The 57671-nt window shown below is 59.9% G+C and carries 51 protein-coding genes (1 of these 51 running past the window's edge); 6 read left to right on the forward strand and 45 right to left on the reverse strand.

From position 1 onward, the window contains the following. The 20 genes from ACL9RI_RS21820 to ACL9RI_RS21915 all read right to left on the reverse strand — a co-directional run. Positions 1–3116, reverse strand: a 3116-nt coding sequence (locus tag ACL9RI_RS21820) for a contractile injection system tape measure protein (protein WP_422728772.1), incomplete at its 3' end; no start/stop codon positions are given. Positions 3117–3226: 110 nt separating this feature from the next. Next, the gene (locus ACL9RI_RS21825; protein WP_422728597.1) at positions 3227–5722 is read right to left on the reverse strand and encodes a hypothetical protein; all 2496 of its coding nucleotides are present in this window, start codon (positions 5720–5722) and stop codon (positions 3227–3229) included. Further along, positions 5712–6014 carry a hypothetical protein gene (locus ACL9RI_RS21830; RefSeq protein WP_422728598.1) on the reverse strand — a complete coding sequence of 101 codons (303 nt, stop codon included), beginning with the start codon at positions 6012–6014 and terminating at the stop codon, positions 5712–5714. Before ACL9RI_RS21830 ends, ACL9RI_RS21825 begins: the two co-directional genes overlap by 11 nt. A 13-nt stretch (positions 6015–6027) precedes the next feature. Beyond that, a complete protein-coding gene (locus tag ACL9RI_RS21835) occupies positions 6028–6846 on the reverse strand; it encodes a hypothetical protein (RefSeq protein WP_422728599.1) in 819 nt (272 codons plus the stop codon). Further along, positions 6843–10574: a hypothetical protein gene (locus ACL9RI_RS21840; protein WP_422728600.1), complete on the reverse strand. Its 3732-nt coding sequence runs from the start codon at positions 10572–10574 to the stop codon at positions 6843–6845. Before ACL9RI_RS21840 ends, ACL9RI_RS21835 begins: the two co-directional genes overlap by 4 nt. A gap of 18 nt (positions 10575–10592) precedes the next feature. Further along, the gene (locus tag ACL9RI_RS21845) at positions 10593–11006 is read right to left on the reverse strand and encodes a GPW/gp25 family protein (protein WP_422728601.1); all 414 of its coding nucleotides are present in this window, start codon (positions 11004–11006) and stop codon (positions 10593–10595) included. A 9-nt stretch (positions 11007–11015) separates the two neighbouring features. Further along, positions 11016–11315 (reverse strand): PAAR domain-containing protein, encoded by a 300-nt coding sequence (locus tag ACL9RI_RS21850; protein ID WP_422728602.1) that lies wholly within the window; start codon positions 11313–11315, stop codon positions 11016–11018. A gap of 13 nt (positions 11316–11328) precedes the next feature. Beyond that, positions 11329–13119, reverse strand: coding sequence for a type VI secretion system tip protein VgrG (vgrG, locus tag ACL9RI_RS21855; protein ID WP_422728603.1), 1791 nt, complete (start codon positions 13117–13119; stop codon positions 11329–11331). A gap of 4 nt (positions 13120–13123) precedes the next feature. After that, positions 13124–13807: a peptidoglycan-binding protein gene (locus ACL9RI_RS21860; RefSeq protein WP_422728604.1), complete on the reverse strand. Its 684-nt coding sequence runs from the start codon at positions 13805–13807 to the stop codon at positions 13124–13126. 2 nt (positions 13808–13809) lie between these two features. After that, a complete protein-coding gene (locus ACL9RI_RS21865; protein WP_422728605.1) occupies positions 13810–13974 on the reverse strand; it encodes a DUF5908 family protein in 165 nt (54 codons plus the stop codon). Between the two features lie 25 nt (positions 13975–13999). After that, complete coding sequence (locus tag ACL9RI_RS21870; RefSeq protein ID WP_422728606.1) at positions 14000–14467, reverse strand: phage tail protein; 468 nt, start codon at positions 14465–14467, stop codon at positions 14000–14002. Between the two features lie 6 nt (positions 14468–14473). Continuing rightward, positions 14474–14893, reverse strand: a complete 420-nt coding sequence (locus ACL9RI_RS21875; protein ID WP_422728607.1) for a phage tail protein — start codon at positions 14891–14893, stop codon at positions 14474–14476. 91 nt (positions 14894–14984) lie between these two features. Next, positions 14985–16508: a phage tail sheath family protein gene (locus ACL9RI_RS21880; protein WP_422728608.1), complete on the reverse strand. Its 1524-nt coding sequence runs from the start codon at positions 16506–16508 to the stop codon at positions 14985–14987. A 17-nt stretch (positions 16509–16525) separates the two neighbouring features. Beyond that, positions 16526–17326 carry a hypothetical protein gene (locus ACL9RI_RS21885; protein WP_422728609.1) on the reverse strand — a complete coding sequence of 267 codons (801 nt, stop codon included), beginning with the start codon at positions 17324–17326 and terminating at the stop codon, positions 16526–16528. Positions 17327–17353: 27 nt separating this feature from the next. After that, positions 17354–17932, reverse strand: a complete 579-nt coding sequence (locus ACL9RI_RS21890; protein ID WP_422728610.1) for a DUF4255 domain-containing protein — start codon at positions 17930–17932, stop codon at positions 17354–17356. Between the two features lie 94 nt (positions 17933–18026). Continuing rightward, a complete protein-coding gene (locus tag ACL9RI_RS21895; RefSeq protein WP_422728611.1) occupies positions 18027–18707 on the reverse strand; it encodes a hypothetical protein in 681 nt (226 codons plus the stop codon). Between the two features lie 342 nt (positions 18708–19049). Further along, a complete protein-coding gene (gene guaA / locus ACL9RI_RS21900; RefSeq protein WP_422728612.1) occupies positions 19050–20660 on the reverse strand; it encodes a glutamine-hydrolyzing GMP synthase in 1611 nt (536 codons plus the stop codon). A 66-nt stretch (positions 20661–20726) separates the two neighbouring features. Beyond that, on the reverse strand, positions 20727–22187 hold the full coding sequence (gene guaB, locus ACL9RI_RS21905) for an IMP dehydrogenase (RefSeq protein ID WP_183676543.1): 1461 nt from the start codon (positions 22185–22187) through the stop codon (positions 20727–20729). A 144-nt stretch (positions 22188–22331) separates the two neighbouring features. Continuing rightward, positions 22332–22628, reverse strand: a complete 297-nt coding sequence (locus ACL9RI_RS21910) for an RnfH family protein (RefSeq protein ID WP_422728613.1) — start codon at positions 22626–22628, stop codon at positions 22332–22334. Continuing rightward, positions 22621–23052, reverse strand: a complete 432-nt coding sequence (locus ACL9RI_RS21915; RefSeq protein WP_183676541.1) for a type II toxin-antitoxin system RatA family toxin — start codon at positions 23050–23052, stop codon at positions 22621–22623. The genes ACL9RI_RS21910 and ACL9RI_RS21915 overlap by 8 nt, the downstream gene beginning before the upstream one ends. 93 nt (positions 23053–23145) lie before the next feature. Here ACL9RI_RS21915 and smpB point away from each other — a divergent pair, with 93 nt between their 5' ends. Then, entirely contained in the window at positions 23146–23595 is a 450-nt protein-coding gene (gene smpB / locus ACL9RI_RS21920; RefSeq protein WP_076569810.1) for an SsrA-binding protein SmpB, read from the forward strand. 300 nt (positions 23596–23895) lie between these two features. Here smpB and ACL9RI_RS21925 read toward each other — a convergent pair whose 3' ends face one another. The 5 genes from ACL9RI_RS21925 to ppsA form a co-directional block, all read right to left on the reverse strand. Next, entirely contained in the window at positions 23896–24204 is a 309-nt protein-coding gene (locus ACL9RI_RS21925; RefSeq protein ID WP_183746024.1) for an H-NS family nucleoid-associated regulatory protein, read from the reverse strand. 642 nt (positions 24205–24846) lie between these two features. Next, positions 24847–25779 carry an SPFH domain-containing protein gene (locus tag ACL9RI_RS21930; protein WP_183676538.1) on the reverse strand — a complete coding sequence of 311 codons (933 nt, stop codon included), beginning with the start codon at positions 25777–25779 and terminating at the stop codon, positions 24847–24849. Positions 25780–25794: 15 nt separating this feature from the next. Continuing rightward, positions 25795–26211, reverse strand: a complete 417-nt coding sequence (locus ACL9RI_RS21935; RefSeq protein ID WP_422728614.1) for an NfeD family protein — start codon at positions 26209–26211, stop codon at positions 25795–25797. A gap of 212 nt (positions 26212–26423) precedes the next feature. Beyond that, positions 26424–26921 carry a Dps family protein gene (locus ACL9RI_RS21940; RefSeq protein ID WP_422728615.1) on the reverse strand — a complete coding sequence of 166 codons (498 nt, stop codon included), beginning with the start codon at positions 26919–26921 and terminating at the stop codon, positions 26424–26426. A gap of 160 nt (positions 26922–27081) precedes the next feature. Then, positions 27082–29520, reverse strand: coding sequence for a phosphoenolpyruvate synthase (gene ppsA / locus ACL9RI_RS21945; RefSeq protein ID WP_422728616.1), 2439 nt, complete (start codon positions 29518–29520; stop codon positions 27082–27084). Positions 29521–29679: 159 nt separating this feature from the next. On the opposite strand from ppsA, the gene ppsR reads away from it, so the two are divergent. Continuing rightward, the gene (gene ppsR, locus ACL9RI_RS21950; RefSeq protein WP_183676534.1) at positions 29680–30528 is read left to right on the forward strand and encodes a posphoenolpyruvate synthetase regulatory kinase/phosphorylase PpsR; all 849 of its coding nucleotides are present in this window, start codon (positions 29680–29682) and stop codon (positions 30526–30528) included. A gap of 16 nt (positions 30529–30544) precedes the next feature. Here the strand turns inward: ppsR and ACL9RI_RS21955 are convergent, their stop codons facing one another. The 18 genes from ACL9RI_RS21955 to ACL9RI_RS22040 all read right to left on the reverse strand — a co-directional run bounded on the left by ACL9RI_RS21955 (position 30545) and on the right by ACL9RI_RS22040 (position 50628). After that, positions 30545–31744 carry an aminotransferase class V-fold PLP-dependent enzyme gene (locus ACL9RI_RS21955; protein ID WP_422728617.1) on the reverse strand — a complete coding sequence of 400 codons (1200 nt, stop codon included), beginning with the start codon at positions 31742–31744 and terminating at the stop codon, positions 30545–30547. Positions 31745–31764: 20 nt separating this feature from the next. After that, positions 31765–32550 (reverse strand): TrmH family RNA methyltransferase, encoded by a 786-nt coding sequence (locus ACL9RI_RS21960; RefSeq protein ID WP_422728618.1) that lies wholly within the window; start codon positions 32548–32550, stop codon positions 31765–31767. Next, the gene (gene rnhB / locus ACL9RI_RS21965; RefSeq protein WP_422728619.1) at positions 32547–33185 is read right to left on the reverse strand and encodes a ribonuclease HII; all 639 of its coding nucleotides are present in this window, start codon (positions 33183–33185) and stop codon (positions 32547–32549) included. The genes ACL9RI_RS21960 and rnhB overlap by 4 nt, the downstream gene beginning before the upstream one ends. 26 nt (positions 33186–33211) lie before the next feature. Continuing rightward, positions 33212–34387, reverse strand: a complete 1176-nt coding sequence (gene lpxB / locus ACL9RI_RS21970) for a lipid-A-disaccharide synthase (protein ID WP_422728620.1) — start codon at positions 34385–34387, stop codon at positions 33212–33214. After that, positions 34371–35159: an acyl-ACP--UDP-N-acetylglucosamine O-acyltransferase gene (gene lpxA, locus ACL9RI_RS21975; RefSeq protein ID WP_422728621.1), complete on the reverse strand. Its 789-nt coding sequence runs from the start codon at positions 35157–35159 to the stop codon at positions 34371–34373. Before lpxA ends, lpxB begins: the two co-directional genes overlap by 17 nt. A gap of 1 nt (position 35160) precedes the next feature. Further along, positions 35161–35643, reverse strand: coding sequence for a 3-hydroxyacyl-ACP dehydratase FabZ (fabZ, locus tag ACL9RI_RS21980; protein WP_183676526.1), 483 nt, complete (start codon positions 35641–35643; stop codon positions 35161–35163). Next, positions 35640–36695 carry a UDP-3-O-(3-hydroxymyristoyl)glucosamine N-acyltransferase gene (gene lpxD, locus ACL9RI_RS21985; protein ID WP_422728622.1) on the reverse strand — a complete coding sequence of 352 codons (1056 nt, stop codon included), beginning with the start codon at positions 36693–36695 and terminating at the stop codon, positions 35640–35642. Before lpxD ends, fabZ begins: the two co-directional genes overlap by 4 nt. Before the next feature lie 149 nt (positions 36696–36844). Next, positions 36845–37363: an OmpH family outer membrane protein gene (locus ACL9RI_RS21990; RefSeq protein ID WP_183676524.1), complete on the reverse strand. Its 519-nt coding sequence runs from the start codon at positions 37361–37363 to the stop codon at positions 36845–36847. 52 nt (positions 37364–37415) lie between these two features. Beyond that, positions 37416–39752: an outer membrane protein assembly factor BamA gene (bamA, locus tag ACL9RI_RS21995; protein ID WP_422728623.1), complete on the reverse strand. Its 2337-nt coding sequence runs from the start codon at positions 39750–39752 to the stop codon at positions 37416–37418. An 82-nt stretch (positions 39753–39834) separates the two neighbouring features. Continuing rightward, on the reverse strand, positions 39835–41196 hold the full coding sequence (gene rseP, locus ACL9RI_RS22000; RefSeq protein ID WP_422728624.1) for an RIP metalloprotease RseP: 1362 nt from the start codon (positions 41194–41196) through the stop codon (positions 39835–39837). Continuing rightward, positions 41193–42377: a 1-deoxy-D-xylulose-5-phosphate reductoisomerase gene (ispC, locus tag ACL9RI_RS22005; protein ID WP_422728625.1), complete on the reverse strand. Its 1185-nt coding sequence runs from the start codon at positions 42375–42377 to the stop codon at positions 41193–41195. The genes rseP and ispC overlap by 4 nt, the downstream gene beginning before the upstream one ends. Positions 42378–42386: 9 nt before the next feature. Beyond that, positions 42387–43220 carry a phosphatidate cytidylyltransferase gene (locus ACL9RI_RS22010; RefSeq protein ID WP_422728626.1) on the reverse strand — a complete coding sequence of 278 codons (834 nt, stop codon included), beginning with the start codon at positions 43218–43220 and terminating at the stop codon, positions 42387–42389. Continuing rightward, entirely contained in the window at positions 43220–43987 is a 768-nt protein-coding gene (uppS, locus tag ACL9RI_RS22015; RefSeq protein ID WP_422728627.1) for a polyprenyl diphosphate synthase, read from the reverse strand. The genes ACL9RI_RS22010 and uppS overlap by 1 nt, the downstream gene beginning before the upstream one ends. A 100-nt stretch (positions 43988–44087) precedes the next feature. Further along, positions 44088–44648: a ribosome recycling factor gene (frr, locus tag ACL9RI_RS22020; RefSeq protein WP_422728628.1), complete on the reverse strand. Its 561-nt coding sequence runs from the start codon at positions 44646–44648 to the stop codon at positions 44088–44090. Between the two features lie 177 nt (positions 44649–44825). Then, complete coding sequence (pyrH, locus tag ACL9RI_RS22025) at positions 44826–45542, reverse strand: UMP kinase (protein WP_183676517.1); 717 nt, start codon at positions 45540–45542, stop codon at positions 44826–44828. A 147-nt stretch (positions 45543–45689) separates the two neighbouring features. After that, positions 45690–46601, reverse strand: coding sequence for a translation elongation factor Ts (gene tsf / locus ACL9RI_RS22030; protein ID WP_422728629.1), 912 nt, complete (start codon positions 46599–46601; stop codon positions 45690–45692). Between the two features lie 156 nt (positions 46602–46757). Continuing rightward, a complete protein-coding gene (gene rpsB / locus ACL9RI_RS22035; RefSeq protein ID WP_183676515.1) occupies positions 46758–47510 on the reverse strand; it encodes a 30S ribosomal protein S2 in 753 nt (250 codons plus the stop codon). Between the two features lie 271 nt (positions 47511–47781). Next, the gene (locus ACL9RI_RS22040; RefSeq protein WP_422728630.1) at positions 47782–50628 is read right to left on the reverse strand and encodes a TonB-dependent receptor domain-containing protein; all 2847 of its coding nucleotides are present in this window, start codon (positions 50626–50628) and stop codon (positions 47782–47784) included. 637 nt (positions 50629–51265) lie between these two features. On the opposite strand from ACL9RI_RS22040, the gene map reads away from it, so the two are divergent. The 4 genes from map (at position 51266) to ACL9RI_RS22060 (ending at position 56439) form a co-directional block, all read left to right on the forward strand. Then, positions 51266–52075 carry a type I methionyl aminopeptidase gene (gene map, locus ACL9RI_RS22045; RefSeq protein ID WP_422728631.1) on the forward strand — a complete coding sequence of 270 codons (810 nt, stop codon included), beginning with the start codon at positions 51266–51268 and terminating at the stop codon, positions 52073–52075. Between the two features lie 55 nt (positions 52076–52130). Next, on the forward strand, positions 52131–54698 hold the full coding sequence (locus tag ACL9RI_RS22050; protein WP_422728632.1) for a [protein-PII] uridylyltransferase: 2568 nt from the start codon (positions 52131–52133) through the stop codon (positions 54696–54698). 56 nt (positions 54699–54754) lie between these two features. After that, the gene (locus ACL9RI_RS22055) at positions 54755–55504 is read left to right on the forward strand and encodes a pseudouridine synthase (RefSeq protein ID WP_422728633.1); all 750 of its coding nucleotides are present in this window, start codon (positions 54755–54757) and stop codon (positions 55502–55504) included. Positions 55505–55674: 170 nt separating this feature from the next. After that, positions 55675–56439 (forward strand): flagellar brake protein, encoded by a 765-nt coding sequence (locus ACL9RI_RS22060; protein ID WP_422728634.1) that lies wholly within the window; start codon positions 55675–55677, stop codon positions 56437–56439. Between the two features lie 72 nt (positions 56440–56511). Here ACL9RI_RS22060 and def read toward each other — a convergent pair whose 3' ends face one another. Next, a complete protein-coding gene (gene def / locus ACL9RI_RS22065) occupies positions 56512–57048 on the reverse strand; it encodes a peptide deformylase (RefSeq protein WP_422728635.1) in 537 nt (178 codons plus the stop codon). After that, positions 57045–57671 carry the 3' portion of a UTP--glucose-1-phosphate uridylyltransferase GalU gene (gene galU / locus ACL9RI_RS22070; RefSeq protein WP_422728636.1) on the reverse strand. Its footprint extends 267 nt past the window's final position, so the window shows 627 of its 894 coding nt (coding positions 268–894); the start codon falls outside the window, past its right edge; its stop codon occupies positions 57045–57047. The genes def and galU overlap by 4 nt, the downstream gene beginning before the upstream one ends.

Raw genomic sequence — 57671 nt, forward strand, 5'->3', positions numbered from 1 at the left:
TGAATTGCCAGCGCCAGCGCTTCGCTTGGCGGGATCAAGGCCAGGATTGCTGTTTGATAGATATCAGTGGCGGCTGGTGCCTGAACTTTGGCGCCGCCTGCCAGCACGGCATCGCCCATACCCGGTGACGCAGGCATGGAAAATTCCAGCATTTGAGCCAGCTCAGCCTGCTGGACTGGATTGAATTGCCTGGAAAAATCAGCCAGATGACGGCGCTGGGTATCCAGCGGCAATTGCTGCCACACTTGCAGGAATTGCTCGCGCCGGGTGGTGACAATCTCTGGCCACATCCGCTGTAATTCAGCAACATCGCCCTGTTGAATTGCCAGCGCCAGCACTTCGCCTGGCTGGGAATCTATCGTGACTGCTGCTGCAAGCATGCCCGTGTCGGCTGGTACCTGAGCTTTGGCGCCGTCTGCCAGCACAACATCGCCTGCAACTGGTGATGCTGGCATGAACGACGCCAGCATCTGCGCCAGCTCAGCCTGTTGGGCGGGACTGAATTGCCTGGAAAAATGAGCCAGATGACGGCGCTGGGTATCCAGTGGTAACTGCTGCCACACTTGCAGGAATTGTACCCGCTGGATGGTGACAATCTCTGGCCACATCCGTTGCAGTTCGGCGACGTCGCCCTGCTTAATTGTCAGCGCCAGCGCTTCGCTTGGAGGGATCAAGGCTGTAATTGTTGTTTGGTAGATGTCGGTGGCGGCTGGCGCCTGAACTTTGGCGCCGTCTGCCAGCATTGCATCACCGATAGCTGACGAGACAGGAATGGAAGATGCCAGCATCTGCGCCAGCTCAGCCTGCTGGACAGGACTGAACTGCCTGGAGAAATTAGCGAGATAGCGGCGCTGGCTATCCAGCGGCAATTGTTGCCACACTTGCAAAAAGTGTTCCCGCGGGCCGCCAACAATCTCTGGCCACATCCGCTGCAGTTCGGCGACGTCGCCCTGTTGAATTGCCAGCGCCAGCGCTTCGTTTGGCGGGATTGAGGCCGCAATTGTTGTTTGATAAATATCAGTATCGGTTCGCACCTGAACTTTGGCGCCGTCTGGCAGCACAGCATCGCCCACAGCCGGCGACGCAGGCATGGACGATGCCAGCATCTGCGCCAGCTCAGCCTGCTGAGTTGGACTGAATTGCCTGGAAAAATCAGCCAGATGACGGCGCTGGATATCCAGCGGTAACTGCTGCCACACTTGCAGGAATGGCGCCCGTTGGGTAGTCACAATCTCTGGCCACAGCCGCTGTAATTGCGCAACGTCGCCCTGATCAATTGCCAGCGCCAACACTTCGCTTGGCGGGATCGAGGCTGTGATTGCTGATTGGTAGATATTGGTATCGGCTGGTGTCGAAGTCTTGGCGCCGTCTGCCAGCGCCACATCACCGGCAGCTGATAAGACAGGGACGGACAATTTCAGTATCTGCGCCAGATCGGCCTGCTGAGCAGGACTGAACTGTCTGGAAAAGGCGGCCAGGTGGCGGCGTTGGGTATCCAGCGGCAATTGCTGCCACACTTGCAGGAATTGCTCGCGCTGGGTGGTGACAATCTCTGGCCACATCCGCTGCAGCTCGGCAACGTCGCCCTGTTGAATTGCCAGCGCCAGCGCTTCGCTTGGCGGGATCGAGGCCGTAATTGCTGTTTGGTAGATATCGGTGGCGGCTGGCATCTCAACTTTGACGCCGTCCGCCAGCACGGCATCGCCGGCAACTGGTGATGCAGGCATGAAAGATTCCAGCATCTGCGCCAGCTCAGCCTGCTGAGCAGGGCTGAACTGTCTGGAAAAGGCAGCCAGATGGCGGCGCTGGCTATCCAGCGGCAATTGTTGCCACACTTGCAGGAAGTGTTCCCGTGGGCCGCCAACAATCTCTGGCCACATCCGCTGTAGCTCGGCCACGTTACCCTGCAGGATCGCCAGCGCCAGCGTCTCGCTTGGCGGGGTCGAATCAGTATCGGCCGATGCCAGAGCCTGGCCGCGATCTGCCATCGGCGCCAGCACGGCATCGCCGGAAACTGGTGATGCTGGCATGAAAGATGCCAGCATCTGCGCCAGCTCAGCCTGCTGAACAGGACTGAACTGCCTGGAAAAATCAGCCAGATGGCGGCGCTGAGTATCTTGCGGCAATTGCTGCCACGCTTGCAGGAATTGCGCCCGTTGGGTAGTCACAATCTCTGGCCACATCCGCTGCAGCTCGGCAACGTCGCCCTGCTCGATTGCCAGCGCCAGCGTCGCGCCTGGCCCGACCTGGGCAGTGGCGGAGGTCCGGGAGGTGGCTATGTCAGCCGGCAACCGGGCTTTGCTGCGGTCCCGTGCACCACCCAATGGATTTTGCTGCGCTAGCGCAACGTCAGAGATCGCATTATCGCCGCCGCCAGTTTGTGATGGCGGCATGGCGAATTCCAGTAACTCGGCGGAATCGTTCTGCAGACCAGCATGGCCTGGCAATAGCGGGGCCGTGCTGGCTGTATTGCGTGCGGCTGCGGCGATAGGCGTTGCGGCATCGGGCCTTGACGCTTGCGCCAGATCAGCATGCCCAACGCCATGGATGGCGCCTGCAAGCGCGGCCAGCTCGCCATGCTGTGCGGTGCCCGATTGCAGCAACAACTGGCGCCAGCGATGTTCGGTGGCTGGCCGCGCGCGCAATTCCCGCTCCGCCTGGGCGAATAGCGCATGCCGGTCAGGCCGGGACAGGCACAACACCCTTGCCACCTCCAGCAATTGGCCGGCATCGAACTGGCGTATCAGCCGCGTCAGCATGCGCGCCTCGCCAAGTACTGTGCGTAGTACCTGTTCAGCCTGCGATGACGCCAGCACCTGCCGCAACAGCTGTCGATGCGCCTGGTGCAAGTCCCCCGCCACGGACCACGCCAGCTGGCCAGTGCGCAGGAAATCAAGCAAATGTTCGCCCGCCGTCCGCTCGCGCTCGTCGACGACGCTGGCGGCGCTGGCCTGTTCTGGCGACCAGCCGAGCGCCGCCGATAACTGGGCAAACAGGCGTCGCGCCAGTTCCGCTGGCGCCTGTTCCCGCGACACGCTGCCCAGATCGATCTCCAGCGTTGCAATACGGCGCACCCTGCTCCCTTGCACCTGCAATCCCAGCACTTCATCGATCACGGGCAACAAGGCAGCACGCAGCCAGTCCGCACGGGCCAGGCTGTCTTCAGAACTGCCGTCAAATACCACGTCGAGCGTCAGGCAGTGGATCAGATTGGGCGCGCGCATGCTCATACCCAGTACCGCTGGCTCTGATACGGGGCAAACTTGCCCAGCAGTTCGATCAATTGCTCCGCCGCCGCATCCAGGCCATCCACATCACCACCGTCTTCCAGCGCGTTCAGCAATGTCAGCCAAGCCTGGTAACGCCGTTCGAACTGCGCCAGAAAAGCATAGTCCAGCCAGTAAAAGTCGGGCAGGATATGGGCTGGCAGATGTTGCGCGATCAGTTGTTCCAGCCAGGCGCGGCATTCCGGGATACTGAAACGTGCCGTAAACGCCGGCAGCATGATGCTGACCCGGTGCCCATAAAACTCCCTGGCTACGTTGGGCCGGGGCTGCTCGCCGCGTGGCCGCAGCAATATGTGCTCCAGCACATGAAAGCCTTCATAAGAACGATTGATTTCAATCAAGCGGCTGCGCAACTGTGCGGCGGCGTCTTCCAGATCCGCCAGCGGCAGCAGCGCCAGCGGCCAGCAATGCGCGTCGTCCAGGTACAGGCACAGCCAGCCCTGGCCTTCTTCCGCCAGCAGCACGCGATAATTTTCCCGGTGTATTCCCGCCAGCAATAACGATGCGCTGACCGCCTCCTGCGGCAGGGCGAAGCTGCCGCCCGTGGCCGGTCCGCCGGTCCATGGCAAGGCGCGGCTCTCCTCATGGGGTACGTCCAGCGGATACCCGGCCTGCTTTGCCAGCCCGTCCCGATAGCGCTGATCGCTGAGAAAACGCACCTTGCCGTCGTTCACGCCATAGGCCAGGGGGCGCCCGACGATCTGGCCGCTCATGCCTGCCAGCCATTGCACCCGGCGCTGGATGGCCGCGTAATTATTTCCATCGCCATACGGCGCCTGGGTATTCATGGCCTGGCCCCGCTGGCCACCGAGTTCGCACAGCTGCTGCAGCAGGCCGATCTTGCAATCGATCAGGTGCCACTCGAAGTGTTCGACGTGGTACGGATCATGGCGCCGCAATGCGTCATCCGGAAAGACTTCGCCATACACAGCCAGCAAGCTATCGAGTACGCGATTGCGCCGGCCGGTAAACAAATCCTGCTCCGAAAGCACTTCATCGATCCGGCTCGCCGTCACGCCTTCGCAATACAGGATGTCCACATTGGGAATCTCGCTATTGCCGAGAAATTGCGCAAAATAAGTCCGGTCCAGCGCCGCATTGGTCGAATACAGGCTGCGCATCCCCTGCAGCGACGCCAGGTAGTTGGCCATGATCTGCTCGAACGGGTACAGATAGGCTTTCAGCTGGCGGGCCCGCGCGTGCACCTCGGGCGGCTCGGACTTTGGTACGCCATAGTGATTGATGCCGTAAATGGCAGGCGTATGCTCCCCCACCGAAGAGTATTCGGCCAGATCCCGGTAACTGCCGCTCGGCAACACCAGCAGCCGGTCCAGCTGGCCATCGCTGCTGCGGAAAGCGTCATATTCGAATTCCAGCTTGCGCAGGTACAGGGTCACCTGTTCGTGGAATTGCAGCGCCTGCCGCCCCGCCATCTGCGGCGTATCATCCCGCACCTCGTCGGCATACTGGCCTATGCTCTCGCCATGCGTCAGGCGCAGCGATTGCGTATCGGCCGGATCACGGGGAAAACCCAGCACCGGACAGACCTGGCCTGCGTCAGTCTTGCGCGCGTCCAGGTGCCGTCCCTGCGCATCGCGCAGATACAGCTGGTTGACCCGCTTGACACCGCGGATATGGCGCACCCGCGTAATGAGCCGGATGACGTCGATCTCATAGTTTGCTTCGGTGAAATGCGCATCGGCGATATAGCCATGGTCGGTGCGCGTGCCTTCGAGCATCTGCTCCCAGCTCATGCCTTGCGCCAGCGCCTCCTCGTAGCGGATGATCTGTCCGCCGGAAGACACCAGTTTGGCGCAGCGGAAATAGATTTCGGCATAAATCTCCGCCGCTGGACGGCTGCCGTCGATTTCAATCTCGCCACCCAGGGTATAGCGCTCGGTACTGACGATGCAGACCTGGCCGATGTCGCGGCACAGGTTGCGGTGGGCGGCCAGCAGGTCGAATACCTTGCGCCGCAAAGCCTGGTCCGTCAGCGCCGCGCCCGAGAGCGATTCGGAGCGCTTGATATACACGGTAAACAGGCCGGGCACCGCATCGGGGTGCTGCGCCGTTCGTAGCCAGACATCGTCAACCTCGGGCAGCCGGTTGTAAATCAGCTTGCAAAAGTCGATATCCGTGACCGGCGCGCTGGGCAAGATGTCTTGCGGGCGAAACAAGGCCTGCTCATCAAAGTCGATGTTGCCCGACGGATTGGTGAGCATGTCGGCCACATCGAAGTCGGTGCGGTACACCAGGTCGGTCAAGCCGTAACTGAGCATCTCGAGCAGCGTGACGCCCGGATCATGCAAGTTGTAGTCGGTCCATTGCGCGGACGACAAATCCTGCAGCATGGCGATGCCCTTGCTCCTGATGCCATCGAAATCGAGGCCGTCAGGATCGCCAGACAAACGCGGAATGTGATCCTCAGTCGCCACTCAGGCTTGCCTCCAGCGCCGGCGACGGCTGCAGCGCGGCCTGCAGTTGGGCATGCATGGCATGCAGCAGGCGCTGGACACGGTTGTACGGCATCTCGCTCAGCACCTCCAGCACCAGCCGCAGCTGCACGTGCGTCAGCACGAAGCGCACGCACTGCACCTCGGCGCTACCTGCCTGCCTGAGCAGCTGGACGATCAGCGCATACACCTGCCGGAACGGCCGCTGCGCCAGCCCTTCCAGGATCAGCTCGCCCTGTGCCTGCGTCAACTGCAGGGTAATACCTTGTTGCATGTCGCACATCGTCTTAGCCCTTTACCTTGCCTTTGTCATCGTATTGCGGGTGCGGTGGACGCGACGGCTTGTCCTCGCTGTCCAGCATCAGGGTGTCCTGCCACAACTGCGTCATGTGGTATTTGATCCAGATATCCTCGCCATAGGAACAGCCCACGCGCATCTGCAGCACGAATTCAAATGGCCTGGCCGCGTCGGCGCGCTGCCAGCGCAATTCGATGCGGCTGCATTTGTTGCCAAAGTGGCTTTGGTGATAGGTAATCTCGCCATTGGCGCCAAAGGCATTCATCGCAAAGGCGTGCATCAGGGCGTAGCGCCCGTCGCTGTCCCTGGCGCCGACGCCGGCCATCACTTCCCACGCCTGGCAGCCAGTCAGCGTCTCGGTGACGTCGTACCAGTTGCCGTCGGCCGGCACCGCCAGCTCGCCGCTGCGGCCGACGCGGGCATGCGACGCCACCGTACCGGCCACGTCCAGTTCATGCCGCGGCTGGCTTTGACGGATACCGACCGCGCTGCGCTCCACGCCCTCGGCATCGACACTGCTGGCCAGCGTCAGCACCGGATGGGCGCGCTTGTCCTTGAAGCTCAGGTCACTATTGGCCTTGTCCAGATCAAGCGACCACATGGGAGTGCCACTGCCGATATCCTGGTAGAAACTCAGCAACTTTCCGTCGCGCAACTGGGCGATCTTGAAGCCGGCTTCCTGGGTCTTTTCAAACCCCTCGTCGAGCATGCTCAGCATCGAATCGATCAAGTCGGCGAAGTCTTCCTGGGTGGGCATCTTGCCCTTCTCGAACTGCTCCTTGAGCATGCTGCGGCGGCGTCTGGTCATGGCTGATCCTTGCTGGGAATAATAAAAGTGGAACCGATCTTGAGTTCATTGATGCCAATTGCCTTGCCCCCCGTGTCGTCGAACTGGTCGCACAAGACGATCCAATGCTGGTTCATGGGCACGACGATGCTCCAGGGATAGCGCGGCTGGAGATCTTTTTTCTGCCGGGGGTCGGTCTGCACGGCGTTGTCGCGCAGCCGGAACAGGCGCTTGCTACGCTGGTCAATCGGCACGATCTGCAACAGCGACACTGCACTGACGGCCTCCACGTAACCCAGATCGAGCAGAAAGGCCACCACCTCGTGCTGCCGCAGGGTCCAGCCGAAATGCTGGTTGATGCCGGCCGCCCGCCACGGCGACAGGTAGTCGCACAGGGCCTGGTTGATCTGTTCGCTGAGCCGCCCGCCGTTGACCTGCGAGCGCAGCTTCACGCTACAGCGCACCTGCACCTCTTCGTAGACCGGATTCTCGACCTGGATGACGGCGTCGGGCGAGGCGTACTGGCGCACGTAGCGCCCGATCTCGCCAAGCAGGTGGCCGCTCAGGGTCGGTTTCTGGTTGGCGTGGCCGCCGCGGTTCAGGTAAGGAATCGCAACGATCAGGATATGACCCGGCCGTACCCAGTGCGCGGGCGCCTCCTCGCGCTGCAGGTTGGGGAAGCATTTGACCTTGTACACCTGCGGGTAACGCTCCAGTATCAGCTGCTCGAAGTCGGCCGCCGTCAAGGCGCGGTTCTTGTGGCGCAGGCGCTCGCTGGCGCGGACCCGGAACTGCAGCGCCGTCTCGGCCGCCTTGCCGTCGAACGAGCGGCGGATCTGGAAAATGCTGTCGATACCGGGAATATTCTGGCGGCTGCGGGTGATGCGCATGGCGGGCATCACGGCCTGCGGCTTGGCGCCGCCATCGGCGCGCCAGGTGACCTTGATCGCCTGCGCATACACGGAGTACAGGCTGCAGAAGCGCTCCGTGCCCTCTTCAGCCGATACGCTGAGCCAGAATTGACCGGGCGGCATGACGGTGTTGCCGGTATCTATATCGTCGGGCAACTGCAACAGCACGATGCCGCTGACCATGAATCCCTGGGTAGAGTCTTCGAGGATGCGGGTCGCCGCCAGCGGGCGCCAGCGGTTACCCGACAGGTAATGCCATGCCAGCCCGGTGGCCTTGATCCCCGTCATCGGCAAGGAGTCGTCACGCAGGTAGAAGTACAGCGACAGCGTGCCGCGCAGCTGTTCTCCCTCGACACCGATGAATAGCTGGCCCGGACTCTGGTACCAGGGAATCTGGCGGATGATGCGGCTATCGCTGAGCAACATGGTTTGCCAGCCCAGCGGATGCAGGTGGATGAAGCTGTCCGTCTCGGCCTGCGTGACGCCGGCGCGGCCCGATTCAAACGTGATGCTGGCGCGGGCGCGGTAGTTGAGCGCGATGCGGCTGATCTGCGGCGTGTAGGGTGGATTGGGCAGCGGCCGCATCAGGAACTGCTTTTTCTGCTGCGCATTGTGCGTCAGCACGCGCGATAGCAGGGCCGGATACTCCTGGTGCTTCAGCGCGCCATCCGGACTGTCCAGCATCAGCTTGAACAGGCCGTCCGTGCTGGCCGAGGTGTAATCGAAAGCCGGGCCGTCCGCCGCCGGCAGGGTACTGGCCGGTTTGTGATAACGCACCGCCGGCCGGAAGCTGATACGCATGTCGCTGTCGGTCAGCTTGCTCTTGCTGCCGTCGGGATTGAGCTGGTAGCGGAACACCGGCACAGGCCGGCCCGCCCTCAGCCACTTGCCATCGGCCAGCGCCGCCATGCTGGCCAGTACCGCGTCGCACTTCAATGGTTCCGCATAACCCCGGTAGTAGCCCACCATGCCGCCCACGCCCGTCGGCAAGCCGGTCCACTCGATGTCCAGCGACAAGTCGCGCAGCTGTTTATAAAGGATTTCCTCACAGCCGACGACCAGATAGGAACCGACTGCCGGCAAGGGGCCAAACGGCATGAACGGCGCCAGGGCGCTGAGCTGGCCGATCTGGTTATGCAGCAGCAGCTGGCGCACCGCCCGCACGTCCACGCTGATGGCGATATCCTGCAGGATGCACTGGGTCAGGATGTCGTAGGGGTAACGGTACTCATTTTGCGTCATCTCAAAGCGCAGCAGCGGCAGCACGCTGTCGTAGGCGCCGCCGTGCAGCGCAGCCTGATACGGCACGATCGGCGGCGCGCTGGCCGGCAGCACGAATTCGATCGCCAGGCAGTCTTCCGGCATCGCAAAATTCAGGCCGCTATATTCAGGACGGTACTCGTCCACCACGTACCAGCCGTCCGGGGTGGTCAGGCTGATGCGGAACATGCTGCGAAACAAGCGGACGAAGACGTCGACGATGCGTATCGAGTCGACTTCATGCCCGCTGCGCTGCGGATCGTTGCGCACCTCTTCGCGGACCCGTTCAAGGCTGTCTTCCAGCGACTCCCGCTCGGTATTGCCGGGCAGGTGATACTGGAATTGCACGCGCACCACGCGCTCGCCTTCGCGCATCAGCAGTACCTTGCTGGCCAGGATGAAGCCAAAACCAGCCGCGCAGCCGCTCTGCAGCGGCTCGCCCGGCTTGGGCGCGCCCATCAGCGGCATGGCCGGCAGCTTTTCGTGTTCGCGCTCGTCGCTGTCGAGCTGCAGCATGTCGAACCGGTGATGGTTGCAGCCAACCGTGCCCAGCGTAGGCCAGCGCTCGAAGTACAGCGTATGCAGCGCGGCCACGTGCGCATCATTCAGCGTGGCGGCGCGCTCGGCGGCGTACACGATGTCGTGCTGCTGCTCGTCGACGCCGCCAATGAACTCGGCGCCGGCCTCGATCTGGATCTGGCGCGCGGCAGCGGTGGGCCGTATCACCAGGAAGGCGCTGTCCGGCTGTTGCGGCTGCGGCTGCATGCCCAGCACACGCCGGTAATAAAAATCGATGCGTTGATCGCCAAAACGGTTCAGGCGCTTCAGCACCTGCTGAAACAGCGCGATGAAACCGATCAGCAGGCTGGCGCCGGGATCATGGCCGCCGCTCAGCAACGAGGCCGGCAACAGATGGCGGATGCCGTTCTGCAGCATGCGTACAGCCTGCGTCAGCGTATGGAAGTTGTGCCGGATCAGGTTGGCCGAGACCGGCTGCGACGGCAGCTCCCCGCTGGTTTCCAGGCGGCTGAAACGCGGCGCAACAAGCTGCCGCACCGGACCGATGAAGCCGGGCGGCGTTGCTTCCAGCAACTCTTTCACTTCCCTCTCCATGCCGTTCAGCAAACCTTCCAGCAACATTCGCACTTCCTTGCCGGCATGGCCCTGCAGCGGACGCATGGCCTCCAGCCACACATGCAGCGCGCGCACCACCAGCAGCGGAGAGTCCAGCTGGTCGAGATAGCTGGCGCGCACCGGGCGCGCGAGATCGGGCGCAAACCACTGTGCATAGACTGGCTGGCGCTCAAGGCGAAGCTCGAACTGGTTCAGCATCTTGCCGGTATCCACTGCCAGGATGGTCGCCATCAGTATCGTTTCGTCGGCGCTGAAATAGGCGTACCAATCCCCTTCCGCCTGCAGGTCCAGCTGGTAGAAGCGCATCAGGTGCGCGTATTCGGCAGCCTGCGCGAGCAGTTGCTCGAACGACATCTCGTTGGGTTGAAAATAATCGCCGCACAGGGCCGGCGGCCGCCGATGCAACTGGTCGCGCCCGTCGCTGACGATCAGTGATCCGCTCATGGCCTTGCTCCGCATGGCTTACAGTTGCACATCCGTGCCTTCCCGGACATAGTAGGGATAGACGATGTTATGGCGGGTGTTGGTGCTGATGATGGTGTAATGGATCTGGAAATCGAGCCGTCCTTCCACCGCCTGCGAAGCGTCGGCCAGGATGGTGTCGAGCGCCACGCGCGGCTCGAAAAACAGGATGGCGCGCCGCATCACGTCTTTCAGCACGGTGATCGTGCTTTCATCGATGGTTTCGTAGAGCTGGCTCTTCAGGCCGCAGCCAAAGCTGGGCTGCATGACCCGTTCGCCCGGCGTGGTGGACAGCAAAATACGCAGGCTCTGGCCGATATCCTCCTCCGCACTGACCAGGCGCACCGCGCCGCGCCTGGAAAATTCCGGCGGAAAGCTCCAGCCGGTGCCGAGAAAGGAAGTGTCGCGATCCATGCGCCCCCCTTACCCGCCAACCATCACGGTCGGCAGGCCCAGCACGATATTGCCGCCATGGGCCGTGGTATCGCCCATGCGGGCCGCTGGCCGGCCGCCTATCATCACGGTGGCGCTGCCCTTCGCGATGGCGTCCGGCGGGCCGACGCACACGCACAGGTCACCCACCACGGCGGCAGGCAGGTTGCCGATCAGCACGTTGGGCACGCAGGGGCCGCAAATCGGTCCGCCAACATGGGGGATGGGCGGCAGGCCCGGCGTGACCATGGGACAAACATGCATGTCGGTAATACGAGCGGCAGGCGGCATCGCGGGTTTCCGGTTAGTTAATCATGACCATCGCACCCTTGACGGTGGTCTGGCCTGCTGCCGACAGTTCGGCCGTGGCAGTGCCTTTCGCCGCAAAGCCGATCTTGGCGCTGTGGTTGACGTTCTGGCCGCTGACCGTCACGTCCATCTGCGCCGCCACCTCGACATTTTTCAGCGCCGAGATGGCGACCTTGCCCTTGGCGCTGATGGTGATGTCCTTGGGGCTGTCGAGCAGGATGCCGGACGGGCTCAGCTCGACCTTGTTGCCGGTCTGGTCCTGCAGCAGGATCGATTGCGCGTCGTCGCTGATGACCACCTTGTTGTTGGCGGGCGTGATCAGGGTGATGACTTTCTTGTCATCGTCAAATTCCATCTTCAATTTGCTGCGCGTGACCAGCGCCTTGATATGATTGGCCGCCTCCAGCGGATAGGGCGGCACGTGCTTGCTGCTGTACAGGCTGCCCAGGATCACCGGACAGGAGGGGTCGTTATTAAAGAATCCCAGCACCACTTCATCGTCGATCTCCGGAATGATGAAGGCCCCAAAGCCAGCCGAACCATAGAAGCTGGCGCAGCGCGCCCACACACCGACCGTCTGCGCGTTCATCAGCGGCACCGCCACCTGGATCTTGTATTGTCCCTCCGGGTCCGCATCGAGCTTGCGCACCACGCCGATATGCAGGCCGGCGATGCCGGCGGTCCAGCCGGCAGCCTCCGGCGCCTGCAGTTGATGCTCTTCAGTGAACCAGTAGGCCGGCATGCCGAATTCCACCTCGGTGACCCAGTTGCCATCGGCCAGGCGATGGATCACATTGCTGGCGATGACATTGCCGTTGAAATGTTTGCCGGCAGCCGCCAGTTCCAGCAGCATGCCAGGCTTGACCAGCGCATTGCCCTGGAACTGCACGCGCCCGCGTATGCGCGCCAGCGCCGACTTGGTCTGCTGCGCCTTGGCCCAGGCCGTCAGCGCCTCGCTGGCCAGCGGCGCCGCCGTCTGCAAGCCGAAATCGTCCACCCCCAGCACGGCCGCCAGCGTGGCCGGGGTGCTGTCGCCCTGGGCCGCCAGCGTGACTGGCGTGGCCTTCTTCTGCACGATGGCCTGGGTCGCCAGGTCCCAGCTGGTGCCCGTCACCGAGGCCAGTTGCCAGCGCGCGTCCAGCTCTGCCTGGAAGCTGATCATGTCGATGCCGTAGGTCACGGTCAGCACCGGCGTGCCGCTGGCCTGCGGCGCCTTGACGCTAACCACACCGTTATCGACGGTGACCAGCAAGCCGCTGGCCTCGGCGCGCGTCATCATGTAGTCCCAGTCGCTGACGTAGTACTGCACCAGCTCCTTGTAGGTCACGCTGGTGGTATCGACCGCCGCCGTCAGGCCGCCGTGCCTGGCAATCAGCGCCGAGATAATCGCGCTGTCGCTCTGCTCCACGTAATTGGCATTGCGCCGCCCGACCGTCATCGCCAGCGCCTTGTCGCGGCATTCGATCACCAGCCGCGCGTGGTTATCGCCATCGACCTTGAGTCCATGCTTGACCACGATACCGGTAAAAATGGGCTGGACCACTCCGTCGTAACCGGCGCTGATGGCGACCACCGCGCCCGGATTGAAATCGCCGCCGTCGCTGACCGGGAAGGCGGCATTGGGCATGTCGCCATCGATGATGGTCAGGATGGCTGTCGGAATGCGGTTGGTGCTATGGTTGGTCTCGATGGAAATGAGCTGCGTCTGGTCCGACTTGGGACGGCCGTCGCACGTGATGATGAAGCTTAACGGACCGCTGCTGTTGTTAAGGGGAGAAGCTGCCATGGGGTCACCCTAGCGGTGGAAAACGCAGGCTGCTGCCATGCTGCAGCTGGCGGAACGCCGTCAGGCCATTGATGCGCGCCACCGCCAGGTAATAGCGCGAATCGCGGTAGATCCGTTCACACAGCAGCGGCAGGGTATCGCCCGCGCGCACCAGTACCAGGTGCGTCAGGTCGGGCGAACTGGGCTGGCTTTCCTTGACGATCTCCTCCACGCTGATATATTCGACAAAGGTCAGCGAGATCTTGGCGCGCAGCGGCTCTCCGTTCGGCATGAACAGCGTGTAGTCGAACTTCAGGCTCTCTACGCGGCCGTAGAAAATCAGGCTGCCCCACACCAGTTGCACGATGGGCGCCTCGTGCTTGGTGCCGACATAGGTGTAGACGGTGTCGCGCAGCGCCTGCACCTGCGCCTTGACCGGCGTGATCGTGGTACTGCCGGCCACGGCGCCGGTGCCGTCGAGCACCAGCTCCTTCAAGGTGAGTTTTTCCGGCTGGCCGACGTTGAACTTGGTCTCATTGTTGGCCTGGCCCAGGGCCTGGTTCTTGGCATAGCGCACACTGAAGTCGTGACCGTATCCGGCAGGATTGATCAATGCCTGGAACGTCGGGCGCGACGTATCGACGCTGATGGAGCCGGCCTTGGAGACCGAGCAGCCAGAGATCTTCAACAGCGTTTTTTGACCGGGCATGACTAGCGTTCTCCGCGTTCACGCAGCAAATTGAGCACCAGCTGGCGGCAAGCCGACAGGATCTCCTCTTTCAGCGCCAGCGGTGCCGGCGGCGCATCCACGCCATCGCCGGCGCTGCGCTCGACGATGGTGGTTTTGATGACCAGTTCCCTGATTTCTATCGACATCGCGGTTTCCTCGACCTTGCTGGACTTACTGGATACGCTGGGAATACGAGTAGACGAACGCCATCTGCTCGATCGCCGCCTCGTTCTTGGTGGAGCTGAAGGCGTCCACGCTCCACTTGACGGGGTAGGCGTCGTTAAACTGCCACGCGCGCAGTACCCCGCCTACCGAACCGTTCAGCTTCACGACAATGATGCGCCGCTGGATGGGGCTGGCAAACTCCCCTTCCAGGGTCGCCTTGCACCAGGCGACCAGCGGCGACGTACGCCGGGCGATACCGCGCTTCAGTTCCAGGTTGCCGTGCTTGACCTGCCTGGGCAACTGGTGAATGAAGCGGTTTTCGCCGCCCTCCGAGACCGCTTCCGTTTCGATTTCGGTGGCGATACCCGACACCTCGCTGAACGAGGTGTCGTCCACCAGGCTGCCGCCGCTGAAGCTGACGCTGAAGTAGAATGCGGCCGGCGGATAGCCGGTTTCGAAGTAGTCGCCTGTCATCGCAGATTAAGCCTTGTTCTCGATGGTCAGGCCCTCGTGGACGATCTCGATCGACTCGATCGCCACCTCATTGCCTTCGGACTTCAGGTCGGTGCTGGATATCTTGGTCGGCCAGGCATTGGTCAAGGTCCAGACCATGGTGTCCTTGCCTGCTTCGTCAAGCAAGCTGATGATCACCGGCACGCGCTGGATCGTGTTCAGCTTGATCTGGACCAGCCATTCCCAGAACTTGTTGTCGCCCTTGAACACGCCCTTCTTCATCGTAATATTGCCGTACTTTTTCATACCCGGCATCTTGGTCACGGAGAACACCGGGCTGTTGCCGCTGCGGTACTTGATTTCTTCCGATTGCACGTCCAGGCCCGAGACCTCCTGGAACGACATTTCATTGCCATTCCATTTCACGCTGAAATAGAATTTCGGCATGGGCCATACGGTCGCTGACTGGGTTTTTCCATCATCCGGCATAACATACCTCTCTGTTTAGGGTTTCAAAACACGGCTCAAGACTTCTGCCTCAGGATTTCTGCATCTGCTGCTGGAACGTGATCTCGATGAATTCGGCCGGGCGGCTGACGGCCACCAGGATGGACACGCGCAAGATGCCTTCCAGAATATCGTCGGCCGTCATGGTCTCGCCCAGGCCAACACTGACGCTGAACGCATCTTCGGGGCTCGCGCCGGCCAGGCCGCCGCGCTTCCAGATACCGGTCAGGAAGTTATTGGCCATGCCGCGGATCGTCACCCAGGTTCCGCTGACGTTGGGCTCGAATACATACGCCTTGGTGGCCAGGCGCAGCGATTCCTCGATCATGATCATGGTGCGGCGCACGTTGATGTAGCGCCAGTCCAGGCTGTTGCCATCGAGCGTGCGTGCGCCCCACACCAGCGTGCCCTCGCCCACGAAGGCGCGGATCGCATTGACCGACTTGCCGGCGGTGGTGACGTTCAGGTCTTCCTGATCGTCGTGGGTAATGCTGACGGTCGGTGAAATCACCGATGCCAGGCTGACGTTGGCCGGCGCCTTCCACACGCCACGCGCGTTATCGACCATGGTATACACCCCTGCCATGGCGGCCGCTGGCGGCAGCAGGTTCAGCTTGCGCTTAATCGCCAGCAATATGTTGCCGTAGCTTGTGCTGACGGCAAACAGGATCTTGTGCAGCTCGTCGTCGTTCAGATACGTTTTTTGATTGACGTCACGGCCGGTGTCGCCCACCTGGTCCAGGATGGCCGACAAATCCGTGGAGGCATTGCCGGCGGCGGTCAGTTCGTCCAGCAACAGCTGCTTCAGCGCGGCGCGGTCGGCAAAGTTGGCAAAGCCGACATCGGCCGTCTCGACGATCGAGGTATTCAGCCAGGGATAATAGGCAGCGCCATAGTTGAGGAAATTGATGCCCAGATCGTCACGGAAGGTCTTCACCGGATTGTCGTTGAGCTCCTTGTAACCATCGTGTACGTCCAGAATGGCAAAACGGTTCTTCATCTGGTAGCCGCAGTGCTTCAGGCTGGCCTGCTGCAGGGCGATGGCGTCGCCTTCGCTCAGCGCCATCGCATCGGGTATCACCAGCATGGTCGGTTCCTGCTCCTTGAGCAGCAGATCGATGCCGCGCTCCAGGTCCGCCTTCTGGATGGACGGGTCAGCGGCGTAGCCGCCGATGGAAACGATATAGCACGGTCCGCCGCCGTTCTGGAAGAACAGCTGCATGCTGCGGTACAGGAAATAGCGCTCGGTATCAGGTTTGCTGTTCTTGCGTTTCAGGATGTAGCCATCGGCGCCGCTCTTGAAGTCGTTGGGAATAGTGGCATCCGCGTTCTTTGCGAACTCGAACACGTCTTCGGGTTCACCGCCGAAGTAATTCTTGAATTCCGCCAGCGACGTGATGCGCCAGGGCTTGTTGGTCAGCGAACTGCCCTTGTTGTCGGCAATCTTGGTGTAACCGATGAATGCCGGCACCGCAGTGGCCACTTCCACCACAGAATTCGGAAAAGCATTTTTTTCAACGATATAAACACCGGGGGTTTTATACGCGCCTGCCATATGTGTTCCTCTGAAGATTATTGATGAACATAAATTTCCGCAACGATCATGGACTGGCCGTTGAGGTCCCGCTCTTTGCCGACTTTTTCAATGTTGGCATTGGGCAACCGTTTAATGAGCACTTTTCCTGCCATGCCCTCGTCGCGCAACTGCAAACGCTGCTGTGGCGCATTTCGCATCGGCAACGGTACGGCCGATAGATAAGCCGTCCCGTCCCTGGTGGCGGCCAGCGGCGAGCGGGCGAAGCTGACACCCGGTTCACTGGGGGACGCATCCAGGTCGATGATGGACAATTGTTTCGCCGCCAGGCCGCCGGAAAAGAAATACTTCCAGTGGACTTTCCCCGCCTGCAGGGCGATGCGCCACGGCCGCGCCGGCTGGCCAGGCGGCGCCACCGCCAGTGGCCGGCAAGCGATATCGATCCAGAATGCCGGCCTGTCGCTGCTGCCGCCCCGGCGATCAGGCGCCTCCGGCGCCGGCTGCACCACCGCCCGCAGCACCTGCACCGCGCCGGCGCCGCCCGCAACCAGCGGCAAATAGCCAGTCTCCGGCCAGGCCGTGTAAAACCGCAGCAAGGCGTCAGTGGCATGCACATCGATAGCCAGTTGCCAGGCCTCGCCACTACCCGGCGCATCGGCTTCCTGCGCCTGCTCCTGCCACAGCTCCATGCCTGACGCCGTGCTGCGCAACAGCAAGCCTTCGCGCGCCATCAGCGCCGCCGTCTCCATGGTCGGCACATAACGCAAGCCGGGCATGGCCGCCCCGCCGTAGAATTCGTGCGTGACGTCCAGCGCCAGCATGTGCCGATAGCGTGCCATGTCTTGATCTTGATCCTGATCTTGGCCCTAGCCCCGGCGCGCCGCCAGCTGCGGGTCGCCGATCACCGGCGTCTGGCCCATGACCACGTTCGCGTCGACGGTAATCATGCGCACCTTGTAAAACATCGACGGCAGATAGCGGCCGCCCAGCAGGCTCCACACATTATTCAGGTCGGGAATCGGCAAATTCTGGATATCCAGCAATAGCTTCTCGATACGGCGGTCCATGCCCGGACTGTTGTGCCGATCGAATACCGGCCTCTGCTGAAAATAGGCAATGGCCAGGCCTATGTATTTCAAGGCCTCGGCATAATTGCCGGCGCCGAAATTGGCACTGAGCATCACATACAGATTCAGGAACAATGGCGCACCGTGCTGCAGCAGGCGCTCATCGGTACTGCGCAGCGTGCTGGCCGGACGGAACGGGACGGTATCTTTTTCTATATTCACGAGCGTCAATACCAATTTATTGTTTGCCTGCGGCGCCACGCTGCCATCGAGTTCGAGCAGATTCGATACCACCACCACATCCTCGACCAGTTGAAAATTGCTCTTTAAATACTGGTTTAACTGGGCTACCAGATGGCTGAGTGCTGCGCTGATCATGTATCGCTCCGAAAAATTCACCCATCTGCAACTCCGCCCAGCTTAGCCCGCAAGACACGGCCGATGAAGTGTCATTACCGTTACACGCGGCGTGTTACGCGGCCAGGTGCCGCCGCAAGGCCTGCACGCAGCGCTCGGCCATCCGCTCCTGGGCAGCGATCGACACGTCGGCGGCATCGTCGAACTGCTCATACCAGACCACGCTCCCGTCATCGCTCCTGCGCAACAATAGCGACACGCGCACGCGCGCAGCCTCCTGGCGAACAGTTCCTTCAAGCAAGTGGGTATCGGGCAACGGGGCCTGCGCAGCCCCCATGGCGTCGGAATCCATGCGGCGGAAGATGTTCAAATCGCGGTACAGACGGTAGCCCACTTCTTCATTCAGCCCCAATGCATAGCCGGCCACCAGCGGCCCGGCGCTCAGGCAAGCGAGAGGGCGGAATGTCAGCAAGGGAGCTTGCCTGGCCGCCGGCGCCCGCACCTCCGCCAGCATTACTTGCGGCCGATAGGTGCCCAACGGAATACTGATGCGCAGTGCGTCGTCCCGCCCCTCCTCCGCATAATATGCGGCCAGGCGCAAACGCAACCTGCCGGCCTGGACGCGGACGATGGGATCCTCGCTGGTGTAATACGTCATGCGGTCACGGCCGAATACGGCCACGCCGATCTCGTGTTCAGGCGGCGACGAACTATCGTCACGATTCAGTACCCGCTGCACCAGATAAGCCAACAGCGCAGTACAGCGATGCGCCTTGGAGAATTGCTTGCTTGTCAATATACGTTGTAGTGCACAACGTATTTCATCGTCTGAACAGGGCGCCGGCCCGGCAACAGGCATAGGCGCCGAAGCAATCAACGAGAGTGCCGGATAGTTGATGATCATCCCCTGGTGATATTGTCTTTATGAAAAACTGAGCAATTAGGAATTACTCTATATCACGTAGGGAAATTCTTCCTTCCGGAAACCTTCCGAAGGCTAAGCCATTGTTTTTTATGATTTTTACTGTTAGGCAACACGCCGCCTTGCAGCCCTTCGGCCCATAAAAAAAGCCCCTGAAACATCAGGGGCTTAGCGCTTTGATTGCCCCGGCCTCAGCTTACGCTGCCGGACGGGAGATTATTCCCACTCAATCGTCGCAGGCGGCTTGCCGCTGATGTCGTAGACCACGCGGTTGATGCCGCGCACTTCGTTGATGATGCGGTTCGACACTTTGCCCAGCAAGCTGTGCGGCAGGTGCGCCCAGTGGGCCGTCATGAAGTCTTGCGTTTGCACCGCGCGCAGGGCCACCACGTATTCGTAGGTGCGGCCGTCGCCCATCACGCCTACCGATTTAACTGGCAGGAACACTGCGAAAGCCTGGCTGGTGGCTTCGTACCAGTTTGCTGGCAGCGCTTCTGGATCGACGGCCTGGCCGGCCACGAATTCGTATGGCGTGTTGCGCAGTTCTTCGATGAAGATGGCGTCGGCGCGGCGCAACAGGTCGGCGTAGTCTTTCTTGACTTCACCGAGGATGCGCACGCCCAGGCCCGGGCCCGGGAATGGGTGGCGGTAGACCATGTCGTGTGGCAAGCCCAGGGCCACGCCCAGCTTGCGCACTTCGTCCTTGAACAGTTCGCGCAATGGCTCCAGCAGTTGCAGCTTCATGGTGTCCGGCAAGCCGCCCACGTTGTGGTGGCTCTTGATGGTCTGGCCTTTTTTACCTTTGCCGGCCGATTCGATCACGTCCGGGTAAATCGTGCCTTGCGCCAGCCATTTGGCGTTGACCAGCTTGCCTGATTCGACCTGGAACACTTCGACGAATTCACGGCCGATGATCTTGCGCTTTTGCTCAGGATCGGTGACGCCGGCCAGGTGGCCCATGAACTGGTCTTCCGCATCAATGCGGATGACTTTCACGCCCAGGTTCTTGGCGAACATGTCCATCACCATCTTGCCTTCGTCCAGGCGCAGCAGGCCATGGTCGACAAATACGCAGGTCAGCTGGTCGCCGATGGCGCGGTGGATCAGGGCCGCAGCGACGGAAGAATCGACGCCGCCGGACAAGCCGAGGATGACTTCATCGGTACCCACTTGCGCGCGGATTTTTTCCACCGCTTCGCTGATGTAGTCTGGCATGTTCCAGTCCGATTTGCAGCCGCAGATTTCATGCACGAAACGGCCGATGATGGCCTTGCCCTGCACCGTGTGGGTCACTTCCGGGTGGAATTGCACGCCGTAGAACTGGCGCTCTTCATCGGCCATGGCGGCGATCGGGCAGCTGGGCGTGTTGCCCATCAGCTTGAAGCCTGGCGGCATGTCCAGCACCTTGTCGCCGTGGCTCATCCACACTTTCAGCATGCCATGGCCTTCGTCGGTGACAAAGTCGGCGATACCGTTCAGCAATTTGGTGTGGCTGCGGGCGCGCACTTCGGCATAGCCGAATTCACGCACCAGGCCGTTTTCCACTTTACCGCCCAGCTGGGCCGCCATGGTTTGCATGCCGTAGCAGATGCCCAGCACAGGCACGCCCAGCTCGAACACGGCTTGCGGCGCGCGCGGCGAGTCGCCTTCCAGGGTGGAATTGTGGCTGCCCGACAAGATAATGCCGGCGGCGCCATAGTTGCGCACGAATTCGTCGCTGACGTCATACGGGAAGACTTCGGAAAACACGCCAGAATCGCGCACGCGGCGGGCGATCAACTGGGTGACTTGGGAGCCGAAATCGAGAATGAGGATTTTAGTATGCATGGTGGGAACTTTATCTGGGATCATTACAAAACCGGCGCACTAGGCGCCGGTCTGGTCTGTCGCTATTTACTCTGAACGGTAATTAGGCGCTTCTTTCGTGATCTGCACGTCATGGACATGCGACTCGCGCATGCCGGCCGAGGTGATTTCCACGAATTCCGCTTTTTCGCGCAGTTCGTCGATGGTGGCGCAACCGCAGTAACCCATCGATTGACGCACGCCGCCCACCAGCTGGAAGATGATCGCCAGCACGCTGCCCTTGTAGGCAACGCGGCCTTCGATACCTTCAGGCACGAACTTATCGGCCTTCATGGTGGCGTCCTGGAAATAACGGTCAGCCGAACCATCGGACATCGCGCCCAGCGAACCCATGCCGCGGTAGGATTTGTAGCTGCGGCCCTGGTACAGGATCACTTCGCCCGGTGCTTCTTCGGTACCGGCAAACATGGAACCCATCATGACGGTCGATGCGCCAGCGGCCAGTGCTTTCGAGATATCGCCCGAGAAGCGGATGCCGCCGTCAGCGATACATGGCACGCCCGTGCCTTCCAGTGCTTCAGCCACGTTCGAGATGGCCGTGATTTGCGGCACACCCACACCGGCGACGATACGCGTGGTGCAGATCGAGCCAGGACCGATGCCGACCTTGACTGCATCGGCTCCATATTCAACCAGTGCCTTGGCGGCAGCAGCGGTAGCAATATTGCCGCCGATAACTTCCACTTGCGGATATTTGGTCTTGATCCACTTGACGCGGTCCAGGATGCCTTGCGAGTGGCCGTGGGCGGTATCGACCACCAGCACGTCGACGCCGGCAGCGACCAGCAGGTCGATGCGCTCTTCATCCTTGGCGCCCACGCCGACGGCAGCGCCGACCAGCAGTTTGCCCTGGCTGTCTTTCGACGCGAACGGGTGCGAAGTCGATTTCTGGATATCCTTGACGGTAATCAGGCCGCGCAATTCAAAGTCGTCGTTGACCACCAGCACGCGCTCGAGGCGGTGCTTGTTCATCAGGCGCTTGGCTTCATCGCGGTCGGCGCCTTCGGTGACGTAGACCAGCTTGTCGCGCGGGGTCATCTTGGCGCGCGCTTCGGCGTCGAGTTCCTGTTCAAAACGCAAGTCGCGGTTGGTGATGATACCGACCACGGTCTTGCCTTCGACTACAGGGAAGCCGCTGATGCCGTATTGTTCGGTCAGGGCGATCACGTCGCGGATTTTCATTTCTGGCGGGATCGTGATCGGATCGCGCAGCACGCCGGCTTCGAAACGCTTGACGCGGGCTACTTCACGCGCCTGGTCTTTCGGGTTCAAATTCTTGTGGATGATACCGATGCCGCCTTCCTGGGCCATCGCGATCGCCAGGCGGGCTTCCGTCACCGTATCCATGGCTGCGGACAGCAAGGGAATATTCAGGGTGATGTTGCGGGTCAAGCGAGTTTTGAGGGACGTATCGGCAGGCAGAACGTTGGAGTAGGCTGGGACGAGCAGCACGTCATCGAATGTGAGTGCTTTTTGAAGTAGACGCATAGCATTTCCTATTGGCGCAAAAGCAGATTATACAGAAAAAACCGACTGCCGTCCTTGCAGCATAGAAAAGATATTTGTAGATAGCAAAAAAATATTGTATAAGCGGGGCCGCAAGGCAGTCGCCCTACCCTGCATTTACCGCTTTTACACCTTCGCAGGCTTGCTGCCCGCCCGGCGCCGGCGCGCCTCTTTCGGGTCCGCCAGCAAGGGGCGGTAGACTTCCACCCTGTCATGCTCGCGCAATACGGTATCGAGGGTCTTCTTCTTGCCATAGATGCCGACCAAATTCACGGCCAGGTCGATGCCGGGCACTTCCTGCAGCAAGCCGCTCAGTTTCACGGCCTGCCCCACCGTCGTGCCCACGGGCACGTTTAATGCGCGCAGGAAGGCGCGCTCGGGCAGCGCATGGCATACTTGCACCTGGATGCTGGCCTCAGCCATAGACGGTCTCCGCGCGCTTGCAGAAGGAATCGACCATGCTGTTGGCGATCATGCCGAACACGGGGCCGATGATTTGCTCCAATACACGGCTGGAAAACTCGTAGTGCAGGTCCAGTTCTATCTTGCAGGCATCGTCGCGCAAGGCTTTAAAGGTCCACACGCCATCGAGGGTCTTGAAAGGACCGTCTACCAGCTTCATCTTGATGGACGATGGCGGCACGTTCTCGTTCGAGGTGGTGAAGCTTTGGCGCACGCCGTGGTACTGTATGCCAACGCTGGCGACCACCGTGTTTTCACCGCGCTCGCGCACTTCCACCGCACCGCACCAGGGCAGGAATTTGGGATAATCTTCCACCGCCGCCACCAGCGCGAACATTTGTTCGGCGCTGTAGCCGAGAAAAACTGATTTATGTACTACTGCCATTGAAGAACCATTTGCTATGATGTTGGATACATTGGATTTTATCGCGCTTGCGCGAGACAGTAGTTTAACCGACCCGCGCACATTTACCATCTCATGACCATAGCAGACAACAGAAAAGCATTCCACGACTACTTTATCGAGGATCGCTACGAAGCCGGCATCGTGCTCGAAGGCTGGGAAGTCAAAGCCATCCGCGACGCCCGCGTCCAGATCAAGGAAGCCTACGTCGTCGTCCGTGGCGACGAATTATTCCTGTTCGGCGCCCATATCAGCGCCTTGCCGACCGCCTCCACCCATATCCACCCGGAAGCCGTACGCACGCGCAAGCTGCTGCTGCACCGTGCGGAAATGGATAAACTGATCGGCAAGGTCGAACGGTCCGGCTATACGCTGGTGCCGTTGAACCTGCATTACAAGGGCGGCCGCGTAAAATGCGAGATCGGCCTGGCCAAAGGCAAGAAGCAGCACGACAAGCGGGCCGCTGAACGCGACCGCGACGGCGCGCGCGAAGTCCAGGCAGCAATGAAGGTACACCGCCGCTAAGCGGCATGCCCAGGCATGGCCTGCAATGCAATCAACCCGGTTCTATGCCGGGTTTTATTTTGCCCGCGATAATGATGCAGGTCGCATGGACGCATCGCGGCGGCACGGCGAAGAGAAAATAAAACGGAGAAAGGGAAGAGCTGCCGAAAACACGACGCCGATAAGGGAAGTGCTGGCAATCAGGTTGCTTGAGCTTGACTGAAAATAAGCCCTAAGCTGCCAGGAAAGTTCCGGATGCCTGCATGCTGCTATATACATCCCGCACGACTACGCAGGGACAAGCATCCGAATGAACGGTATTTACACCTTCAGAAGATCGCGCGATTTGCCCGAATCGGTCCATTCCTTGACCCATTTCGGTTGACGGCCACGGCCAGTCCATTGTTGCGATGCATCATCCGGATTGCGATAACGCACGGCCACGGTACCGGTTTTTGCACGGATGCCCGTACCCACCAAATCTTTTACCGAAACGCCGACGCTTTGAGCGATCGCCAGGATTTGCTCGCGCGCTTTGGACAAGTCGTCCTGTTCGCGTTTTTTCATTTGCTTCTTGATGTCGTCTTGCAGCGTGCGCAGTTCGGACAGGGATAAGCTGGACAGATCCATGATATTTCCTTTGCCTGGGTTGAGATTGCGTTAAAAAATATAACTCTACAGTTAAATTCTATCCAATTGTAACGCGCCTGGGGAGATTTTTTTGGAATTTTAATGTTTTTTACAATTATTTTTGCTTAAAACAGCTGTTTTCAACCGATATAAGACAAACACCCCGAATCACAGGCAGGCAACAAGTGATCAAACCTGCAAGCGAACTCCGATCCATCAACAGTTCGGGATTCAACTGCAGCAACACCATCATGCCATTTATTGTGTATCAATTTTTATTTAATTGCAATTCATGGAAGTTTATAAATTCAAATCCATGAAACATCGGGGCAATAAGCGAAAACAATACATGGGACCAATACTATCCTGTTCCGCCCCATTATCGGAGACATTCTACTGCAGAGTTAGCCTGCTTAATCTCCCCCATACGGGCGCCACTTTAATCCAAAACAAAAACAAGCGCCGCACGCCACGCATAATACCTTAATCACGCCCTTTATACGGTGAATTAAAACCCGATAGCACTGCTTCCATCAAACATGGGCCATATAGCGAGAATACTGGCGCCAAATACAAACCGCCCGCTATCAAGCGGGCGGAAGTTGCTATTGACTGCGTAGTAAGGCTTGCGCCCCGGGTGCATTACAGCACTTTGGGTTTCTGCGTTTTAACTACCTGCATGGCGGTCGCGATCAGGCCGCTCATATCACCGAGATTGGCCGGAACGATAATCGAGTTATTCGTCTTGGCCAATTGCGCAAAGGCGCCCACATACTGCTCCGCCACCTTCAGATTGACGGCATCCTCGCCACCGGGCTCGCGGATGGCAGCACCCACCTGGCGCAGCGCCTCGGCGCTCGCCTGGGCCAGCGCCACGATGGCGGTCGCCTGCCCTTCGGCGCGGTTGATCGATGCCTGCTTCTCGCCTTCCGACCGGGCAATCGCCGCTTCGCGCTCACCACTGGCGATATTGATCTGTTCCTGCTTGCGTCCTTCCGAGGCCGCAATCAGTGCGCGCTTTTCACGTTCTGCCGTGATTTGCGCCTGCATCGCATGCAGGATTTCCTTCGGCGGCGTCAAATCCTTGATTTCATAACGCAACACCTTGACGCCCCAATTCGATGCCGATTCATCGATGGCATTCACGATGGCCGTATTAATGTGATCGCGCTCTTCAAACGTCTTGTCGAGTTCCATCTTGCCGATCACCGAACGCAAGGTCGTTTGCGCCAGCTGCGTAATGGCGGCAATGTAATTCGACGATCCGTACGAGGCGCGCATGGCGTCGGTAATCTGGAAATACAAAATACCGTCGACCTGCAGCTGCGTATTGTCACGCGTAATACAGACCTGTGGCGGCACATCGAGTGGAATCTCCTTGAGCACATGCTTGTAAGCGATGCGGTCGACAAAAGGCACGACGATATTGAGTCCAGGCCCCAATACCGCATGAAATTTACCCAAACGCTCGACCACCCAGGCATGCTGCTGCGGCACCACATTGACCGTCTTGAATACGAAGACCAGGGCCAGCAATAACAAGATCAGCGTGACGCTTCCGATGCTTACTTCCATAATTTACTCTCCAGGTTATCCAACAATCAAACGACTGCCGCGTACGGCGCGTATCGTGTACTGGCCCGCCTGCGTATCGCTGCCGGGGATTAATTCGACATCCCACAGCGCACCGCGATACATCACGCGCGCCACGCCATCGACCCAGTGCGCCACTACCACACTCTGGCCGATATCCAGATTCACATTCGGATCCTGCGCCGCATCGCGGCGTGCCGCCTTGCCAAAACGGCTGCGGCGCAATAACAGGGTCGCCACCACGCCGACCACGGCGGCGGCCAGCGCCTGCCAGACGCCATTTGCGCCAGCCAGCGCCACCAATCCGCCGGCGCTAATACCAATGGCGATCATCAGCAAATAAAATGTGCCTGTAAATAACTCCAGGATCAATACCACACCGGCTGCCACAAACCAGCCTATCCAATCGGCCATGATGTTTTCCTTTACTTATATATTCCCGAAAATATAAAAACCCCCGTGGCCGATATAGGCGACGAGGGTTTTTACGATGACAAACTGAAGATATTTATTTTGCCAGACACCTATATACAAGCAGTCTAACGCAATTCCGGCCTGCGTCAATAGCAAATCAGGAGTTTCTCATTTTGCAGCGTTTATTTTTACTTGCGCTGACTTATGCCTACTTATTCTTCCAGCAGGCTGCGCAACATCCACGCAGTTTTCTCATGTAAATCCAGGCGCTGTGTGATCAGGTCTGCCGTCGGCTGGTCATTGGCCTTTTCCAGCAGCGGGAACAAACGGCGCGCCGTGCGGGCGGTCGCTTCCTGCGCCGCGACCAGGTGGCTGACCATTTCCAGCGCAGGCGGCACGCCGTCGATTTCCTTGATGGTCGCCAGCTTGACGAATTCCTTGTAGGTACCTGGCGCCGGATAACCGAGTGCGCGGATGCGTTCGGCGATCAGGTCCAGCGCGCCCCACTGTTCCGTGTACTGCGTCATGAACATCAGATGCAGGGTATTGAACATCGGTCCCTTGACGTTCCAATGGAAGTTATGCGTCATCAAGTACAAGGTGTAGCTGTCAGCCAGCAGGCCTGACAGGCCTTCCGCAATCTTCGCGCGGTCCGTTTCGGAAATGCCGATGTCGATCTTTGCAGCCTTGGTGGGTTTCTTGCTTGCCATACGAACTCCTGTCGGTTTGTAAGTGAGTGGATTCATTTTAGCTGATCTTGCACTTCCTCATCGCCAACTGCCGTGCGCCATCCCATGCCCATCTGACAGACATAAAAAAACCCGCTGCCAGGGCATGGCAGCGGGTTTTTCAACAGGCTAAAAAGCTTGCTTACGCTTTCAGCGCCGCCAGCTTTTGCCAGGTATCGATTACCGAGTCCGGGTTCAGCGACATCGATTCGATGCCCTGCTCCATCAGCCAGATGGCGAAGTCCGGATGGTCGGAAGGACCCTGGCCGCAAATACCGATGTACTTGCCGCGCGCCAGGCAAGCCTTGATGGCCAGCGCCAGCAATGCTTTGACGGCGGGATCGCGCTCATCGAAGTCGGCGGCCAGCAAGGCCATGCCGGAATCGCGGTCCAGGCCCAGGGTCAGCTGGGTCAGGTCGTTGGAGCCGATCGAGAAACCGTCGAAATGGTCGAGGAACTGGTCGGCCAGGATGGCGTTCGACGGCACTTCGCACATCATGATGACGCGCAGCTCGTTTTCACCGCGTTTCAAGCCATTCTTCGCCAGCAGGTCGATGACCTTCTCGGCCTGGCCCAGGGTACGCACGAATGGCACCATGATTTCCACGTTGGTCAGGCCCATGTCGTTGCGCACGCGTTTCATCGCTTCGCACTCCATGTTGAACGATTCGGCAAAGTCGGCCGACAGGTAGCGCGCCGCGCCGCGGAAACCCAGCATCGGGTTTTCTTCGTCCGGCTCGTAGCGCGAGCCGCCGATCAGCTTTTTGTACTCATTCGACTTGAAGTCGGACAGGCGCACGATCACCTTTTTCGGCCAGAAGGCGGCAGCGATGGTGGCGATACCTTCGGCCAGCTTGTCGATGTAGAAGGCTTTTGGCGAAGCGTGGCCGCGGGCCACCGATTCCACCGCCTTTTTCAGGTCGGCGTCGATGTTCGGGTATTCAAGGATCGCTTTCGGATGCACACCAATATTGTTATTGATGATGAATTCCAGGCGCGCCAGGCCCACGCCGGCGTTCGGCACGGACTGGAAGTCGAATGCCAGCTGCGGGTTGCCCACGTTGAGCATGATCTTGGTGTCGAGTTTCGGCAATTCGCCGCGCGACACTTCCGACACCTCCGTTTCCAGCAAGCCGTCGTAGATCTTGCCTTCATCGCCTTCCGAGCACACCACGGTCACAAACGTGCCATCCTTCAGCACTTCGGTCGCGTCGCCGCAGCCGACCACGGCTGGCACGCCCAGTTCACGCGCGATAATCGCCGCGTGGCAGGTACGGCCACCGCGGTTGGTGACGATCGCCGACGCGCGCTTCATGACCGGTTCCCAGTTCGGGTCGGTCATGTCGGCCACCAGCACGTCGCCTGGCTGCACGCGTTCCATGTCGGCCGGATCGTGGATCACGCGCACTGGGCCGGCGCCGATCTTCTGGCCGATCGCGCGGCCCGAAGTCAGCACGGTGCCGGTGCTTTTCAGCTTGAAGCGCTCTTGCACGTCGGTGGTTTTTTGCTGCGACTTGACGGTCTCGGGACGCGCTTGCAGGATGTACAGCTTGCCGTCGCGGCCATCCTTGCCCCACTCGATGTCCATCGGACGGCCGTAGTGGTTTTCAATGATGACGGCGTACTTCGCCAGTTCCACCACTTCGGTATCGTTCAGCGAGTAGCGGTTGCGCATTTCCACCGGCACGTCGACGGTTTTCACGGAACGGCCAGCCTTGGCTTCGTTGGTGAACTCCATTTTCAACAGCTTGGAGCCGATATTGCGGCGGATCACGGGCGATTTGCCCTTTTCCAGCATCGGCTTGTGCACATAGAATTCGTCGGGATTGACGGCGCCCTGCACCACGGTTTCACCCAGGCCATAGCTGGAAGTGACGAACACCACGTCCTTGAAGCCCGATTCGGTATCGATGGTAAACATCACGCCGGCCGCGCCCAGGTCGGAGCGCACCATGCGCTGCACGCCGGCCGACAGGGCTACTTCGGCATGCGTAAAACCTTTGTGTACGCGGTAGGAGATGGCGCGGTCGTTGTACAGCGACGCGAACACCTGTTTCATGGCGTCGAGCACATTGTCGATACCGACCACGTTCAGGAAGGTTTCTTGCTGGCCGGCAAAAGATGCATCCGGCAAGTCTTCCGCCGTGGCCGAAGAGCGCACGGCAAACGACATTTCGGTATCGGAATCGGCCACCAGCCTGGCGTAGAACTGGTCGATTTCAGCGGCCAGGCGTGGCTGGAATGGGGTTTCCACGATCCATTGGCGAATCTCGGCGCCCGCTTGCGCCAGGGCGCGCACGTCGTCGATATTCAAGCCGTCCAGGCGCTGGGCGATACGCTCGGCCAGCGGCAAGCCGCCATTGGCGCTGTACGACAGGAAGTCGCGGAAAGCCTGCGCCGTGGTGGCGAAGCCGCCCGGCACGCGGACGCCCGCTTCAGCCAGCTGGCTGATCATCTCGCCCAGGGAGGCGTTCTTGCCGCCGACGGATTCGACGTCCGTCATGCGCAAATGTTCGAACGAGGCGACGTAGACTGCGTCTGCGTTCCCCTGCTCCTGCTGTTGCAATGCTGCGTTGGTCATAATGACACCCTTACTGATGATAGAAATCTGTAGGCGAGGCGCACCGAACGCTGTTCTTGTTATTCTGGGCGTCGTGCAGCACAATCATACCGTTCCAACCATTTTACCTTGTGCAGCGCAAAATGACGACGCACAATCTTGATCCACAGAAGGAAGACCATGACACAAGAACCACGCCCACAGCTTCCTTCCGCAGCCCGCACCGTTTTCTTCGTTTCCGACGGCACCGGCATCACCGCGGAAACCTTCGGCCATTCGGTACTGACCCAGTTTGAACTGCGCTTCCGCCAGATCCGCCTGCCCTTCATCGACACCATGGACAAGGCGCATGATGCAGCGCGCAAAATCAACGAAGCTTTCGCCGCCGACGGCCAGAAGCCGATCATCTTTTCCACCCTGGTAAAAAGCGACCTGTCGGCCGTGATCCGCAAGTCCAGCGGCATGCATATGGACCTGATCCAGACCTTTGTCGCGCCACTGGAGCAGGAACTGGGCGTGATGTCCACGCACACCATCGGCCGCTCGCACAATATCGTCGACAGCGAGGAATACAAGAACCGCATCGAGGCGATCAATTATTCGCTGGCGCACGACGACGGCCAGTCGCACAAGAATTTGTCATCGGCCGACGTGATCCTGGTCGGCGTGTCGCGCTCGGGCAAGACCCCGACCAGCTTGTACCTAGCCATGCAATACGGTATCAAGGCGGCCAACTACCCCTTGATCCCCGATGATTTCGAGCGCGAAAAGCTGCCGACGGCGCTGCACGTCTTCAAGAACAAGATTTTTGGCTTGAGCATTACGCCAGAACGCCTGTCGGAAATCCGCAACGAGCGCCGTGCCGGCAGCAAATATGCGGCGATAGAAAACTGCCGTTATGAAGTCAATGAGGCAGAAAAGATGATGAAGCGCGAAGGCATACGCTGGTTGTCGTCGACCACCAAGTCAATCGAGGAAATCTCTACCACCATCTTGCAAGAGATTAAACCAAACCGGCGCGAGTATTAATTATTACCTTTGATTGTCACTTCGCTTCGCTAGCCAGCACCGTCAGCGCCGCCACCAGCTGATCGAGGTCACTGATCGTCGTGGTGGTCGCCACAGTAGCCCGTAATACCTCGGTGTAGCCGATATTGCGGGCCACCGTGAAGATGCCAAAACGCTGCAGCAGCGCCTGTTGCAACTCTTGCGCACTCATGCCATCGATGGCAAACGCCACCAGCGCCGTTCCTTCATCCGCCTCCAACGGCGACAACAGCCGCAAGCCAGGCAAGTGCGCCACGCGGCTGACCCAGTAGTTACGCAGGCTGGCCAGGCGCGCCGTCTTGGCGGCGGTGCCGCCCACCCTGTCATGAAACTCAAACGCGGCCGGCGCCGCCAGGATCGCCCCCACCGCCGGCATGCCTGCGTGCAGGCGGCAGCGGATATCATCCGGCGGATAATCGCGGTCGCCGAAATGCGGCTCGATCTTGTGCAGCTGCGCGGCGCGGATATACACGAAGCCGATGCCCGGCGGCGCGCCCAGCCATTTATGCAGGTTGAACCCTGCAAAATCCACGCCCAGCTGCTGCACATCGACCGCCACCTGCCCCAGCGCATGGGCGCTATCGAGCAGCACGTCGATGCCGTGTTCGCGCGCCAGTGCGACGATTTCGCGCACGGGCGCTTGCTGGCCGTTGGCCGGATACACCTGCGACAACAGCAGCAGCTTGGGCCGCACCGCAGTGCGCATGGCAGCCGCATAAACGGCGATCAGCTCGTCGCGGCTGATCGGTAAGGTCAACGATATTTCAACGGGCGTGACGCCGCGCCGCTGCTGCAGCGACTGCATGGCGTAGCGCATGGCGGGATAATCGAGATTACTCCATAACACGCTATCGCCTGGCTGCAGGCCGTGATACTGGCCGATCAGCACCTGCATGGATTCGGTAGCGCTGCGCGTCAAGAGGATTTCGTGCGGCTGCGCATGGATCAATTCGGCCAGCTTGCTGCGCAAGACTTCCACATGCGTGTGCACGAATTCACCGCGCAGAAAGGGGCTTAACTGCTCATTCGCATGGCGTATGCCCTGCTCGTACGCGGCATGCACGGGTGCTGCCATGGCGCCGAAATAACCGTGTTCGAGGTTGATCACGCCAGCTGGCGGCGTCGGATACAAGGCCGCGATGTCACGCCACCAGTTTTCATCTTTCAGTTCATCTTGAGACGCAAGGTGGTGCGGCATGGCGGGCCTTTCATCATTGTTCAGGACAGGTTCTGGCGTACCTGTTCAAAGAAGCAGACGGCGGCGCAGGCAGCCACGTTCAGCGATTCGATCTGGCCCAGGTGGGGAATCACCACCTGGTGCGTGGTCATCGACAGCAAGTCGTCGGCGACGCCCTGCCCTTCGTGGCCAAAGACCCAGGCGACGGGCTGGCGCAGGTCAACGTCATATACGCGCTGGGTGGCGTAACCACTGGTGGCCAGGGTCGCTACCTTCGAGGCCGACACCAGTGCGGCCAGGTCGACGTTTTCAAAGATATCGAGCACAAAATGGGCGCCCATGGCGGCGCGCAGCACTTTCGGAGACCAGCAGAACGCCGTGCCGGCGCTGCAATACACTTGCGTGATACCGGCGGCGGCCGCACTGCGCAGTATCGAACCCACGTTGCCCGGATCTTGCAGGTTATCGAGCAGCACGGCCGATACAGTCACCGGCTGCGTGACGGCGCGCTCGGGCGTGGCGATCAAAAACATCACGCCGACGCCGTGCTCCACCTGGCTGACGGCGTTATACAGCGCGTCGGGCAAACCGAGTACGTGCGCGCGCTGGCTTTCCAGCTGGCCGATGATCTCGGCCACTTCCGGGTTTTGCAGCGCGCTTTCGCTGACGATGCATTGCTCGGGCAAGCCGCGCAGCTGCAGGTAGGACTGGCACAGATGCACGCCGTCGAGCAGGGTGCGGCCGGCCTTGCGGCGCGCCTGCGAACTGCCCGCCAGTTTTACCAGGTCCTTGTATTGCGCGTTATCGCGCGAAGTGATCGTCTTCATGCCACCACCTCCTGTCCGCCAAACAGGGCAATCACATTGCGCACGGGCGCAAACGAGCGGCGGTGCACGGGCGAGGCGCCGTGCAGGTGTAAACGCTCCAGGTGCAGCTTGGTGCCATAGCCCTTGTGCTGGTCGAAGCAGTATTCGGGATAAGCCGCATGCAGATGCACCAGGGCGGCGTCGCGCGCCGTCTTGGCCAGGATCGACGCGGCGGAAATGGCATCGACCTTGTCGTCGCCGCCGATGATCGCCATGCCGCGGATCGGCATCACGGGGCAGCGGTTGCCATCGATCAGGGCCAGGGTCGGCACGGTGGACAAGGCTTCCACGGCGCGGCGCATGGCCAGCATCGACGCCTGCAAGATGTTGAGGCTGTCGATCTCTGCTTCCGATGCTTCGGCAATCGCCCAGGCCAGGGCCTTGGCCTTGATTTGCGGCGCCAGCAGGTCGCGCTTGGCTTCGCTGAGTTTTTTCGAGTCGCGCAAGCCCTCGATGGGCTGCGCCGGGTCGAGGATCACGGCGGCGGCAAACACGGGGCCGGCCAGCGGACCGCGCCCTGCTTCGTCGACGCCGCAAATGATTTCATCGAGCGAGAATGGCAAGTCGTCAAACAGGCCCGGATAGAGATTTTTCACGTTGAATCTTTATGTACTTTGATGGATTACTGCCGGTTGGCGGCAATGACCTGCATCACCGCGTTGGCGCTTTCGTGCGCGCTGTCGCGCAGCAGGCTGTGGTGCATGTCCGTAAAGCGTTGTACCAGGCGCAGACGGCCTGGCACATCGCTCAGCTGCTGCCACATGGCGTCGGCCAGCGCTTGCGGGCTGGCCGCGTTTTGCAGCAGTTCCGGCACCAGGTAGTCGCGCGCCAAAATGTTCGGCAGACCAATCCAGGGCTGATAGCCCATGTGGCGCATGATTTCCCACGAAGCGCGCATCATCTTGTAGGCGATGACCATGGGCTTCTTGTACAGCGCCACTTCCAGCGAAGCCGTACCGGACGCCACCAGCACCGCATCGGCGGCGCAGATAGCCGTGTGCGAGCCGCCATCGGTCAGCAGGATTTCGACATCCTGCAAGCCCGCTTGCGCGACCAGTTGCAGGAAATACTGGCGCTGCTTTTCTCCGGCCATGGGCGCGACGAAACGCAGCGAGCGGTCACGCTCCAGCAACAGCTTGCACGCGCCGACAAAGGCCGCCGTATTGTATTTGAGCTCGCCCATGCGGCTGCCCGGCATCAGGGTCACGACGTTCGCATCCTCGGGCAAGCCCAGGGTGCGGCGCGCAGCCGCTTCGTCGGGCTGCAAGGGAATCATCTCGGCCAGCGGGTGGCCCACATAGGTAACGGGCACGCCTGCCTTGCGGTAAATCTCTTCCTCGAACGGAAAGATTACCAGCATGTGCGAGACGGCCTTGATAATTTTCTTGATACGGCCGCCGCGCCAGGCCCAGATCTGCGGCCCGATGTAGTGCACGGTGGGGATGCCGGCTGCTTTCAGCTGCATCTCCAGGCCCAGGTTGAAGCCCGGGTAGTCGGCGCCGATGAACACGGCGGGCCGCTCGGCGATCAGCTGGTCGCGCAGCGCGTTCTGGATGCCCTTGATTTCGCGGTAGCGGGGAATGATTTCAAACAGTCCCCGCACCGTCAATTTGTCGAGCGGCCAGTCGGAAATGAATCCCTGCTGCGCCATGTGTTCGCCGCCGATGCCGTGGAAGCGCGCACCGGGCAGCTGCGGCGCCAGGCCGGACAGCAAGCGGCTGGCCAGCAGGTCGCCCGACACCTCGCCGGCGACGATGGCGACCGACAGGCCGCCAGCCGTGTCAGCGGACGATGCCACGCGAGGCCACACCGAGGAATTCGCGCATGGCGCGGATATGCTCCGCCGCTTCCGGCGAGGCCACTTCTTCTTCGAACAGGGCTGCCTTGGCTTCTTCCAGGGTGAGTCCCGAACGGTAGATCAGCTTGTAGGCGGTGCGGATGCCGTTGATCTGCTCGCGCGTAAAGCCGCGCCGTTTCAAGCCCTCGATATTGACGCCATGCGCCTGTGCCGGATTGCCGTTCAGGAGCACGAAAGGCGGCACGTCCTGTGTCAGGCTGGTGCTCATGCCCACAAAAGCATGCGCGCCGATCTTGCAGAACTGGTGCACGTTCGAAAAACCGCTCATGATGACCCAGTCGCCGATTTCCACGTGGCCCGCGAGCTGCGCGTTGTTCGAGAAAATCGTGTTGCTGCCGACCAGGCAGTCATGCGCCAGATGCACGTAGGCCGAGATCCAGTTGTCATTGCCCAGGCGCGTCACGCCGCCGCCCTGCACCGTGCCGGTGTTAAACGTGCAGAATTCGCGGATGGTGTTGCGGTCGCCGATTTCCAGGCGCGTCGCTTCGCCCGCCCATTTCTTGTCCTGTGGCTGCGCGCCGATCGACGAGAACTGGAACAGGTGATTGTCGCTGCCGATGGTGGTATGGCCGTCGATCACGACATGCGGCCCCACCTTGGTGCCGGCGCCGATGCGCACATGCGGGCCGATGATGGAATACGGCCCCACCTCGACCGAGCTATCGAGCTCGGCCTTGGAATCGACTATCGCCGTGGAGTGGATGCCCGCCATCTTACTGCCCCGCAGGCTGGCTCGCGTCCTGCGAGCTGCGGATGGTGCACATCAGTTCCGCTTCCAGCGCCACCTTGCCATCGACCGTGCCGACTGCCTTGTATTTCCAGATGCCGCGCGACACGCGCAGGATTTCCACGTCCATCTTCAGCTGGTCGCCCGGCTCCACCGGACGCTTGAAGCGTGCATTGTCGATGCCGACGAAATACACTACCGAATTCTCATCGGGTTTCACGCCCATCGTCAGGAACGACAGCAAGGCGGCCGTTTGCGCCAGCGCTTCGATCATCAGCACGCCCGGCATCACCGGTTTGTGCGGGAAGTGGCCCTGGAAGAATTCTTCGTTGACCGTCACGTTCTTGATGGCGGTGATGCTCTTGCCCGATTCCCAATCCAGCACGCGGTCAACCAGCAGCAGCGGATAGCGGTGCGGCAGCAGGGATTTGATGGCCAGGATGTCGAGGGTCTTGTTTTCAGTAGTCATTTTTCGTCTTGCTTGGTCAGTGTTTTAATTGTTTTTTCAAGCGCGCGTATCTTCTCGCGCATGCTTGAGAGGTTGCGCACGATGGCGGCGCTCTTTTCCCAGTCGGCGTTCTTCGCCAGCGGATAAAAGCCGGTGTACTGGCCCGGCTCCAGGATCGACCGCGACACCATGCTGCCCGAAGAGACATGCACCTTGTCGGCGATCGTCAGGTGGCCCAGTACCATGGCAGCACCGCCGAAGGTGCAGTACTTGCCGATGATGGCGCTGCCCGCCACGCCGACGCAGCCGGCCATGGCCGTGTGCGCGCCGATATGACAGTTGTGGCCGATCTGGATCTGGTTGTCGAGCTTTACGCCATCCTCGATCACCGTATCGGCCAGGGCGCCACGGTCGATGGTGGTGTTGGCGCCGATATCGACATCGTCACCGATCACTACCCTGCCCGTTTGCGGAATCTTGATGTAGACCCCGCCCTCATTGGCAAAACCGAAGCCGTCGGTGCCGATCACGGCGCCCGAATGGATGATACCGCGCTGGCCGATCACGCAGCGCGCGTGAAACGTCGCATTCGCCAGCAACTGCGTGCCGGCGCCAATGACTGCATCACGGCCCACCACGCAGCCAGGACCGATCACGCAACCGGCGCCAATCACGGCGCCCGCTTCGATCACGGCGTTGGCGCCGATGGACGCGCTTGGGTCGACCTGCGCGAGCGCATCGACCACGGCGCTGGCATGGATGCCGGCGGCCGGTTTGATGTCATGCAAGGCAGCGAAAAACTGCGCCGCACGCGCGAAGTACACATAGGGATTCGGTGTGACGATGCGCGCGCCGGTGTATTCATCGCCGATCAGCGCGTTGTCCGCCGGCGTGAGGATCAGCGCCGCGGCGCCGCTGCTGGCCGCCTGCGCGCGGAATTTACTATTGCTGAGAAAGCTGATGTGCGAAGCACCGGCGTCCGTCAGCGGTGCGATGCCTGTCACTTCCAGGTTGGGATCGCCCGCCAATTGACCACCGAAGCGTTCGACCAATTCTCCTAGTCGAGTGCCCATCTATGAAACCCTTATAAAAACGCCTGCCACTGCCTACTGCGCGGCGCGATTTGCGGTCTCCGATGCTCACTGTGCATGCGCACAGCTCCGCTTCTCAACCACAACTCACATCCGCTCGCTACGGCACTGTCAGGCGTGAAACCGTACTGTTACTTGTCCAGCGCCTTCAAGACCTTGTCGGTAATGTCGATGCGCGGGCTCGCCCACAGGGCTTCCTGCAGGACCACGTCATAGCCTTCGACATGCGCCATCTGCTGGATGATGGTGTTGGCCTTTTCCGCGATGGCGCTGCGCTCTTCGCTGGTGCGCTGGCTCAGGTCTTCGCGGAATTCGCGCTGGCGGCGCTGCAATTCCTTGTCCAGCTCGAAAAATTCACGCTGACGCTTGGCACGGTCGGCCTCGCTCAGGGTCGGCATGTCTTTTTCCAGCGCCTCGTTGGCCGCCTTGAAGCGGGCTGCCAGTTCCTGCACCGCTTTTTCGCGCGAGCGGAACTCTTCGGCCAGCTTGGCGCTGGCCAGCTTGGCCAGCTTCGATTCGTTATAAATACGTTCGCTGCTGATCCAGGCGATCTTCGACTCTTGAGCCTGCGCCTGCACCGGCAACAGCGCACTCCAGCACAATGCAATCACGGCAAGGGACTTGGGCAGGGTAGCGGATGCGGTGTTCATGATACTCCATGGTCAAAAAGTAAAAGCTGGCGCACCTGTTCGAGATGGCCGGTCAGAAACCGGTACCCATCTGGAACTGGAAACGCTCCAGGCGGTCTGTCGGCTTGGCGTTCAGCGGTTTGGCATAGCTCAGCTTGAGCGGGCCCACCGGCGAAATCCAGCTGATCCCCAGACCAGTAGAATAACGCAATTGCGAGAGACGCATCTTTTCGCCTTCCTGGTAGACCTGGCCGCTATCGACAAAGCCGAACCAGCGCAAGCTGCGGTCATTGCCCGAACCGGGGAATGGCAGTTGCAGCTCGGCGCTGCCGATCATGCGCGAAGCGCCGCCCAGCGCATCGCCGGTGGTCGGATCGACCGCACCCAGCGAGGAGCTCAGGTAGCCACGCACCGAACCGATACCACCGCCGTAGAAGTTCTTGAAGACCGGGTACACATGGTCGCCAATACCGTGGCCGTAATCGAATTCACCCTTCAGTGCCAGGGTCATCTTGCTGGTCAGCGGACGGAAATACTGATGCTCATACACGGCACGGAAGTATTTCTGGTCGCCGATCACGTCCACTTCCAGGTTGACGCGCTGGTAGCGGCCTACCGACGGCGTCAACGCGCTGTCGCGGTTGTCGCGCTGCCATGCCGCCGTCAGCGGGATCGAATTGGTGGTCGCGGCGCCGATACCATCGGACGGGCCGCCATTGTCGATCACATACTGGCGGAAGCGCGACGGGCTGGTCTGGTCGGTTTCCACGCGTGTACGCTCGGCACCGATACCGAAGAAGATGGTATCGGCTTCCGAGAACGGCACGCCGTAACTGACGCGGCCACCGGTTTGCTTGATCTTGTAGCTACCGATGTTCAGCGCCGGCGGTTCGGTGGTACGCAGATACAGCTCGAAGCTGCGCGAAATGCCGTCATCGGTGTAGTACGGATTGGTTTGCGACACGGCGATGGTGCGGCTGTAATGGCTGGTATTGACTTCCAGGCCCACCGTATTGCCGCTACCGGCGAAGTTGGCCTGCGAAATCGAGGCCGACAAGGTGAATTTTTCCGATTGCGAAAACGCGCCGCCGATCAGGAAGTTACCGGTCGGTTTTTCCACCACGGTCATGTTGACGTCAACCTGGTCGGTCGTGCCCTGCGCTTCCGGCGTATCGACGGTCACGTCCTTGAAATAGCCAAGGCGGTCGACGCGGTCGCGCGACAGCTTGATCTTGTTGCTGTCATACCAGGACGATTCGAACTGGCGGAATTCGCGGCGGATCACTTCATCGCGGGTAGTCGTATTGCCGGCGATATTCATGTGGCGTACGTAGACGCGCTTGCCCGGATCGACGACAAACGTAAACGCCACTTCATGCTTTTCACGGTTGATATCGGGATTCGCATTGACGTTGGCAAACGCGTAGCCGAAGGTAGCCAGGCGGTCCTGGATGCGCTTGTTGGTGGCCGTCAGGCGCGCGCCCGAATAGATATCGCCGTCATGCATCAGGTTCAGCGCCTTCAGCTCTTCTTCGCGGCCGAACATTTCGCCTTCGAACTTGGTCCCCGAGACCTTGTACTTCTCGCCTTCGGTGATGTTGATCGTCAGGTAGATGTCTTTTTTATCGGGCGTGATCGATACCTGGGTCGAATCGACCTGCATCTCGATATAGCCACGGTCCAGATAGAAGGACTTGAGCGATTCGATGTCGCCCGTCAGCTTGGTCTTCGAATACTGGTCGGCCTTGGTGTACCAGCTGAACCAGCCGCCCGTGTTCAGGGCCAGCTGCTCGCGCAATTCCTTGTCCGAGAATGCCTTGTTGCCGACGATATTGATCTGCTTGATGCGCGCGACTTCGCCCTCGTCCACCGCAAACACCACGTTGACGCGGTTACGCTCGATCGGCGTGACGGTGGTGGTGATTTTGACGCCATACAGGCCGTGCGACAGGTATTGGCGCTTGAGTTCCTGCTCGGCGCGGTCGACCGACGCCTTGTCGAAGATCTTCGCTTCGCCGACGCCGATTTCCTTCAAGGCCTTGACCAGCACGTCTTTTTCAAATTCCTTGGTGCCCGTGAATTCCACGGTAGCGATGGCCGGACGTTCCTCGACCAGCACCACCAGCACGTCGCCATCGACTTCCAGGCGCACATCCTTGAAAAAGCCCGTCGCATACAGCGCCTTGATGGCCGCGACGCTCTTCTCGTCGGAGAAGGTTTCTCCCACACGCACCGGCAGGTAGCTGAAGACGGTGCCCGCTTCGGTACGCTGGATCCCTTCGACCCGGATGTCCTTGACAGTGAACGGCTGAACGGCCAGCGCATGGCCGGCACAGAGGGCCAAGACGGCGCCGCCGATCAGGCTGCGGCGAAAGGAAGGCAAGACAAAACGAGCAGAATGTAATTTCATTGGGGTTATTCAATGGTAAATCAATGGACAAACATACACAAAGATTGCTTGTGCAACTTACACGATAGCCTCAGGCACTGCATTAATTGAGCAATCGCAACACGTCATTAAAGACGGCAAGCACCATCAAGGTCAGCAGCAGACCTATCCCCAAGCGCTGTGCAATGTCAGCTACGCGCTCCGGCAAGGGGCGTCCGGTCAAAACTTCCAGCGAATAATACAGCAAATGCCCGCCATCCAGAACAGGAATGGGTAGCAAATTCATCACTCCCAAGCTGATACTGATGAAGGCGATGAAGCTGAGGTAGCTCATCAGGCCAATACGCGCCGTCTGCCCTGCATAATCGGCGATGGTAATCGGCCCCGTCACATTCTTCAGAGAAACCTGCCCGGTAATCATTTTACCCAGCATTTTCACGCTCATGACACTGGTATCCCAGACTTTTTGACTCGCCTTGGCCACGGCGGCGAACGGTCCGGATGCCATAACGATCATATCCGGCGTCAGCGCGACCTCGGCCTTGATCTTACCAACTGTTACAGCTGCCTCGGCGCCCGTGCCCTTTTCACTGTCCGGCGTCACCGCCAGGGTCAGGTCCTGGCCATGGCGGCGCAACAATACTTCCAGGGTCTTGCCTGGCGCGGCGCGCAGGGTTTCAATCACGGCGATGCCATCAGCCATGGGCTGGCCATCGATCGCCAGGATCAGGTCGCCAGGCAGCAAACCGGCACGCGCAGCGGCGCCCTCAGGCAAAATTTTACCGAGCACGGGCGCCGGGCGGGCCAGCACCAGGCCCAGCTTGCCCATTGCATCGCCTTCCAGGTCCGATTCCGTCAGGCTGCCAGCCGGCAAGACCGCTTCCTGCAGGCCCCGCTCAGGCCGCTGCACTTCGATCTGCGCAGTCCTCTTGTCGAGTGTTGCCTGTATCAATTGCCAGCGCAGCTCGGACCAGCTGGCCACAGCTTTACCATTCACCGAGGTCACGGTATCGCCACTGCGCAAACCGGCCGCATAGGCGGCGCTGTGCGCGGCCACCGGGCCCAGCTTGCTCGACGGCTCTTCGATGCCATGCATGAACAGGCCCGCATACAGTACGATGGCGACCAGGAAATTGGCCAGCGGGCCGGCCGCCACGATGGCGATGCGGCGCCACACGCTCTGGCGCGTGAATTCGCGGCGCAGCTCCGCTGCCGGCAAACCGCTCAGGTCCTGGTCGCGGCTGTCGAGCATCTTGACATAGCCGCCCAGCGGCAATGCGGAAATCGCCCATTCCGTCTGGTCCTTGCCGAACTTGCGCGAATACACGACCTTGCCCATGCCGATGGAAAAGCGCAGCACTTTCACGCCGCACCAGCGCGCCACCAGGTAGTGCCCCAGCTCGTGCAAGGTGATCAAGGACCCCAGCGCAACGATGAAGGCCAGCAAGGTGGTAATGAGCGTCATGCAGCCAGCCTGTTGCCGATATACGCATGCGCCGCGGCGCGGGCCAATCTATCCTGCTCGATCACCGCCTCGATGCTGGAAGCATCGCCGTGCGGCACGCTCTCGATCACATGGGCAATCACCTTGTCGATCTGGCGGAAACCGATTTGCACGTCGAGGAAAGCTTGTACCGCCACCTCATTGGCGGCGTTCAGCAGCGCCGGTGCGGTGCCGCCTGCGCGCAAGGCGTCGAACGCCAGCGCCAGGCAAGGAAAACGCTGGAAGTCCGGACGTTCGAATTGCAAAGTGGCAATCTGCGCCAGGTCCAGTGGCGCCACGCCCGAAGCGATGCGCTGCGGATAAGCCAGCGCATGGGCGATCGGCGTGCGCATGTCGGGATTGCCCAATTGCGCCAGCACCGAACCATCCACATACGAGACCATGGAATGGATTACGCTTTGCGGGTGGATCACCACCTCGATCTGCTCGGCCGTAGCACCGAACAGCCAGTGCGCCTCGATCACTTCCAGGCCCTTGTTCATCATGGTGGCCGAATCGATGGAAATCTTGCGCCCCATGCTCCAGGTCGGATGCTTGCACGCCTGTTCCGGCGTGACGGCGTCGAGCGACTCGACGGCGCGCGTGCGGAACGGACCGCCCGAGGCCGTCAGCAGTATCTTCGCCACGCCAGACGCGGCCGGCGAGCGGCCATAGCTTTGTGGCAGGCACTGGAAGATGGCATTGTGTTCGCTGTCGATCGGCAGCAGTACCGCGCCGTTGTCGTGCACGGCATCCATGAACAGCTGGCCGGACATGACCAGCGCTTCCTTGTTGGCCAGCAAGACTTTCTTGCCAGCACGGGCTGCCGCCAAAGTGGGCGCCAGACCGGCTGCACCGACGATGGCCGCCATCACGGCATCGACCTGGGGTGCGCTGGCAATCTCGCACAAGGCATCGACACCATGATCCACTTGCGTAGTGATGCCCTGCCCGCGCAGCAAGCGGCTCAGTTCCAGCGCCGCTTCGGCGCTGCCGACGACGGCGCGCTGCGGGCGAAACTGCAAGCACTGGGCAGCCAGTTCGGCCACCTTGCTGTGCGCGCTCAGCGCATACACGCTGTATTGTTCAGGGTGACGCGCCAGCACGTCCAGGGTAGAAACGCCGACCGAGCCGGTGGCGCCAAGAATGGTAACGTATTGCATTGTGTTTCCTTAAACCCAGGCACCGACCAGGGCCGCAAATGGCAAGACCGGAATCAGGGCGTCGATACGGTCGAGTACGCCGCCATGGCCAGGCAGCAGATTGCTGCTGTCCTTGATGCCGGCGCGGCGTTTCAATTGGGATTCGAACAGGTCGCCGACGATGCTGGCGGCCACCACGACCAGCAAGACCAGCAAGGCTGTCAGCCAGCCATGGCGCAGTTGCAGCTGGACAGCAAAGGTGTCTTGCAGCACCGGCCAGGACGGCGCGGCCAGGATGGTGGCAGCAGCGATCACCAGCACGGCGATGCCGCCGCCGATGGCGCCTTCCCAGGATTTACCCGGAGAAATCGATGGCGCCAGCTTGCGCTTGCCGAAGGCCTTGCCCGAAAAATAAGCACCGATATCGGCAATCCAGACCAGCGCCATCACCGACAGCAGATACAGTGGGCTGTGCAGGAACAGGGCCACGATGGCCACGAAGCAGCCGACGATGGTGACGGCATAGACCAGGCTGAGCAAGGTATTGCCCAAACCTTCCAACGGCGGCAAGCCTGTCGCCAGCGAAGGCACGAAGCGGATCAGCCAGATCGCCACGGACAGGCCGAACCAGAATTTGACCTGGCCCAGGCCGCCAGTGCCGAAGAAGGCATAGGCAAAGGCCGCCGTCCAGACGGCCGCGATCAGCAGCGCCTGGCGATTTTTAAAGATGCGGAAGCTTTCCCAGACGGCGGCGCCGAAGAACGCCGTGGCGATCACGGCGAAGGCGGGGAAATTATTGAGATACAGAACGGGCAGCAAGACCGCCAACAAGACCAGGGCGGTGATTATCCGTGTTTTCAGCATCAGTTTGTCTTTTCTGTGAGTTGCGCGCTGGTGCGGCCAAAGCGCCGTTCGCGCTGCTGGTAAGACGCGATTGCCGCGTCGAGGCTATCGACATCAAAGTCGGGCCAGAAAGTTTCGGTGAAAAACAACTCAGTGTACGCCAGTTGCCATAGCAGGAAATTGGAAATGCGTTGTTCTCCGCCCGTGCGGATGAACAAATCGGGTTCGGGCGCATAGGCCATGGCCAGGTAAGGCGCCAGTTCTTCTTCCGTATAAGCATGATCGGCAGGCTGGCCCTTGGCCGCAGCTGCCGCTGTCATCTTGTTGACCGCTTGCATGATGTCCCAGCGGCCGCCATAGTTGGCGCAGATGGTGACGGTCAGGCGCGTATTGTGCGCCGTCTTGCGCTCGGCATTGGCGATCAGGGTTTGCAATTGTTCATTAAAACGCGACAAATCCCCTACCACTTTCAGGCGGATATCGTTGGCGTGCATGCGTACCACTTCGCGCTCGAGCATGGTAACGAACAAGCGCATCAGCATCGATACTTCTTCTTCCGGACGGCGCCAGTTTTCCGAACTGAAGGCAAACAGGGTCAGGTATTCGACGCCCCGGTCGATACAGGTTTCCACCACGCCGCGCACGGCATCGGCGCCCTTGACGTGGCCCGCGACGCGGGGCAGGAAGCGTTTGGTTGCCCAACGGCCATTGCCATCCATGATGATTGCCACATGGCGCGGCACTCGGCCCACCTCTGGTACCGCCGTTGTCGAACTCGAATAGATCATGAAAACACTAAGACCAAATGAAAAGATAGCTATTATGAGCCAAATAGCACTGCCCGGGAAAGCAAAGCCGTCCCGGGCAGTGTATTTAATTCGCCAGATCCTAGACCGTCAGCACTTCTTTTTCTTTATCAACCACCATCTTGTCGATGTCAGCGATGAATTTGTCGGTCAGTTTCTGCACTTCTTCCGACGAACGGCGCTCGTCGTCTTCCGAGCAGGCCTTTTCCTTGACCAGCTTTTTCAGCGATTCATTGGCGTCGCGGCGGATATTACGCACGGCAATTTTCGCATCTTCCGCTTCGCTCTTGACCAGTTTCACCATTTCCTTGCGGCGCTCTTCCGTCAGCGGCGGGGTCGGTACGCGGATCAAATCGCCCTGCGCCGACGGGTTCAGGCCCAGGTCAGCGTCACGGATGGCTTTTTCGATGGTGTTGGCCATCTTCTTTTCATACGGCTGCACACCGATCGTGCGCGCATCGATCAGGGTCACGTTGGCCACCTGGGTCAGCGCCGTCGGCGAACCGTAGTATTCGACCATGACATGGTCCAGGATACCCGTATGGGCACGGCCCGTACGCACCTTGGCCAGGTCGCCCTTCAGCGTTTCCAGCGACTTGGTCATGCGTTCCTGGGCATTTTTCTTAACGTCGACTAAGGACATTGATGCTCTCCAATCTTGTGGTGGCGCCTGTCAAAACCTGCTGCGCGTCGGCATAGGCGGCCTGCGATGCTCACCGTACTGATGTACGGTTGCGCTTCTCGGCCACCTCCGCCTTCCGCTCGCGACGGTTTTGTCAGGCGCTGTTAATGATGATAATAAATCTTAAAGTTACTGATTTTATACGTGAACCAGGGTGCCTTCGTCCTCACCCATGATGACGCGCTTGAGCGCGCCGGGCTTGGTGATCGAAAACACCTTGATCGGCAGCTTCTGGTCGCGGCACAGGGCGAATGCGGTGGCGTCCATCACTTGCAGGTGCTTGGCGATCGCTTCGTCGAAGGTAATCGTGTGGAACAGGGTGGCGTTCGGGTCTTTCTTCGGATCGGCCGTGTAGACGCCGTCGACCTTGGTGGCCTTCAGCACGATTTCAGCGCTGATTTCCGAACCGCGCAGGGCGGCTGCCGTGTCGGTGGTGAAGAAAGGATTGCCGGTGCCGGCCGCGAAGACGACGACTTTGCCTTCTTCCAGGTATTGCAGGGCTTTCGGGCGCACATACGGCTCGACCACTTGCTCAATGCCGATGGCCGACATGACGCGCGCCGTAATGCCCACGTGGCGCATGGCGTCAGCCAGGGCCAGTGCATTCATCACGGTGGCGAGCATGCCCATGTAGTCGGCGGTGGCACGGTCCATGCCTTGCGCACCCGGCGCGACGCCGCGGAAGATATTGCCGCCGCCAATCACGATTGCCAGTTCCACACCCAACTTTGCCACCTCGGCCACATCGGCCACCATGCGCTCGATCGTGGCGCGATTGATGCCGTAGGGATCATCGCCCATCAGGGCTTCGCCGGACAACTTGAGGAGGACGCGCTTGTAGGCTGGTTTTGACATGAGCTGGGGCTCCATAAATGAGGTTATTCGAGTATGACATGGCGCAGCGCCGTGCGGCGCCGGTCAGGCGCGCGGGACTGCCCATGCCGCCGCCCGGCATGCAGGATGCGGGCGGGCCAAAAAAACGGGCCTCTCGGCCCGCTTTACTTACGCTCCCTGGGAGGCAGCGATTTGTGCTGCGACTTCTGCTGCGAAGTCGTCTTGCTTCTTCTCAATGCCCTCGCCTACCACGTACATGGCAAAGCCTTTGACGCTGGTATTAGCGGCTTTCAGCATTTGCTCAACCGACAGCTTGTCGTTTTTCACGAAAGCTTGGTTCAGCAAGGAAACTTCTTTCAGGTACTTCTGTACCGAACCTTCCAGGCGCTTGGCCAGGATTTCTGGCGATTGCGCTGGCTTGCCTTCGGCCGCTGCCTTGGCTGCATCTTCTTCAGCTTTCAGTTTTGCAACCGAACGCTCTTTTTCGATCAGTTCCGCAGGAACTTGTTCGGACGACAACGATACTGGCTTCATTGCAGCGATGTGCATGGCCACGTCTTTGCCCACTTGCTCATCGGCGCCGTCGAATTCGACGATCACGCCAATGCGCGAACCGTGCAGGTACGATGCCAGCTTGGCGCTGGTTTCGAAACGCTGGAAGCGGCGGATGGTCATGTTTTCGCCGATTTTACCGATCAGGGCCGAACGCACTTCGTCCAGGGTCTTGCCATCGAGTGGCAGGGCCAGCAGGGCAGCTACGTCAGCCGGGTTGTGTTCTGCTACCAGACGCGCTGCGCTGTTTGCCAGTGCCAGGAAGTCGTCGTTTTTAGCAACGAAGTCGGTTTCCGAGTTCACTTCGACCAGGGCGCCTACGCCGTTGGCGATGTAAGTTGCTACCACGCCTTCAGCGGTGATGCGTGCCGATGCTTTCGATGCCTTGCCGCCCAGTTTGACGCGCAGGATCTCTTCAGCACGTGCCATGTCGCCATCGGCTTCGGTCAGTGCTTTTTTGCATTCCATCATTGGTGCGTCGGTCTTGCCGCGCAATTCGCCTACCATCGCTGCTGTAATCGCTGCCATGTGTTTCTCCATTCGGTGAGTCGACAGTCGCGGCCCGGGCTTGCACCCCGCCAGCGTGTACCATCGTTTTTTTGTTAAAAAAAAGGGGGAGCTGCTGCCACCCCTTTTCCATTACTGCTGTGTCTTGCAAACCGCTATCTTGCGATAGCGTGGCAATTAAGCCTGTTCGTTGACTTCGACGAATTCGTCGCCAGCGGCTGCTTTAACCAGTTCGATTACTTCGTTACCGGCAGCTGCACGACCTTCGATGATTGCGTCAGCAACACCGCGAGCGTACAAGGTGATGGCTTTCGAGGAGTCATCGTTACCTGGGATCACGAAGTTCACGCCTTCTGGGGAGTGGTTGGTATCGACCACGCCGATAACCGGGATACCCAGTTTAGCTGCTTCGGTGATCGCACCTTTGTGGTAGCCAACGTCAACCACGAAGATTGCGTCAGGAACGCCGCCCATGTCCTTGATGCCGCCGATCGATTTTTGCAGCTTGATCATCTCACGGGAGAACATCAGCGCTTCTTTTTTCGACAGCTTTTCGATCGAACCGTCTTCGATCATCGCTTCCATGTCCTTCAGGCGCTTGATCGAGGTTTTGATCGTTTTGAAGTTGGTCAGCATACCGCCCAACCAACGTTGATCAACGAAAGGCACGCCAGCGCGTTGTGCTTCAGCAGCGATGATTTCGCGTGCTTGACGCTTGGTGCCAACCATCAGGATGGTGCCACGGTTTGCAGCCAGTTGACGCACGTGCTTCATTGCGTCCTGGTACATCGCCATGGTTTTTTCCAGGTTGATGATGTGGATCTTGTTGCGGTGGCCGAAGATGAACGGTGCCATTTTTGGATTCCAAAAACGGGTTTGGTGACCAAAGTGGACACCGGCTTCCAGCATTTCGCGCATTGTTACGGACATTATTAACTCCAGGGTTGGGTCTGGAATCCGATCAGTCACCATACAGGCACCCTTGTCGACCGGATTCGCTTGTTTATGTAAATTAAAGTCAGCCCAGCTGCAGGCTGCTTGTTGCATTGCTTAAAATGGAATTCAAGCAACCCGGGATTCTACACCGAAATGACAAGGGCATCAAGTGCGCGCTGCAAATGAAAAAGCCCGCCAGGCGAACCTGGCGGGCTTTGCGCATGCTTGTCAGACTATCATCTCACGCCCCATGCGGGGCGCGGGATCAGAAAGCCTGGCTGTAGCGTACGTAGAAGAAACGATCGATAGGCACGTCTGGATCAACCACGCTGCTCGATGCCTGGCCGCGGCGAACCACGCGTGGCGCCTTGTCGAACACGTTGTTGGCGCCAAGCGTAATGTGACCTTTCCAAGGCGTTTTGTAGCCAACGCTCAAGTCGCTATAAGTCACCGAACCAATCTTGTTGTAGCGGCCAAAAGTAGCCTTGCCGGTCGGGTTGCTGCAATCCTGGGTGGCAGAGAAGCAGCCATCTTTCGTGCCACTGACGTAGCGCGAGGTGAAGGTGGCATTCCAGTTACCCAGGGCCCAGTCCAGCGACAGGTTCGATTTCAGGCGGTTGTACAGGTATTCGCCGTTGTACTCATCCCAATCGGCGCCATCTTCGCTCTGGATACGATACGATTTGACCCAGGTCGAATCGGAGCGCAGCGTGAAGTTGCCGTACGACGAGCGTGGGAAGCGATAGTTGAAGCCAAAGTCAACGCCTTCGGTTTGCAGTCGACCCAGGTTGGCGTTACCCAGGCTCATGTCGATGATCTCGCCACTGGCGTTACGGCGCAACTGGTTGCAGAACGACGACACGCCCTTCAGGTAACACTGATCCAGCACGTAATCTGCGTCAACCGCGGTGATCTTGTTGCGAACTTCGATATTGAACCAGTCGATCGTAACGGCCAGGCCGGGCACGTACGACGGGCTGTAGACCAGACCGATGGTCTTGGTTTTGGCGGTCTCAGGCTCCAGCGTGCTATTGCCGGCGCCCTGACGGAAGGCCACATTCGATTGCGCACCGGTGGCGTCGACCGGATTGCCGGACTGGTTCAGCTGGCGATAGTTGGCTGGCACGCCGGCTTTCGCGCAGTTCGCGCGTACGGTGGCGTTGGTGGCAGCCTGGCCGTTGACCGCATCACAGATATCCAGGTACTCGACAAATGATTGCGAGCCACCACCGAAGGTATCGCCCAGCGACGGAGCGCGGAAGCCCTGCGCCCAGGTGCCGCGCACCAGCAGGTCGTTGACCGGCTTCCACATCACGCTTACTTTGCTGTTGGTGGTCGAGCCGAAGTTGCTGTAGTCCGAATAACGCGATGCGAGATCGAGCGACAGGAACTTGGCCAGGAACACATCCTTAAGCAGCGGCACGTTTGCCTCGAGGTAAGCCTCGCGCACCGAATAGCGGCCGTAAGTAGGGTTCGAAGCCAGGTCGGTCGAATAACCGGACTGTTCAAACAGGCCTGGCTGGTTGTAGCCGCGCACCGAACGGTGCTCAAGACCGCCGGCCACGCCCACCGCACCGGCTGGCAGGGTGAACAACTCGCCGGACAGGTCGGCGGTGGCGCTGTTGACGGTGCTGCCGTAGGTCGACAGGCCGATCGAATTGATATAAGCCAGCGCTTCAGGAGTCGAAGCCGATGGACCGCCGATAATATTGAACGGGACGCAGGCGTTCAACGCGATCGGATCGGCAGCCGTGCCGCACTGCACCTGGCCGGCGGAGTTCAGGAACGATGGGCCCAGCGCCTTTTTCAGGTTCAGCAGATTGATGTTGCCCGAGCTTTTCTGGGTACCGGTAACGCTGTTGTGATTATAAGCAACGCTCCAGTTCCAAGGCTTGCCACGCAGATTGAAATTACCTTCCAGCACAGCATCGACGTGCAAGGTCTGGCTATTGTTCTCGCTCACGCGCGGCAGTTCGATCGTGCGGCGGTAGAAGAACAGATCCTGGCCATTGCCGGCGCCGGCGACCGAGTTGCCATACGGATTGAAGTAGCTATCCTTGTCGATGTAGACCGGATAGGTGGACTGCGATTCACTGTTCAGCGGATAACCGGCGACCTGGCGGCTCGAAGTACGCTCCGAGTACATCGCCGTGGTCTTCAAGCGCATGTCCATCGGCAGCGAGATCTCGCCCTTGGTGAAAGCCGTGGTCAGCTTCGTCGGTGCCTGGAACATCATCTGGCTGGCCGAGTTGAAGTTATCCTCGGGACGACCGTCATAGTCGTGGTAATTGGCAGGATTGCGCGCATCGGCGCCAACGCCGACACCATTGCTGCCGCCGGTGTGGTTCAGCACTTTGTCAAACGAACCGTCCAGCGGGCTGATGTTACCCCATGGACCGATACCCAGGCCTGCAGTCGGGTTTTTCGGGCCGCGCGGGGAAGCGGTAATGACGCGGTCCCGGGCCCAGACAGGGGCAGTATTGCTATGCGACAAGCCGAACATCATCGAGGCTTTTTCGTCGCCAGCGCCATAGGCAAAGTTGTAATCGTTGGTCTCGGCATCACCCTTGGAATTCCGGCCGGTGTAGGCACTGAAGCTGCCGCCAACCATGGTTTTCTTCAGGATAATATTGACCACGCCAGCGATCGCGTCCGAGCCGTAGATCGCGGAAGCACCATCCTTCAGGATTTCGATGCGTTCAACCATCGAGGTCGGTACAGTCGAGATGTCGGTGTAGCCATCAACCGATTGCGTCCAGCGCTTGCCATCGACCAGCACCAGCAAACGGTTCGAACCCAGGTTGCGCATGTCGATGTATTGACCGCCCGCTTCCGCGTCCGAGGCCAGGGTCGTGCCCTTGCTGAAGGCTGGAGGCGCCATGCCGGTCATCTGATTGAGAACGTCGCCGATATTGACCAGGCCGGTGGCCTGGATCTGCTGCGAGGTCATGGTAAACACTGGCTGTGCTGTTTCCAGATCAACCTGGCGAATACGCGAGCCGGTAATTTCTACTCGCTGTGGTGCCTCTGCTTCCGCCTGTGCCTGAGCAAAAGCGGTCAGCGTATTCAATGCCATTGCCACTGCGACGGCAATTTTAGTGCGTTGATGCATACATTCTCCGATTTGAAATATTACTTACCGACCTTTTCGGTCAGATTTTTTATAAACATAAAATGAATTATGTCCAATGCCATGTGAATTTCATGCCATCGCCTGTGTCTCCAGGCGTACATCGCTTTATGAGCAAATCGGCAAGATTTCCATGGCGGCCCAACATCAAACCATTTCCAAAGCAACACTGTCAATATGACAGGAAAGTGAATTCAACAAAGAAACAACACATTTAAAAAGCCACATAATTTTGATGTTCTTACGAAAAAAACGTTGTTATGCTACATAGCAATTGTGCATGTGCCAGCTCGGCACAACGGCACAGCTGCTGCATGTGCGCCCGCCATCTGATGGCGCGCCAGCCGCATTTTTGTGGACTGGGCCGCCAAGCTGAAATCATCTGAAAATTTACTACGCAGATATTTACTGCAATCCGCTGTCTGCTTTTCAATGCTTTTCATCACGCACCAATCTGGGGCAAATTACATGGCACTGTTTTATCCCCATCCCCTCCGGGAAGGACAGGGCGAATTACATCTGCCTCGTTTATAATTTCGGCATATTTGCAGATTGCTTCCTTACTACAGGACTCATCTGTGCTTTTTTACCGAATACCTTGCAGATTGCGACCCATATCATGTCCACCATCCGTATCAATTCCGCCGCCGACATCGAAGGCATGCGCATCGCCGGCAAGCTCGGCGCCGAAGTGCTCGACTACATCGCGCCATTCGTCAAGGTAGGCGTGACCACGGGTGAACTCGACCGCCTTTGCCACGAATACATGGTCAATGTGCAGGGCACCATCCCTGCCCCGCTGAACTATTGCCCACCCGGCTACACGCCCTACCCGAAAGCCATCTGCACCTCCGTCAACGACGTGATCTGCCACGGCATTCCGGGCGATAAAGTGCTCAAGAGCGGCGACTCCGTGAATCTCGACATCACCGTCATCAAGGATGGCTACCATGGCGACAACAGCCGCATGTTCCTGGTTGGCACACCCTCGATCCTGTCCAAGCGCCTGTCGGAAATCACCTATGAATGCATGTGGCTGGGCATCGCCCAGATCAAGCCGGGCGCCCACCTGGGCGATATCGGCCATGCGATCCAGCAACATGCGGAAAAAGCCGGCTATAGCGTAGTGCGCGAGTTCTGCGGCCACGGCATCGGCAAGGTTTTCCATGAAGAACCGCAAGTGCTGCATTACGGCAAACCGGGTACCCTGGAGCGCCTGGAAGCAGGCATGATCTTCACCGTCGAACCGATGATCAATGCGGGCCGCCGCGAGATCCGCGAGATGAACGATGGCTGGACCATCAAGACCAAGGATCGCAGCCTGTCGGCACAGTGGGAACATACGGTGCTGGTGACGGAAACCGGCTATGAAGTGCTGACCGTGTCGCCCGGCATGCCGCCACCGCCGGCCATCATCAACGCCGCCTGACCGGCTTGACCACCGCCACCCGCCAGCCATACGCATACGCACCATCAGGCCACAGATGAACAAGCACCTCCGGGAACAGCTTAAACAGCAACTGAAAGCCGACCGCCAGGTCGTCATACAGGCCTTCCAGTCCGACGGCAAGCCCGAGAAACTGTTGCGCAGCCTGCGCCACAGCGTCGATGGCGTGCTGGCGCGCGCCTGGCAAGAGGCGCAGTTGCCCCCTGGCACGGCGCTGGTGGGAGTGGGTGGTTATGGCCGCGGCGAACTGTTTCCCTATTCCGACATCGATCTGCTGATCCTGCTGCAACAGGCGCCGGACACGGCTACCCAGGGCAAGCTCGAAGAGCTGGTGCAACTGCTGTGGGACCTGGGCCTGGAAATCGGCCACAGCATCCGCACGGTGGATGAATGCATGAGTGAATCGAAGGCCGACATCACGGTGCAGACCAGCTTGCTCGAAGCGCGGCTGGTGTGCGGCAACGCCGAGCTGTTTGCCCAGTTGCAGCAGCGCTACCAGGCGGCGATGGACCCGCAGGCGTTTTTCCAGGCCAAGACGGCGGAAATGCGCCAGCGCCACGCCAAGTATGAAGACACGGCCTTCAGCCTGGAACCGAATTGCAAGGAAAGTCCGGGCGGCTTGCGCGACCTGCAGGTGATCCTGTGGGTGGCCAAGGCGGCCGGCCTGGCGAACTCGTGGCGCACCCTGGCTACCAGCGGCCTGATCACCTTGACGGAAGCGCGCCAGCTGATGGAGAAAGAGCGCGCCTTCAAGGATATCCGCGTGCGCCTGCACCTGCACGCCGGCCGCCGCGAAGACCGGCTGGTATTTGACGTGCAGACGGCGATTGCCGAATCATTGGGCTTGCAGGCGACAGGCACTGGCCCGCATATGCGCCGCGCCAGCGAATTTTTGATGCAGCGCTATTACTGGGCCGCCAAGACGGTGACCCAGCTCAACACGATCCTGCTGCAAAACATCGAGGCCCGCCTGTTCCCGCAGGACGGCCAGCCGGTCAGCATCAACGACCGTTTCAATGAAGTCAACGGCCTGATCGATATCAGCGCCGACGATACGTTTGAAAAAAACCCGTCGGCCATGCTGGAAATCTTCGTGCTGATGACGGAGCGGCCCGCCTTGAAAGGCCTGACCTCGCGCGCCACGCGGGCCCTGTGGCACGAGCGTTTCAAGATCGACGCAGCCTTCCGCCAGGACCCTGTCAACCGCGCCCTCTTCCTGCGCATCATGCAGGCGCCCGTGGGCATCATCCATGCGCTGAGGCGCATGAACGAGATGAGCATCCTGGGGCGTTATTTACCGAATTTCCGCCGCATCGTGGGCCAGATGCAGCACGACCTGTTTCACGTGTACACGGTGGACCAGCACATCCTGATGGTGGTGCGCAATATGCGCCGCTTCACGATGAGCGAACATGCGCACGAATACCCGTATTGCAGCCAGCTGATGGCCGATTTTTCGCAATCCTGGTTATTGTATGTCGCCGCCCTGTTCCACGATATCGCCAAGGGCCGCGGCGGCGACCACTCCAGACTGGGCGTGGCCGACGCCACCCAGTTTTGCCAGGAACATGGCTTGTCGGACGAAGACACGGAACTGGTGGCTTTCCTGGTGGAAAATCATCTGGCCATGTCGCAAGTGGCGCAAAAGCAGGATATTTCCGACCCGGACGTGATTGCCGCCTTCGCCAAAGTCGTCAAGGATGAGCGCCACCTGACGGGCTTGTACCTGCTGACGGTGGCCGATATCCGCGGCACCAGTCCCAAGGTGTGGAATGCCTGGAAGGGCAAACTGCTGGAAGACCTGTACAAGGTGACCTTGCGCGTGCTCGGCGGCGAACCCCATACGGCCGACCGCGAACTGAAAAACCGCCAGCACGAAGCGCTGGCCACCCTGCGCCTGTACGGCCTGCCGCCGGACGCACATCAAAAACTGTGGCAACAGCTGGACGTGGCGTATTTCCTGCGCCATGACGCCTCCGATATCGCCTGGCAGACGCGTTCGCTATACGATAAGCTCGACAGCAAATTGCCGGTGGTAAAATGCCGGCTGGCGCCGATCGGCGAAGGCTTGCAAGTGGCTGTCTACGTGCCCGACCAGCCCGACCTGTTCGCGCGCATCTGCAGTTATTTCGACCGCAAGAACTTCAGCATCCTCGATGCGAAGATCCACACGACGAAAAACGGCTATGCACTCGACACCTTCCTGGCCACCGAGCAAAGTTTCGCCAAGAGCTACCGCGACATCATCAGCCTGATCGAGCATGAACTGGGCGAATTGCTGCAGTCGCAGGCGCCGCTGCCGCCGCCCGGCAAGGGCCGCCTGTCACGGCTGTCGCGCACCTTCCCCCTGCAGCCTACGGTCGACTTGCGGCCCGATGAGAAGGGGCAATACTACCTGCTGTCGGTGGCCGCCAACGACCGCACGGGTTTGCTGTATGCGATCGCCAACGTGCTGACCAAATACCGGGTCAACTTGCATACAGCCAAGATCATGACCCTGGGCGAGCGGGTCGAAGACGTGTTTCTCGTCGATGGCCCCACGCTCAGCAACGCCCGCAACCAAATCTTGCTGGAAACCGATTTACTCGATGCGCTCAAGGTATAAGGCATCAAAAAATACCTTGCTCCATCGCCACTCTTACCGACACTGAAACACACACCATGACCGAAGAATTATTACGCCTGTCCAAACGCATGTCCGAACTGGGCCTGTGCTCCCGCCGCGAAGCCGATGAATGGATCGCCCGCGGCTGGGTCCGCGTGGATGGCAAAGTGGTGTCCGAACTGGGCAGCAAGGTCTTCCCCAGCCAGCGCGTGACCGTCGAACGCCAGGCGGCCGCCGAACAATCGAAACGGGTTACCGTCCTGATCAACAAGCCGGTCGGCTATGTCAGCGGCCAGGCCGAAGATGGCTACACGCCGGCCGTAGCGCTGATCAAGGCCGAGAACCGCTGGGCGGAAGACAAGAGCCCCGAACAATTCCACCCCACGCAACTGCGCAGCCTGGTGGCGGCCGGCCGCCTGGACATCGATTCAGTCGGCTTGCTGGTGCTGACGCAGGACGGCCGCGTGGCCAAGCAGTTGATCGGCCACGATACCGACATCGACAAGGAATACCTGGTGCGCGTGCAATACACCAAGGGCGGCACCCTGCCCGACAGCGATTTGCGCAAACTCAACCATGGCCTGTGGCTGGACGGCAAGCCGCTCCTGCCCGCCAAGGTGCGCTGGCAAAACGAAGACCAGCTGAGCTTTACTTTGCGCGAAGGTAAAAAGCGCCAGATTCGCCGCATGTGCGAAGCCGTTGGCTTGAAGGTGGTGGGCTTGAAACGCGTGCGTATCGGCAAGGTCAAGCTGGGCGACTTGCCTGCCGGCCAATGGCGCTACCTGAGCGCGGACGAGCAGTTTTAATTCCGAAAAACACGGCAAAGATATACTCAGAACAAGACCCTGCGTATATCACGCCGCTACGGCGCCTTGCGGGAAATTGCTGCAAGAAAAGCAATCATTGTGATTTGATTAGCATATCTTGCCTTAAGCCTATACACTATTCCCCATCAGAACATAAGAGATAAGCTGTCGTGAACGATCCCATTCCCAATCCCCTGCGCAAAGGTGCGCCCAGCCTGGCCGATATAGCCGAGCCCATGGCGCCCGGCACCAAGCCGCACCACATGAGCGACCCGTGGGATATCGGCGAAACCCTGTGCAGCCTGGCTGACAATGGCGACGCCATTTCGATCTACCCGAACGGCGGCGACGACGTGCTGATGGCACGCGTGCTGTCGGTCGATGACGACTTGCCGCAATTCATACTGGAATTGAATGAAGGCACGACCTTGCCCAACGGCAGCGCCACTTTTGTTTCCTGGGTGCACAACGCAAAGCTGCAATTCACCATCAATGGCGAATGGGAGGCCCACCCGGAGCGGCCCAATGTCTACCAGGTGAATTTCCCCAGCCACTGCCTGGTACTGGAGCGGCGCGAATCGACACGCCTGGAAACCCCGCTGGGCGTGTATTACATCGCCGCCTTCGTACTCGAAGGACGCCCCTACGAATTGCAGCTGTATGATTTCTCGGCTGGCGGCATCGGCATGCGCGCCCACCCGCGCGACACCGTCGGCCTGTATGTGGGGCGCAAGCTGTCGCGGGTACGCCTGGAACTGGGGCCGAACAAAGTCATGATCGCCGACCTGGAAATCCGCCTGTCGCGCACCTTCCGCTCCTTCCTGCTGGGCGAACAGGTACAGATCGGCTGCCGCTTCCTGAACCTGACGGACGCCATGCAGGATGAATTGAAAATGCTGCTCGATAATTTGGGCAGCAGCCGCAAGGTGCGTTAAGGCCGGGGTCAGACCCTCAACGCTGCTAACGCAAAGCTCTGCGCTAACGCCCCCGAGGGTCGGCCCCCAAACTTAATCGTCATCGTTCGGATCGAGATCCGGAAACATCACTTCCGTAAAGCCGAACTGCGTGAAATCAACGATACGCATCGGATACAGGATGCCGTGCAAATGGTCGACTTCATGCTGCACCACGCGCGCATGGAAGCCGTCGCAATCGCGGCTGATGGCGTTGCCGAACTGGTCTACGCCTTCATAGTGCAGCTCGCTCCAGCGCGGCACGCTGCCACGCAGGCCGGGCACCGACAAGCAGCCCTCAAAGCCCTCTTCCTTGCGCTCCGACAAAGGCGTCAGCACAGGATTGATCAGCACCGTTTCCGGCACTTGCGGCGCATCAGGGTAACGCAGGTTCTGCTTGAAGCCGTAAATCACCAGTTGCAGGTTGACACCAATCTGCGGCGCCGCCAGGCCCGCGCCATTGGCGGCATGCATGGTATCGAACATATCGGCGATCAAGGCGTGCAGCTCGGGCGTATCGAACTCGCGCACGGGTTCAGCCATCCGCAGCAGGCGCGGATCGCCCATTTTCAGGATTTCACGTACCGTCATGTTGGTTCCTTCTCCGATTGCAATTGCTGCAAATAAGTGCGGAAGGCGGCACCCGTTTCCGGATGTTTCATCCCCATCGCCGTGGTCGCCTTCAGATAGCCGAGTTTGGAGCCACAATCATAGCGCTGGCCCGTGTAGCGGTAGGCCAGCACGCGCTCTTCGCGCATCAGGGCGGCAATACCGTCCGTCAGCTGGATCTCGCCCCCCGCACCGGCGCCGATTTTTTCCAGATGATTGAAGATGCGGCTGGTCAACACATAGCGGCCTACCACGGCCAGGGTCGATGGCGCCTCTTCCGGCAGCGGTTTTTCCACGATGGCCGACACCAGTTCCAGGTCGGGCTGGTAATTCCTGGCGCTGACGATGCCGTATTGCTTGGTTTCCGCGCGCGGCACGTCCTGCACCGCCAGCAGCGAGCAATTTTCATACTGGAAGACATCGGTCATCTGCGCCAGCACCGGGCGCACGCCCTCTGGCACATCCATGAAGTCATCGGCCAGCAGCACCGCAAACGGTTCATCGCCCACCACCGGACGGGCGCACAGCACGGCATGGCCCAGGCCCAGCGGCGCCGACTGGCGAATATAGATGCAATTGACATGCTTGGGAATCACGTTTTGCAC

The organism is Janthinobacterium sp. Mn2066, from assembly GCF_049319705.1.
In the GTDB taxonomy this organism is placed as follows: Bacteria; Pseudomonadota; Gammaproteobacteria; order Burkholderiales; family Burkholderiaceae_D; genus Janthinobacterium.

Bases quoted from the DNA above. Each gene is read 5' to 3' on its own strand.
- ACL9RI_RS21830 (WP_422728598.1), bottom strand. From the start codon at position 6,014: ATGCAACAAGGTATTACCCTGCAGTTGACGCAGGCACAGGGCGAGCTG.
- ACL9RI_RS21835 (WP_422728599.1), bottom strand. From the start codon at position 6,846: ATGACCAGACGCCGCCGCAGCATGCTCAAGGAGCAGTTCGAGAAGGGC.
- ACL9RI_RS21840 (WP_422728600.1), bottom strand. From the start codon at position 10,574: ATGAGCGGATCACTGATCGTCAGCGACGGGCGCGACCAGTTGCATCGG.
- ACL9RI_RS21845 (WP_422728601.1), bottom strand. From the start codon at position 11,006: ATGGATCGCGACACTTCCTTTCTCGGCACCGGCTGGAGCTTTCCGCCG.
- ACL9RI_RS21850 (WP_422728602.1), bottom strand. From the start codon at position 11,315: ATGCCGCCTGCCGCTCGTATTACCGACATGCATGTTTGTCCCATGGTC.
- vgrG (WP_422728603.1), bottom strand. From the start codon at position 13,119: ATGGCAGCTTCTCCCCTTAACAACAGCAGCGGTCCGTTAAGCTTCATC.
- ACL9RI_RS21860 (WP_422728604.1), bottom strand. From the start codon at position 13,807: ATGCCCGGTCAAAAAACGCTGTTGAAGATCTCTGGCTGCTCGGTCTCC.
- ACL9RI_RS21865 (WP_422728605.1), bottom strand. From the start codon at position 13,974: ATGTCGATAGAAATCAGGGAACTGGTCATCAAAACCACCATCGTCGAG.
- ACL9RI_RS21870 (WP_422728606.1), bottom strand. From the start codon at position 14,467: ATGACAGGCGACTACTTCGAAACCGGCTATCCGCCGGCCGCATTCTAC.
- ACL9RI_RS21875 (WP_422728607.1), bottom strand. From the start codon at position 14,893: ATGCCGAAATTCTATTTCAGCGTGAAATGGAATGGCAATGAAATGTCG.
- ACL9RI_RS21880 (WP_422728608.1), bottom strand. From the start codon at position 16,508: ATGGCAGGCGCGTATAAAACCCCCGGTGTTTATATCGTTGAAAAAAAT.
- ACL9RI_RS21885 (WP_422728609.1), bottom strand. From the start codon at position 17,326: ATGGCACGCTATCGGCACATGCTGGCGCTGGACGTCACGCACGAATTC.
- ACL9RI_RS21890 (WP_422728610.1), bottom strand. From the start codon at position 17,932: ATGATCAGCGCAGCACTCAGCCATCTGGTAGCCCAGTTAAACCAGTAT.
- guaA (WP_422728612.1), bottom strand. From the start codon at position 20,660: ATGCATACTAAAATCCTCATTCTCGATTTCGGCTCCCAAGTCACCCAG.
- guaB (WP_183676543.1), bottom strand. From the start codon at position 22,187: ATGCGTCTACTTCAAAAAGCACTCACATTCGATGACGTGCTGCTCGTC.
- ACL9RI_RS21910 (WP_422728613.1), bottom strand. From the start codon at position 22,628: ATGGCTGAGGCCAGCATCCAGGTGCAAGTATGCCATGCGCTGCCCGAG.
- ACL9RI_RS21915 (WP_183676541.1), bottom strand. From the start codon at position 23,052: ATGGCAGTAGTACATAAATCAGTTTTTCTCGGCTACAGCGCCGAACAA.
- smpB (WP_076569810.1), top strand. From the start codon at position 23,146: ATGACCATAGCAGACAACAGAAAAGCATTCCACGACTACTTTATCGAG.
- ACL9RI_RS21925 (WP_183746024.1), bottom strand. From the start codon at position 24,204: ATGGATCTGTCCAGCTTATCCCTGTCCGAACTGCGCACGCTGCAAGAC.
- ACL9RI_RS21930 (WP_183676538.1), bottom strand. From the start codon at position 25,779: ATGGAAGTAAGCATCGGAAGCGTCACGCTGATCTTGTTATTGCTGGCC.
- ACL9RI_RS21935 (WP_422728614.1), bottom strand. From the start codon at position 26,211: ATGGCCGATTGGATAGGCTGGTTTGTGGCAGCCGGTGTGGTATTGATC.
- ACL9RI_RS21940 (WP_422728615.1), bottom strand. From the start codon at position 26,921: ATGGCAAGCAAGAAACCCACCAAGGCTGCAAAGATCGACATCGGCATT.
- ppsA (WP_422728616.1), bottom strand. From the start codon at position 29,520: ATGACCAACGCAGCATTGCAACAGCAGGAGCAGGGGAACGCAGACGCA.
- ppsR (WP_183676534.1), top strand. From the start codon at position 29,680: ATGACACAAGAACCACGCCCACAGCTTCCTTCCGCAGCCCGCACCGTT.
- ACL9RI_RS21955 (WP_422728617.1), bottom strand. From the start codon at position 31,744: ATGCCGCACCACCTTGCGTCTCAAGATGAACTGAAAGATGAAAACTGG.
- ACL9RI_RS21960 (WP_422728618.1), bottom strand. From the start codon at position 32,550: ATGAAGACGATCACTTCGCGCGATAACGCGCAATACAAGGACCTGGTA.
- lpxA (WP_422728621.1), bottom strand. From the start codon at position 35,159: ATGGCGGGCATCCACTCCACGGCGATAGTCGATTCCAAGGCCGAGCTC.
- fabZ (WP_183676526.1), bottom strand. From the start codon at position 35,643: ATGACTACTGAAAACAAGACCCTCGACATCCTGGCCATCAAATCCCTG.
- lpxD (WP_422728622.1), bottom strand. From the start codon at position 36,695: ATGGGCACTCGACTAGGAGAATTGGTCGAACGCTTCGGTGGTCAATTG.
- ACL9RI_RS21990 (WP_183676524.1), bottom strand. From the start codon at position 37,363: ATGAACACCGCATCCGCTACCCTGCCCAAGTCCCTTGCCGTGATTGCA.
- bamA (WP_422728623.1), bottom strand. From the start codon at position 39,752: ATGAAATTACATTCTGCTCGTTTTGTCTTGCCTTCCTTTCGCCGCAGC.
- rseP (WP_422728624.1), bottom strand. From the start codon at position 41,196: ATGACGCTCATTACCACCTTGCTGGCCTTCATCGTTGCGCTGGGGTCC.
- ispC (WP_422728625.1), bottom strand. From the start codon at position 42,377: ATGCAATACGTTACCATTCTTGGCGCCACCGGCTCGGTCGGCGTTTCT.
- ACL9RI_RS22010 (WP_422728626.1), bottom strand. From the start codon at position 43,220: ATGCTGAAAACACGGATAATCACCGCCCTGGTCTTGTTGGCGGTCTTG.
- uppS (WP_422728627.1), bottom strand. From the start codon at position 43,987: ATGATCTATTCGAGTTCGACAACGGCGGTACCAGAGGTGGGCCGAGTG.
- frr (WP_422728628.1), bottom strand. From the start codon at position 44,648: ATGTCCTTAGTCGACGTTAAGAAAAATGCCCAGGAACGCATGACCAAG.
- pyrH (WP_183676517.1), bottom strand. From the start codon at position 45,542: ATGTCAAAACCAGCCTACAAGCGCGTCCTCCTCAAGTTGTCCGGCGAA.
- tsf (WP_422728629.1), bottom strand. From the start codon at position 46,601: ATGGCAGCGATTACAGCAGCGATGGTAGGCGAATTGCGCGGCAAGACC.
- rpsB (WP_183676515.1), bottom strand. From the start codon at position 47,510: ATGTCCGTAACAATGCGCGAAATGCTGGAAGCCGGTGTCCACTTTGGT.
- ACL9RI_RS22040 (WP_422728630.1), bottom strand. From the start codon at position 50,628: ATGCATCAACGCACTAAAATTGCCGTCGCAGTGGCAATGGCATTGAAT.
- map (WP_422728631.1), top strand. From the start codon at position 51,266: ATGTCCACCATCCGTATCAATTCCGCCGCCGACATCGAAGGCATGCGC.
- ACL9RI_RS22050 (WP_422728632.1), top strand. From the start codon at position 52,131: ATGAACAAGCACCTCCGGGAACAGCTTAAACAGCAACTGAAAGCCGAC.
- ACL9RI_RS22055 (WP_422728633.1), top strand. From the start codon at position 54,755: ATGACCGAAGAATTATTACGCCTGTCCAAACGCATGTCCGAACTGGGC.
- def (WP_422728635.1), bottom strand. From the start codon at position 57,048: ATGACGGTACGTGAAATCCTGAAAATGGGCGATCCGCGCCTGCTGCGG.